This window comes from Pseudomonas sp. p99-361 (genome assembly GCF_003935475.1).
Taxonomy (GTDB): Bacteria; Pseudomonadota; Gammaproteobacteria; order Pseudomonadales; family Pseudomonadaceae; genus Aquipseudomonas; species Aquipseudomonas juntendi.
Window position 1 is genome coordinate 1 of record NZ_RHQO01000034.1, and the last position, 54,471, is coordinate 54,471.

Genomic DNA, 54,471 nt, shown 5'->3' on the forward strand with positions numbered 1-54,471 from the left:
CGCGATTGCGCCGCGCGGGCGGCGCTCGCTCCAACAGGCGCTGCCATACCTTGTGGCAAACACCTGTCAGCCCTAAGACGATCCCTGTGGGAGCTGGCTTGCCTGCGATAGGGCGCGAAGTGGCCTCAATGGCCCTTGATGACCAACGACTTGGGTCTGAACCACCATCCCTGCTGCATCCCTGCCGCCGCCAGCAGGATCAACGCCACCCCCAGCCATTGCAGCGGCGTCAAGCGGTGGTCGAAGGCCACCCAGTCGACCAGGATCGCCGCAATGGGGTAGATGAATGACAACGCCCCGGTCAACGCCGTGGGCAAGCGCTGGATGGCGCTGTACAGCAACACGTACATCAGGCCGGTGTGCACAACCCCCAACGTCAGCAAACTGGCCAGCGCCGGCATTTCACCCGGCAGGCCGCCCAGCTTGGCCCAGGGTGCCAGCAACACCACGCCGGTGCTCACCTGGACCAACGCGATCAGATGCGGCGGCGTACCGCTGAGCCGCTTGATGATCAATGCCGCGATGGCGTACAGCAGCGCCGCGCCCAGCGCCAGGGCAATGCCCAGCAGGTAGTCCTCGCCACCCCCCTGCGCGGCGCCATGGGCACTGACGATGGCCAGCATGCCGAGGAACGCCACGCTCAGCCAGCTCAGCTTGGCCAAGGTGATTTTTTCACCCAGAAACAACGCCGCCAAGCCCACCAGCATGAACGGCTGCACGTTGTACACCGCGGTACCGATGGCAATCGACGCCCGCGAATACGAGGCAAACAACAGCAACCAGTTGCCGACGATGGCCACGCCGCTGGCTATCGCCAGCAGCAGCGCCGGGCGGCTGATCACACCGGGGCGCAGAAAGCCGAACGCGGCACAGATGACCAGCAAGGTCACGGCACCGAACACGCAGCGCCAGAACACCACCTCCAGTACCGGCAGGCCGGACGCCAGCACGAACCAGCCGATGGTCCCGGAAATCAGCATGGCCGCTACCATTTCCAGCGACCCCCGGCGCAATGAATTGTCCATCCCACACCTCCTCTCGTCGATGGCAACAGTATGCAGAGGGCCCCGTGCAACCTTCCAGCCGATTAGCAAGGCAAACCCATAATTTTGCCTTTACTATCAAGGCAAATTCCGCAACCTACCCTTTGAGGTACACATGACCGACGCCATCGACCAACTGTTGATCAACGCGCTGATGGAGGACTCGCGCCGCTCGCTCAAGGCCCTGGCGCAGGTAAGTGGGCTGTCTGCCCCCAGCGTCGGCGAGCGTTTGCGCCGGCTGGAGGAACGTGGCGTGTTGCGCGGGTACACGGTCAATGTCGACCCACGTGCCTTCGGCTACCAGTTGCAAGCCATCGTGCGTATCCGCCCACTGCCCGGGCAATTGCAGGAAGTCGAGCGGCAGATCATTGCCATCCCCGAATTCACCGAGTGCGACAAGGTCACCGGCGAGGACTGCTTCATCGCCAGGCTGCATGTGCGCTCGATGGAGCAGCTGGACACCCTGCTGGACCGCATCAATGTGTTGGCCGAGACCAACACCGCAATCATCAAGAAGAGCCCGGTCAAACGGCGGTTGCCGCCGATGGGGCCAGTACAACCCTGACTGAGGGGCCGGCCAGCAGGGAAAGGGAACGGCTGACTATTATTTGTACACAAGAATGTCACCTTAAGTGCCATTTTTGTGTGCAGTTCTCCAAGCGGCGCCCCAATACGTTACACCCCCACAACAACTAATTTTGACCATTTGATCAAGTTATCCTGCAAACCAAAAAATAAACTTGTTCAAATGGTCAATTTATAACGCCTGTATTTCAGCTAGTTATCCCACACCTGACTCAATCCTGAAAAAAACACGATCAAGAACTGGATTCTATCTGGCACAGAAATGGCTTTTGTGTGCTTATGTTTTGTATACAACTTAAACAAAACATAAATACACAATAACTTGCGGCGCCGACCCATTACCGGCCGCCGCGCCTACAACCCTGTGATGCCAACGCTGCATCGACGAGATGGCGAGCCCGTGCGCATGCCCGCTCATCGCAGTCCATGTGCATCAGGAGCCCGCCGGAATGAGTAGCAGCCTCGATCTTGCCCCTGAACAATCCGTCGTCAGCACCCACCCCAATTCCACCCTTGCCGGCCAGCATCCCGAACTGGCCCTGAGCCCACGCCTGCATAACCGCGACCTTGCCCCCACGCGAAGCGAAGGCCGGCGTTGGGGTGGCTATAGCATCTTCGCGTTGTGGACCAACGATGTGCACAACATTGCCAACTATTCATTCGCCATGGGCTTGTTCGCCCTCGGCCTCGGTGGCTGGCAAATTCTGTTGTCGTTGGCCATTGGCGCCGCGCTGGTGTACTTCTTCATGAACTTGTCCGGTTACATGGGGCAAAAAACCGGGGTGCCGTTCCCGGTCATCAGCCGCATCGCCTTCGGTATCCATGGTGCACAGCTTCCGGCGCTGATCCGGGCGATCATCGCCATCGCCTGGTTCGGCATTCAGACTTACCTGGCCTCGGTCGTGCTGCGGGTACTGCTTACCGCCGTATGGCCGCACATGGCCGCCTACGACCACGACAGCATTCTTGGCCTGTCGAGCCTGGGCTGGGTGTGTTTCGTGGCGATCTGGCTGGTGCAGCTGGTGATTCTTGCCTACGGCATGGAAATGGTACGCCGCTACGAAGGCTTCGCTGGCCCGGTGATTTTGCTGACCGTGGCAGCGCTGGCGGTGTTCATGTACGCCCAGGCTGACGCGCGTATCGCCTGGTCGGTGGCCGAGCCCCTGACCGGCTACGAGATGTGGCGCAACATCTTCGCCGGCGGCGCCCTTTGGCTGGCGATCTACGGCACCCTGGTACTGAACTTCTGCGACTTCGCCCGTTCCTCGCCATGCCGCAAGACCATCCGCGTCGGCAATTTCTGGGGGCTGCCGGTGAACATCCTGGTGTTCGCGGTGATCACCGTGGTGCTTTGCGGTGCGCAATTCCAGATCAACGGGCAGGTCATCGACAGCCCCACGCAAATCGTCGCCGCCATTCCCAGCACCCCCTTCCTGGTACTGGGCTGCCTCGCGTTCCTGATCGTCACTGTGGCGGTCAATATCATGGCCAACTTCGTCGCCCCGGCCTTCGTGCTCAGCAACCTGGCGCCGCGCCACTTGAACTTCCGCCGTGCCGGGCTGATCAGCGCCACCGTGGCGGTGCTGATCCTGCCGTGGAACCTGTACAACAGCCCGCTGGTGATCGTGTACTTCCTGTCGGGGCTGGGCGCCCTGCTCGGCCCGCTGTACGGGGTGATCATGTCCGACTACTGGCTGCTGCGCAAAGGCTGCATCAACGTGCCGCAGCTGTATAGCGAAGACCCCGCCGGCGCCTACCACTACAGCAAAGGCATCAACCTGCGCGCCGTGGCCGCGTTCCTGCCGGCTGCACTGCTGGCCATCGTGCTGGCCCTGGTGCCCAATTTCCACAGTGTGGCGCCGTTTTCCTGGCTGATAGGGGCCGGCATCGCCGCCGCACTCTACCTGCTGATCGCGCCGCGCAACCGCCAGTACCACGATGTCAGCGGCGAGTGCATCGCCGTCGACCACAGCAGCCATTAATCAGGGAAGACTGCCCATGCGTATTCTGATCGCCAACGTCAACACCACCGCAGCCATCACCGAGGCCATCGCCGAACAGGCCCGTACGGTAGCCGCGCCCGGCACCGAGATCGTCGGCCTCACCCCCTGGTTCGGCGCCGAATCGGTGGAAGGCAACTTTGAAAGCTACCTGGCAGCCATAGCGGTGATGGACCGGGTACTGGCCTACGAGGGCCCCTACGACGCCGTGATCCAGGCCGGTTATGGCGAACACGGCCGCGAAGGCCTGCAGGAGCTGCTGAATGTGCCGGTGGTAGACATCACCGATGCCGCTGCCAGCACGGCAATGTACCTGGGCCATGCCTATTCGGTGGTAACGACCCTGGACCGGACCGTACCGCTGATCGAAGACCGCCTGAAGCTTTCTGGCCTGTATGACCGCTGCGCCTCGGTGCGGGCCAGCGGGCTGGCGGTACTGGAGCTGGAAGCCGACCCACAGCGTGCTGTGCAGGCGATTGTGGAGCAGGCCGAACGCGCCGTACGCGAAGACAAGGCCGAGGTGATTTGCCTGGGTTGTGGCGGCATGGCCGGGCTGGACGAGCAGATCCGCCAGCGTACCGGGGTGCCGGTGGTGGATGGCGTGAGTGCGGCGGTGACCATTGCCGAAGCGCTGGTGCGCATGGGGTTGAGTACCTCCAAGGTGCGCACCTATGCCACGCCGCGGGTGAAGAAGGTGGTGGGTTGGCCGATGCGGTTCGGCCGCTAGTCCTTAAGTTGCCAGTACCGGCCTCTTCGCGGGCACGCCCGCTCCCACAGGGCCCCCACAGCCTTCAGGCTTGTGGTTATCTTGTGGGAGCGGGCGTGCCCGCGAAGAGGCCGGCACAGGCCAACACATCACCCGGGCCAATCGCTGCACTGCCACAGCCAAGGACTAAAACCCTCATGTCGGGCAGCAGCGTGGCCAGGTCCAGCGCACGGTTGAGGCCCTGGCAGTTCAACTGGCCTAAGCCCTCGCCGGGTTTCTCGGCATGGCGCAGGAACACCAGCGTTTGGGTGCCATCCACCGGTTGCGCGCGGCTTTCGACAGCCTCCAGCGCCAGCGGCACGGCGACAGCTGTAAGCACCAGGCTCAGTAGCAGGTGACGGCGACGGCGGAAGAATGTTGGCAACTTCATCAAGGCAGGCTCGTGTGGCAGAGAAATCGGGTTACCCGCCACATCGCCCCGGCAATTGCGGGACGCCATCAGTAGTGAATGCCATCCTGGGCGTTGCAAAACGGCCGCTCAATCATCCCGCGTCAGCACTTCCAGCAACTCTATCTCGAAGGTCAGGGCCGAATTCGGCGGAATCGCCCCCACACTGCGCTCGCCATAGCCCAGGTGCGCCGGTACCAGCAGCTTGCGTTTGCCGCCCACGCGCATGCCCATCAGGCCCAGGTCCCAGCCTTTGATCACCCGGCCGGTGCCGATCACGCACTGGAACGGCTTGCCGCGCGACCAGGACGAATCGAACTCACTGCCATCGGCCAGCCAGCCGGTGTACTGGGTAGTGATCAGGGCGCCTTTGACGGCGGCTTTGCCGTCCCCCTCGACCAGTTCGATGATTTGCAGTTCTTGGCTCACGGGCATACTCCAACGCTTGAAAACAAAGCCGCCCTTTTCTCAGGAATGCACCGGTTTGGCAAGCGCGCGTGGTGTTTCGTGCTGGCGCATCGACCACAGCACACCGCCCACCACCAGCACGGGCCTTGGCTGGAAGTCCATGGCCCGTGACCGTATCAACAGCGGCCTGATCCGCCAGGTGTGCGATTTCGAGGTCCGCACCGGCCAGGCCGACTACTTGGTGCATGACCGCCAGACCCTGCCCTCGCCCGCCGCCCAGGTGTTTGCCGAGTGGCTGTCGGCGCAGGCCTGAATTAGCTGTTCTGCTCGAAGACTTCCTGGCCGGTCAGTTCCCTGGTCTGGTTGGCGAAGCAGTACCAGGCGGGTTTCTCTTCGACGAAAATCTGCATGTTGAAATCCCAGTCCTGGTCGCCATCGAGCAGGCCGACCGGTATGGCATGGAAGTCGTTGGCCTTGAGCCGGTAGTACAAGTGCGTGCCGCACTGGCCGCAAAAAGCACGCTGTGCCCAGTCGGAGGAGTCATAAACGCTGGGCGCCCGCCCCTCGATCAGCGGGGGCTTGCTGCAATCAACCACGAGCAGCGGGCCACCGGTCCACTTGCGGCACATGCTGCAATGGCAGGCGGTGATGTGGGTATCGTCGACGGTGATGATAAGCCGGGTGGCGCCGCACAGGCAGGTGCCGTGTTTTTCCAGGGCCATGGCTGGCTCCTTGAACAGGGGTTGGGCCATGTAGGAGCGGCCTTGTGTCGCGATGGGCTGCAAAGCAGCCCCCGGATTGACGCATCAACGCGAAAATCGAGGGGCCGCGTTGCGGCCCGATCGCGACACAAGGCCGCTCCTACAGGCAGACGGTGTCAGCCTGTTAAATATAGACAGTTCCGCGCAGGTACAACGCCGCCCGCCCGCTGATGATCACCCGGCCATTACCCGGTACTTCACACAGCAACTGCCCTTTGCGCGCCCCGCCCTGCTCGCACGCCAGCACTTGCTTGCCCAGCCGCTCGGCCCACAATGGCGCGAGCGAGGTATGCGCCGAACCCGTCACCGGGTCTTCGTTCACACCCACGTTGGGGCCGAACCAGCGGGTGACAAAATCAAAACCACGCCCTGCTGCAGTCACGGCAATGCCGCGCACATCGAAGGCCGACAGTGCAACGAAGTCTGGCTTCAGGGTATCGAGCAGCAATGCGTCATCGATCACCACCACATAGTCGTCACTGCGATACAGCGCCTGCGCCTGGCTCAGGCCCAGCGCTTGCAGCAGGCCCTGCGGCATGTCTTCGGCGAGTGGCTGCTTGGCCGGGAAGTCCATGGCCAACAGGCCGTCCGCACCGCGGCTGACGCGCAGTTCGCCACTGCGGGTATTGAAACGCAGCGCCTGCGCCTGCTCGCCCAGTTGCTCGAACAGTACATAGGCCGAGGCCAAGGTGGCGTGGCCGCACAGATCGACTTCCACGGCCGGGGTGAACCAACGTAGGTCGTAGGTTTCGCCATTGCGCACGAAGTAGGCGGTTTCCGACAGGTTGTTCTCTTCGGCAATGCGTTGCAGTACATCGTCCGGCAGCCAGCTTTGCAAGGGAATCACAGCTGCCGGGTTGCCGCCGAACGGCTCAGCGGAAAAGGCATCGACCTGGAAGATTTCGAGTTGCATGCACACGCTCCTTGTTGCCTGGGCGCTGCCAGGCAGATGTCTGAATAGGGTTACGGGCGTACCGGCGTCAATACCGGCTCACCGGCAAAGAACGCCTGCAGGTTGCGCAGCACCAGGGTCACCGTATCGCGCGCCGCCTCGGGTGACTGTCCGGCTACATGGGGCGTTAGCACGGTGTTGGCCAAGGCTTTCAATGCATCGGGCACAGCCGGTTCGTCGTCGAACACATCCAGCGCGGCGCCGGCCAGTTGGCCACGTTGCAGTGCGGCAACCAGGGCCTGGGTGTCGACCACGCTGGCCCGGGCGATATTCACCAGATAACCTTCGGCGCCCAGCGCCTCCAGCACCCGGGCATCGACCAGATGCCGGGTATTGGCACCACCGGGGGTGGCCACGACCAGGATATCCACGGCATCGGCCAGGTGTTGTGGGCTGTCATACCAGGTGTAGGGCACACCCTGGCGCGGGGTGCGGCTGTGGTAGCTGACGGGCATGTCGAAGCCGAGGTGGGCGCGTTTGGCGATGGCCAGGCCTACGGCGCCAAGGCCGAGAATGCCCAGGCGCTTACCGCTTACCGAAGGGCTGATCACCCGGTTCCACTCGCCGCGGCGAGTGCTGGCATCGCCGCGGGGGATGTCGCGCAGCAGAGCCAGCAGCAGGGCCAGGGTGTGGTCGGCAACGGCAGCAGCATTGGCCCCGGCGCCGTTGGTGACGGTAATGCCGCGTGCGGCGGCGGCGGCTAGGTCGACTTGTTCATAGCCGGCACCGATGACGCAGATGATCTGCAGGTTGGGCAGTGCATCGATTTCGACAGCGGTCAGGCCCAATGGGCCGCGGGTGAGCACGGCGTCGATTTGATTGGCGTGGCGCCGGATGGCATCAGCCCGCTGTTGGGGTGACGGGGCACGAATAAGGCGGTAACCGGCCTGCTCCAGCAAGGGCAGGTAATCATCGACGGTTTCCACGAGTACCAGGACTGTCTTATGCATGCCGCCTCCGTTCACGAAGGGGCATTATGCGGACTTACGCTACAGTACAGTCAATCGCTAATTATCGGTCGAACTGTACTGTACGGGCACCCCTGGCAGTGCGTGGGGCCTGGCAAGCTCGCTACTGCGCGAATGCACGCCCCAACCCACCTGGCACCCCGCTGCTGTCGGTTTCCTGCCAAGGGCCATTCGGGCTCAGCGACCAGCTCCAACCGTTGTCGAAGCGGTAGTAGGTCCGCTGCCGGTAGAACGTGTTGGGTTGTTTATCCAGCACATAGACGCCCAGTTTCGGATCCCAGTGGCTAGCACCACCCGGCGGTGGCGCGAAGCTGGCCGAGGTGCGCGGCATCGGCTTGGGAATGGCCGCCGGCTTGCCTGGCTGGGTAGAAGGCTGGCCGCCGGGCAATGGCTTGACCATCGGCCCCTGGGGCGGCACCCGCTCTATCGGCGGCTCGGGGTGCTCGTAGGGCTGCTGCGTCGTACACGCAGACAAACCCAGGGCCAGGGTAATCAGGGTCAGGCGGACGGCGCTGTGCATGGCATTGCTCTCTTACGGATCGGGGCTGTCGATGGTCAGGTGTTGGGTAGCCTGGGTCGCGCTGGACAGGGGTGCACCTTGGCCGATCCACTCACCTTGGGTCGGCTGGCCAGCACGCGACACACGTGCCATCAGTTGGACTTCGGCAAAGTCGGACAGTTTCATCTGCGGCATCATCGCGTCCGCATCAGACAACTCCACCTCGATCGGCAGCTGCGCCACTGTCACCCGCTTGGCCGCCAACGGCATCGGTGGGCCATTGCTGGCGCGGGCGAAGATGAACACCGTGTCGTCCGGCTTGACCTTGTCCCGCAACGCCGCCGCCAGTTCCACCCGCACCTTCAGGCGCGCCGCGACCGGCGAGGGTTCGTTCGCCCGCGCCGGCGAGCTGCCCAGGCGCTCGGCAGCGCGGTCGATGCCGCCTTGCAATGCCGCGCGCGATGCATCGCCCTCGGGCAACTGCGCCAGCAAACGCTGCCAGTAATCGATGGCTTGCTGGTAACGCTCGCCTTCGAAAGCGGCGATACCGCGCAGCCCCAGGCTGGTAACTTCGTTGGGGTCGCCCTTCAAGGCTTCGTCGGTGAGGGCCTGCAGCTGTGGGCTCCACTGTTTGTCAGCAGCAAAATACAGGGCTTGCGCCCACTGCCCCAGCAGCTCTGGCTGACGCCCGGCCAGGGCCACGGCACGTTCAAAAGTACGCGCAGCATCTGCCGGGCGCTGCTCGGCCATGTAGGCACGGCCGAGGAAGTACACGGCTTCGGCCGAGTCTGGCTGGGCTTGTACCACACGCTCCAGGCGCGTGGTCATTTCCTCCATCGACTTCGGCGCCTGGGCAAACTCCTGGGTCAGGGCCACCTTGTCGGCTGCGCCGAAATGCAGGTACAACCCCAACGCCAGCACCGGCACCAACACCGCGGCCAGCAGGGGGAGTGCCTTGCCCAGGTGGCCTTGGCGCGGGGCGTCAGCGCCCTCGGTGTCGGCCAGCAGCTCACGGGCGGCTTCGTCGCGGCCCTGGGCCAACTGCGCTGCGTCCAGTACCCCGGCAGCCTGCTGCGCAGCCAGTTCGGCGACCCGCTCCTGATACAGGGCCACGTTCAGGGCGGTACGGTCTTCTTCCTGTTGGCGACGACGGCCACGCAGGATCGGAATCAGCAGGAAGCTGAGGGCAGCGAGCAACAACAGGCCCGCGCTAAGCCAGAATTCAATCATGGGTCGGTTCTTTTTCCAGCAGTTTGGCGAGACGCTCGCGTTCTTCAGCAGACAATGCCTCGGTGCCTGGCGTGGCACTGCCACGGCGCCGGCGCACGATCAGCGCCAACACCACGAACCCGCCCGCCAGCAGCAGCCCTGGGCCGAACCACAGCAGCCAGGTGCGACCACTGAGCGCCGGCTTGTAGCGCACGAAATCGCCATAGCGGTCGACCATGAAGTCCACGATCTGCTGGTTGCTCTTGCCCTCGCCCAGCATGCGGAAGATCTCCCGGCGCAGGTCGGCAGCGATGGGGGCGTTGGAGTCGGCAATGTCCTGGTTCTGGCACTTCGGGCAGCGCAGTTCCTTGGTCAACGCCTGGTAACGCTGGCGCTCTGCCTCGTCGCGGAACTGGTAGGTATCGATGGCCGCCTTGGCCACGCTGGCCAGGCTCATGCCCAGCAGCACCGCTGCCAGCCAACGCCTCATGGTTTGGCCTCGTCGACCAGGCCCTGGTACAGCGGCGCCAGTTGCTCACGCCACACCGTGGCATCGACGATGCCCACATGCTTGTAGCGGATGATGCCCTTGGCATCGATCAGGAATGTTTCCGGCGCGCCGTACACCCCCAGGTCCAGGCCCAGGCTGCCCTGCTCGTCACGGATGTCCAGCTGGTAGGGGTTGTGGAAATCGGCCAGCCATTTGCGCGCTGCGGCGTTGTCGTCCTTGTAGTTGACCCCGTGAATCACCACGCCCTGCTGCGCCAGCTGGTTCAGGTACGGGTGCTCCACCTTGCACGACGGGCACCAGGTGGCCCACACGTTGACCAGTGCCGGGCGGCCGTGCAGGTCAGCCTCGGTCAGGGTACGGTCGCCCTGGGTCGAGGCCAGGGAAAACGCCGGGAACGCTTTGCCGATCATTGCCGAGGGCAGCTCGTCTGGCTTGAGGAACAGGCCCTTGTAGAGAAACACCGCCACCAGCAGGAACACTGCCAGGGGCACTACCATGATCCAACGCTTCATGCAGCTGCTCCAGACACGCCCAGGGCTTCACGCACCCGGGTCTTGACCTTGACGCGGTAGCGCCGGTCGAGGGCCGCCAGCAACCCGCCCAGGCCAGTCAACAGACCGCCCAGCCAGATCCAGCGGACATAAGGCTTGATATGCACGCGCACCGCCCAGGCGCCGTTCTCCAGCGGCTCGCCGAGGGCCACGTACAGGTCGCGGGTGAAGCCGGCATCGATGCCGGCTTCGGTCATCATCGACTGCTGCACGGTGTACAGGCGTTTTTCCGGGTGCAGGGTGGTCACAGCCCGGCCATCGCGGCTGACCACGATCGTGCCTTTGTCGGAGATGAAGTTGGGCCCTTCGAAGTGCTTGGCACCTTCGAACAGGAAGTGGTAGCCACCCAACTCGACGCTCTCGCCCGGCGCCATGCGCAGGTCGCGTTCGGCGCTGTTGTTGCTCGACAACACCACGCCCAGCGCGCACACCGCCAGGCCCAGGTGCGCCAGCTGCATGCCCCAGTAACTGCGGCCCAGCCCCGGCAGGCCCTTGACCAGCCCCTTGTGGCGCGTCTTGTCGAGGATGTCACGCAGCCCGCCGAGCACCACCCAGGCAGCCAGGGCGAAGGCAGTCAGCGTCGGCCAGTCGAAGTCATCGACGATCAGGCCGGCCAGCGGTGCAAGGATGGCGCTGCCCACCAGCACCGGGCTCATCATGCTCACCAGCCATTTGCCCGGGGTGTCCTTCCAGCGCACCACCACGCCAATGCTCAACACCACCATCAGCAGCGCCATCAACGGCAGGAACAACGCATTGAAATACGGTGGGCCCACCGACAACTTGGCCCCGGTAAGGGCATCGAGCACCAGGGGGTAAAGGGTGCCGAGCAGGATCATGGATGCCGCCACCACCAGCACCAGGTTGTTGGCCAGCAGCAGTGTTTCCCGCGACCACAGGGCAAAGCCCACCTGGCTTTTGACTACCGGCGCGCGCAGGGCGAACAAGGTCAGCGACCCCCCGACCACGAACAGTAGGAAGATCAGAATGAAAATGCCCCGCGACGGGTCTGCGGCAAACGCGTGCACCGAGGTCAGCACGCCGGAACGCACCAGGAAGGTGCCCAGCAGGCTCAGCGAGAACGCGGCAATCGCCAGGAGCACGGTCCAGCTCTTGAACACCCCGCGCTTTTCGGTCACCGCCAGCGAGTGGATCAGCGCAGTGCCCACCAGCCAGGGCATGAACGAGGCGTTTTCCACCGGGTCCCAGAACCACCAGCCACCCCAGCCCAGTTCATAGTAGGCCCACCATGAGCCCAAGGTAATGCCCACCCCCAGAAACGCCCAGGCGACGATGGTCCATGGCCGCGACCAGCGCGCCCAGGCGGCATCCAGGCGGCCACCGAGCAAGGCGGCGATGGCGAAGGCAAAGGCCACCGAGAAGCCCACGTAGCCCATGTACAGCATGGGCGGGTGCACGATCAGGCCGAAGTCCTGCAGCAGCGGGTTGAGGTCGCGGCCGTCGGTCGGCACCTGCGGCAGCATACGCTGGAACGGGTTGGAGGTGATGATCAGAAAGCTCAGGAAACCTACGCTGATCATGCCCATCACTGCCAGCACGCGGGCCAGCATCACCTGCGGCAACTGCCGCGAGAACACCGACACGGCAAAGGTCCAGCCACCGAGAATCAGCGCCCACAACAACAAAGAGCCTTCGTGGGCGCCCCACACGGCGCTGAACTTATAGTACCACGGCAAGGCGCTGTTGGAGTTGCTGGCCACGTAGGCCACCGAAAAGTTGTCGGTCATGAAGGCGTGGGTCAGGCAGGCGAAGGCGAACGCAAGGAACGCGAACTGCCCCCAGGCCGCAGGCCGTGCCAGGCTCATCCACAGACTGTCGCCGCGCCAGGCGCCAAGCAGCGGCACGCTGGCCTGCACGGCTGCAAAGCAGATGGCCAGGATCATCGCCAGCTGGCCCAGTTCAGGTATCACCAGTGCGGCGTTCATGGCTTGCTCCCCCCGCCAGCGGCTGCCTGGCCGCTTTCCTTGAGGGCCTTGGTAACCTCGGGCGGCATGTATTTCTCGTCATGCTTGGCCAGCACTTCATCGGCTACCACCACGCCCTGGTCATTGAGCTTGCCCAGGGCGACGATGCCCTGCCCTTCGCGGAACAGGTCGGGCAGAATGCCGCGGTAGGTGATCGGCACCGATTTGTTGAAATCGGTGACCACGAAGCGTACGTCCAGCGAGTCGGACGAGCGTTGCACCGAGCCTTTCTCGACCATGCCGCCCGCGCGGATACGGGTGTCCAGCGGCGCTTCGCCATTGGCAATTTGAGTGGGGGTATAGAACAGGTTGATGTTCTGCTGCAGTGCGCTCAAGGCAAAGCCGACGGCAACCCCGACGCCGACCAACAGGCCGGCGATGAGCAACAGGCGTTTCTTGCGCTGCGGATTCACTGGTTGTTCTCCCGGCGCAAACGGCGCGCCTCTTCTTGCAGGTAGCGACGGCGAGCCAGCAGCGGCGCGGCGACATTCAGCGCCAGCACCACCAGGCAGATGCCATAGGCCGACCACACGTACAGGCCGTGGTGGCCCATGGCAAGGAATTCGCCGAAGGTGGCAAAGCTCATGGTGCGGCCCTCCGCCCAAGGCTGTTCAAGACTTCGTCCTTGACCCAACTGGCGCGCGCCTCGCGCTTTAGCACTTCCAGGCGCATGCGCAGCAGCAGCACAGCGCCGAAGAAGCAGTAGAAACCCAGCGCCGTGCACAGCAGCGGCAGCCACATTTCTGCCGGCATCGCCGGTTTTTCGGTGAGGGTGAAGGTGGCGCCCTGATGCAGCGTGTTCCACCACTCCACCGAGTACTTGATGATCGGGATGTTCACCACGCCGACGATCGCCAGCACCGCACAGGCTTTGGCTGCGCTGTCACGATTACTGATCGCCTGGCCCAGCGCAATAATGCCGAAGTACAGGAACAGCAGGATAAGCATGGACGTAAGTCGGGCATCCCACACCCACCAACTGCCCCAGGTCGGCTTGCCCCAGATGGCACCGGTGACCAGCGCCATCGCGGTCATCCAGGCGCCGATCGGGGCGGCACATTGCAGGGCGACATCGGCCAGCTTCATCTTCCACACCAGCCCCACCACCCCGGCCACGGCCAGCAGCACATAGCAGGACTGCGCCAGCATCGCCGCCGGCACGTGGATATAGATGATGCGGAAGCTGTTGCCTTGCTGGTAGTCCTGGGGGGCGAAGGCCAGGCCCCAGGTGATGCCGACCAGCAGCAGAAGCACGGCGGCAGTGGCCAGCCATGGCAGCATGCGGCCGCTGATGGCATAGAACCATTTCGGGGAGCCCAGCTTGTGGAACCACGTCCAGCTTATTTTCATCAGGGTACATCCAGGGTATTTGCCGGGCTTGAGAGCCCGGGACTCGTTATTCGCCGACGCTGATCTTCAGCCCGGCCGCTATCGCAAAGGGTGCCAGGGTCACGGCCAGGGCGGTGAGGCTGGCGAGCCAGAGCAAATGGCCGGTTGCCGGCATATTCTGCAACGCCGCTTGCAACGCACCACTGCCCAGGATCAATACAGGGATATACAACGGCAAAATCAGCAACGCCAGTAACAAACCACCGCGCTTGAGGCCAACGGTCAGCGCCGCGCCTACAGCACCCAGCAAGCTCAGCACTGGCGTACCCAGCAGCAGTGAAGCAAGCAGCACCGGCAGGCAGTGGCCGGGCAAGCCGAGCATCAAGGCCAGCAGCGGCGCCAACAATACCAGCGCCAGCCCGGAAAAGATCCAGTGCGCCAGCACCTTGGCCAGCACCAGCAGCGCCAGCGGGTGCGGCGACAGCACCCACTGCTCCAGCGAGCCGTCCTCGAAATCACTGCGGAACAGGCCGTCCAGCGACAGCAGCACCGCCAGCAACGCGGCCACCCACACCAGGCCCGGCGACAAGGTTTGCAACAATTGGCTCTCGGGGCCAACCGCCAGCGGGAACAGGGCCACGACGATGGCGAAGAACACCAGCGGGTTGGCCAATTCGGCCGGGCGCCGGAACAACAGGCGCGCTTCACGGCGCAGCAACAGGATGAATACGCTCATGCCGCCCATTGCCCCAGGTTCAGTTCACGGTAACCGCCTGGCTTGCGCGTCAGCGTATGGTGGGTGGTCAGCACGACGGTGCCGCCCTGCTCGCAGTGCGCCGCCAGGTGTGCTTCCAGTTGCGCCACGCCTTGCTTGTCGAGGGCGGTGAACGGCTCATCGAGAATCCACAGCGGCGGCCCGGCCAGGTGCAAGCGGGCCAGGGCCACGCGGCGCTGCTGGCCGGCCGACAGGGTGTGGCAAGGCACGTCTTCGAACCCGCGCAGGCCCACCGCCGCCAGCGCCGCCCAGATAGCCTCGCGGCTGGCCGGTTGATGCAGGGCGCACAGCCAGGTGAGGTTTTCCTCGGCGGTCAGCAGGTCCTTGATGCCGGCGGCATGGCCAATCCATAGCAGGAGGCTGGCCATGGCATGACGCTGCTCAGCCAACGGCTTGCCCCCCAGCAGGATCTGCCCGGCCGTTGGCTGCATCAGCCCGGCCAACAGGCGCAGCAGGCTGGTCTTGCCACTGCCGTTGGGCCCACTGATCTGCAGCATGTCGCCCGCGCCCAGCTCGAAATCGAGTTGCTCGAACAGCAGGCGCCAGTCGCGCTCGCAGGCCAGGCCTGCGGCTTGGAGGTGGAAGGTCACGGTTTCGCCTTATGTGTAGAGGGCCTCAGGTCGGTGTTGCCTGGTTGGCAGGCGAGCCAACCTGAAGCCCGTGTCTCAAGTCGCCCGGTGCGCTGCCGTTATACTGGCAACCACGGGCGGTCGGCATTATTGCACGCGCCGCTGCGCTGCCAAGAGGCCGGGTCCGACAGGTTGTATACAATCATGACTGAAATCAATAGTCTCGGCGCACAAACTGCGCTTGGCAACCAAGCCACCAAGGCGGCCATGACCGGCGAGGTCCTGCGCCTGGTCCAGCCCCAGCCTGGTTTGCTGGCGCCCGGCGAAACCGCGCAAGCCCAAGTGCTGGCGTTGCGCCAGAGCGGCCAGGAGTTCCAGCTGCTCCTGCGGCTGGTCCAGGCCAACGGCGCACAGACCCAGCTGCAGGCCAGCGCCGGCCAACCCCTGGCCCCAGGTAGCCAGGTTACCGTCAGCCAGACCGAAGGCAATCGCCTGGCCATTTTATTGCAGCAGGCCACTGCCAGCCAGGTCGCCACCCTGACCCGCCTGGATACCCGCGAGGTGCCTGTCGGCACGCTCCTGCAAGGCAAGGTCCTGACCAACCAGGCATTGGCCCAGGCGCCTGGGCAGGCGCCGGTCTATCGGGCACTGATCAGTTTGCTCAACAGCGCCCAGGCCGGCGCCACCCTGAGCGTCGACAGCCCGCGCCCGCTGGCGGTTGGCAGCCTGCTCAGCGCGCTGGTGCAAGGTGATCAGTCACTGCGCTTCGTACCACTGAGCGGCAGGCAGGACCAACTGAGCATCGCTCAGCAGCTAATGACCCAACAGAACCGCCAGGCCTCGCTGCCCGGCCTGCTCGACGCGCTGCAGCAGCTCACCCGCAACGCCGACGCCCCTGGCGACCTGCGCGCCAGCGCCGAACGCCTGCTGGCCGGCCTGCCGGACGTACGGCAACTGGCGGACGCCAAAGGCGTGGCACAAGCCCTGAGCAACAGCGGCGCCTTCCTTGAAGCAAAATTGCTGGGGGGCTACCCAGCCGCTGTCGCCACCGACCTCAAGGCCCACCTGCTGCGGCTGGTGGCGCAGGCACCGAACCTGCCGCCCGGCACGCCAAGCCTGGCTCCGGACAGCCTGGCCGTGACCATGCCCGCCGTGGCACGCGGAGCCCTGGGCCTGCTCGAACGGGTCAGCCCCAAGCCACAGCCCGGGGCATTCCCGCTGCCGTCGCGGTTGCTGAATGCGCTGGAAGACGAAGGCGACCTGCAACAGCTGCTGCGCTTGGCCGCAGCGGCCATTTCCCGCCTGCAGAGCCACGCCATGAGCAGCCTGCAACAAAGCGGCACACTGGAAAACGGCAACCTGCAGACCACGTGGCAAACCGAAGTGCCGATTCGCCACGGCCAAGAGTTCATTCCCTTGCAGGTCAAACTGCAGCGCGAAGAAACGCCGCGCCAGCAGGCCGATCGTGAACATGAAGCAGCAGACTCGCTGCGAGCCCTTTGGCGTATCGACCTGGCTTTCGACCTGCCCCCGCTGGGCCCCATGCAGGTCCAGGCCCAGTTGAATCAAGGACAGCTGTCGGGCCAGCTGTGGGCCGAGCGCGAGCCGACGGCGCGCCTGATCGACAGCCAGCTGGGCAGCCTGCGCGAACGCTTGCATGCCCGCGGCGTGGAGGTCGGCGACCTCGAATGCCGCGCGGGCATCCCGCCGCAAGGGCCCCGTACCCGAGTAGAACAACGCTGGGTGGACGAAAACGCATGAACGACCGACAACCCCGCCAGGCCATTGCCTTGAGCTACGATGGCCAGCAGGCGCCGAGCCTGACGGCCAAAGGTGACGACAGCATAGCCGAGGCCATACTGGCCCTGGCCCGCGAGCACGAGGTTCCGATCTATGAAAACGCCGAACTCGTACGCTTGCTGGCGCGCCTGGAACTGGGCGAGCAGATCCCCGAGGCGCTGTACCTGACCATCGCCGAAATCATCGCCTTTGCCTGGCAACTGCGTGGCAAGGTGCCCGTGGGCTTCGACGACGAACCGCCGGGCGAGCGCGACATTACCCCTGCGCCTTCGCCGATGAACGTGCTGCCAGGGGATGACAGCATTAATTAGCACTTGACCGGTGTGCCCGCTGGCTACCCTGCAACGCCCGATAGCCACGGACACCCAATGATGAACTTCCCACAACCCATGAAGCAGCGCCTGTTGCACAGTGCGCTGGCCCAGATGCCGCGCCCGGACACATTGGCCGACAAGCTTTTGCGCGATTGGCTAGCGCAACGCGGTGTGCTCCTGTCCCCCGCGGATATCGACGTCGTCACGTTCCACTACCAGGACCCAGAGCGCGAAGAAGGCCAGCCCTGGCTCCCCCCCCAGGCCAAGGTGATTCAACGCGTCAGCCTGACCGACGCCCTGCTGGCCAACTGGCAAGGGGAACCCTGTACAGGCAGTGGCGGATTCCACTTTGGCGATTGGGCGGGTATGGCGCCGCTGCACGCGGTGACATTTGTCGACCGTATGCGGCCACCCCCCCTGCTTTCCAACGCGATGTCTTACCTGATCTTCAACGGCCTGTATCGGCGTACCCCGAAAAAGGAGCTCAGCCCGGCGACACTGCTGCCCATCCGCGCCGAAGTCTTCCAGGACTATGTATGGGGTTTGCACCTGCACGAACGGCTGAAGGCGCAACTGGACAGCTATTGGCAGCAGAGCCGGACAGACTACGCACGCGCACTGGAAATTGCCTTCATCACCGCCTGCAACAACCAAGTCAGTGAGGGTAGCCTGAGTGTCCCTGCCTGGCGCCTGGCCTGGCAGGCCGGCGGCCTGTTGCCCCTGGACACGCGGGCGATAACCACCCGCCTGCTGAATGTGTACGGTTATCACAGTACATCGATCATCTACATAAAGGCCGACGACAGCAGCACCGTCGTCCTTTATTTGCCGGGCAACGCGTCGCCCCTGCACGAGTTCCCGGACCTGTCTGCGCTCAAGCACTGGTTTGCCGAGCAATGCAAAGACCCAACCCGCCGCGAGTGGCTGCAGCAATGCTTCTCGCCCGCGGACTGGGCGGACGGGCTGGAATTCAGCGGCCTCGTCACGGCCTTGAAAGGGCTGGGCTGCTATCCCGCGGCGCATCGCCTGCCCGACGATCAACCTGGCTTTGCCACCAGTGGCATATGGGACCCTGAAGAGACGATCGAATTCGGATCGCCCACCCACAGCTTGCCTATCGACGGTAACCTGTTCGACCACTTGGCCGATCGCCAGAAACAGCGCAGCTACGATGACCTGGATTACCGCGTCATCACCAACCGCCAGGTCAACAAAACGCACTGGGGCAGCTACCTGAACGTTGCCCAGTGCCTGCTGGCGCCTTTATGCGTGGTGGTACCCGAGCTTCTGCCGGTGATGGTGCTGGGCGGCGTGGCACAATTCAGCCTGGGCATGGACCAGGTGATCAACGGCCACTCGCTGGACGAAAAGGCCGAGGGGGTCGAAAACCAGGTCTTCGGCCTGTTCAATGCCTTGCCCTTGCCCATCGGCATTGCCCGCGCCAGCCAGGCGTTCCACTACCGTTTGCCAGGTTTGCTACAGCCGACCCAGTTGGCGGATGTGCTGGGCGAAGCGGCCAATGTAAGCGTGCCAACGGATGCGTTGCAGCTGGTACCGGCACAAGCGGCGTTCCGTGACACGGTGCGGATTACGACAGGCTCGCAAAGTGTAGTGGTGACCCGCGTGGGGGATAATCTGGGCCACTACTTCGAGGGTACATTCCAGGCGCCCCAGGGCATCAAGACGCAACCCGTGGTGTATGACCTGCACACCGACAGTTTCATCAAGCTCTCTGAATACAGGCAACCCACACCTGAGCGCTGGGTAATCGACAGCGGCGGATCAGCAGCTCTGGTGCGGATTGCCGACGCCCAGCGGGTCGTCACCGACGCACAGCGCATGGGCACCCTACGGCAGCTAGGTATCCAGCTGGATCTACCCATGGACTACACGCACTTCGACACCCTGGAGCGCACGCCAATTCCGCGCATCGTTTCCAGTCTATGGGTGGGTGACAAGGCCATTTCCCCGGTTTTCCTGGAGGCGCTGGTGCACAATGCCGAAGCCCTGGAAGACACTGGGTACCAGTACCAACTGTTCCTTTCGCGGCAGAGCCCGAGGGCCTATAGCGCCAACCTCACGCTGCTCAGGAGCAGAACACTCCACATGAGCGTCCTGCCGCTCGAGGATCAACCGTTCTACCAGGCGTTCGCCAGTTCGCCCTATTTCGCCCAGTACCAGGCGGCGCTGGGGATCACCAACCCAGGCATCACCAATTTCAGCTCGGCCAGCGACATCCTGCGCTACCGCATGCTCAAGCAGATCGGTGGGTTCTATCTGGATGCCGACGACCGGCTGCTCAACGCCGCTTCGGGGCCAGGCAACCCACCGCTGGCCAGCCAGACCTTGCGCACGACCGCCGATGGCTTGCTTTTGTACCCCCCGGTCTGTAATGACCAACTGGGTTTCTACATTCAGTACAACAGCAGCATGATCGGCAGCCACCCGGGCAATCCCACCCTGGACGCCATTTCCGAGGCGATCCTGCAACGCTTCCAGCAAGACCCGACGTTCTACACCGAACGGCCCGACCGGGTCTTCAACCCTGTGGCCTTCAACGCTTATGCCCGCCGCCTCAGCCGCTTGAGCGGGCCGGGTGTACTCAATGACGTGATCGACGCGCGCCTGCCCTGGCTACGGCAGTTGCGCGAAATGTGCAGGCTGCTGGTTTCCCCCATCTACGACATTCACGGCGCCCTGGACACCAGCCAGTTGACCCGGCTGATCCGTGAGCATGTGCCGCTCGACCGTTTCTTCGAGGCCGGCCGGGCACATAGCTGGGAACAGAACTGAAGGGTGATAGCGGGCGTATGTAGTTATCTACCACTGGCGTGCAGCGTGATCCAGCAACCTTGCAGCACCCACTCACGCAAGGTAACCACGATGCGCACTACCGGGATCAACGCCACTGGCGTGCACTATGTCCGCGATCATCTGAACCATGTCCCTCGGCCCGATCGGCAGGCCAGTCAGGCCGTCAGGCAATGGTTCGCCGAGCAGGGCCACGACCTCGACCCCGACCGGGTCGATGTGGTGACCCTGCACTACCGTTCCGACCACAAGGGCGGCAGCCTGGCAGAGGTCAGGCAATGCGTCAGCCTGACCCAGGCCGTGCTCAGCAACTGGCAGGGCGAAAGCAATAACGACCTGTTCGGCGCCTTGTTCCGTGCGCCCTGGGCTGGCACCCTGCCAGAAAGCCCGGTGCGGATCGTCAACGCCCTGCCCGCCCGGGGTTTCAACCACTATGGCGCCGAGTTTTCGGTGTTCAACGGGCTGTTCCACCGCACCGAACCAGCGCGCTACGACGCCACCACCCATGTGCCGATAGCCGCCGAAAGCTTCCAGCAGTTCATCGAGAACCTGGACTTCCAGGCACCCTTCAAGAATACCCTGCACACCTACTGGCGCGACCACATGGGCGCCCACCGCCTGGCTTGCAAGCTCAATTTCATTGCCGCCTGCAACAAGCAGGTCAGCGAAGGCAGCCTCAGCGAAGCGGCACGTAAACTGCTGTGGCAAGCGGCCGATTTGATGCCGCGGGTCGACAAGCTGCGCATGAGCACCCTGAGCATCTATGGCTACGCCGCCACCGACCTGCTGTACCTGTGCAACCCAGGCACGGACCTGACAGTGCTCTACATACCTGGCAACAGTTCACCCTTGCTGGAGTTCGCCAGTGAAAACACGCTGAAAGACTGGATTGGCGAGCAATGCAAAGACCCGCTCAAGCGTGAAGCCCTGAAACAGCATTTCCGCCTGGCCGACAGGCCGCAGGGCGTGGATTTCAGCGGGTTGGATACCGCACTCGATGGACTGGCCGAATATCCCCGGCGCCACGCCTTGCCACCGGAGCACGGCATGTTCAACAACGACGGTATCTGGCCGCCGCGCACCTATGTCAACTACCGGCCGAGCCGCTACAACCCGAGGATCACCGGCGACTTGTTCCAGGCGCTGGCCGAGCGCCAACGCCAACGCAGCTTCGATGACGCCGACTTCATCATCACCAGCGACAGCCAGGTCAGCAAAGCCAAGTGGCGGGGCTACCTGCTCACCACCCTCAACTTGCTGGCACCGCTGTGCCTGGTGGTGCCCGGCCTGGCACCGGTGTTGGCGCTCGGCGGCATTGCGCAGTTGGGCCTTGGCTTGGATGAGGCGATCAATGGCAAGACCCTGCAGGCACGGCAGGACGGTGTCGCCAACATCACCTGGGGGCTGTTCAATGCTGTGCCATTGCTGTTGACTGGGGCGGCCAAAGCCTCGGCACTGTTCGCGTTCAAAAGCGATGGCTTCGTGCCGCCGATTCGGCTCAACGACCAGATCGGTTACCCAATGAGCCCGGTGCGCCCCCCCGTATTGCTAGCCCCGGCGCCCGAAGGTGCGCCCTACTTCCATATCTGCGAACCGATCCCGCCGCTGCCGCAGGCCGACCCGCTCACCGCCGACGCCGTGATCCGCAGGCCGAGGTACAACGGCATGCCGGACACCCTGGAATCGGTGATCGACGACTACATCAAGGAGGTGGTGTATGACCTTGAACGGGATGCCTTCATCCTGGACGAGGACATCAACGACGTTGAGCCCGTTGGCTACGTGGCAAGCCCTGATGCTCGCGGCCTGGTACCCGAGCCCCGCGAGCGCGTAGTCACCGATGCGATGCGCACCGCCACCCTGCGCGCGCTGGGTATCGACCTGGTGCTGCCGGGTGAAATCCCACGCGCCCCCGCCAACAGCTTGCCCATCCCCAAGCGGATTTCCTGCCTCTGGGTAGGTGACAAGACCTTGCGCCCGGCCTTGCTGAGCAACCTTGCCCACAATGTCGCGGCGCTGGAAAACAGTGATTACAGCCTGCGCCTGTTCCTGTCCACGGCCAACCCTGGCGCTCACGAAGAAAACCTGCGTCTGCTGGCCGAACAGGCGCCGGGGCTGCAGGTGCTACCCCTGGAAGAGCAAGCGTTCTTCAGGGCATTCCAGCAGACCAAGTACTATGCCCAGTACGACGCGGCCCTGGACGGCAATGGTGGCGTGGCCACCAACTATGCGTCGGCAAGCGATGTGCTGCGCTACCCGCTGCTACACCATGAAGGGGGGCTGTACATGGACGTCGACGACACGCTACGGGTGCCAGGCAAGGCCGGGCAACCCCAGGTGGGGGAACCACCGGCAACGCCCACCGAAGCGATTCAAGACGTAGCGCTGTGCATCCCGGCAGATGGCTTGCTGCTGGCGCCGCCGATGGCCAACGAGAAACTGAGCATGAACTGCCTGTATAACACCAGCCAGATCGGTAGCCACCCTGGCAACCCGACCCTGGAGGCGATCAGCGAGGAAATGCACGCACGCTTCCGCCTGCATTCGGACTTCTATGACCACAGGCCCAGCCTGGCCGAAGACCCCTCGAACTTCTACCGTTATGCCAGCCGCCTGAGCTACCTGACCGGCCCGCGCCTGCTCAGCGACGTGATCGACCAGCAATTGCCCAACCTCGCAACCTTGCGCCAGATGGTCAACCTGTACAACATCCCGCGCATCAATACCGCCACCTTCATCAACACCAGCGCGTTGAGGGAGGCCGTGCACCAGCAATTGCCGCTCAACCGCATCGCCACTGTCGGCGGCAATCACTCCTGGGTCCAGACCTGAGCCTGGGCGCAGGCCTGAGCGGGCCTTGAAGCGGCCCGCCAGGCTCAGTCGCTACGGTGCAGCTTGCTCATCAGCTCTGCCTCGGCCTGGGTCAGGCCGCAACTCTCGGTCAGCTCGGCGATGCTGGCGCCCATGCCGACCAGCTTGGCTGCCTGGGAGAACGTCACGTTATGAGGGTCGCGTTGCTCCAGTTGCTGGATCCGGTCCGGCAAGGGGGCAACCGCCACGTTCAGCTCGTGCAGCGCGTCCCCCATGCGCACCGTGACGTTCTGGTAGTCATCCAGGCGTTTGGCGAGGTCCTTGATGCGCTGGTCGCGCAAGGCATCGCCCACAGCCTGCTGCGCGGCCACTTCGCGCTGGCGCTTGCTGTAGTTGAGGAAGAACCAGAGGCTCAAGGCCCACAGCAACGCCAGAAAGATTACCGCAACCTCGAAGATCAACTCAGATGTTCTCCAGCTCGGACCACTCTTCCTCAGTCATCATCTTGTCCAGTTCGACCAGGATCAGCAGCTCGCCGTTCTTGTTGCACACGCCCTGGATGAACTTGGCCGACTCCTCGTTACCCACGTTCGGCGCGGTTTCGATTTCCGACTGGCGCAGGTAGACCACCTCGGCCACGCTGTCGACCAGGATACCGACCACTTGCTTGTCGGCCTCGATGATGACGATACGGGTGTTGTCGGTGACTTCGGTCGGCATCAGGCCAAAGCGCTGGCGGGTATCGATCACCGTTACCACGTTGCCTCGCAGGTTGATGATGCCCAGCACATAGCTGGGCGCACCCGGCACCGGCGCGATCTCGGTGTAACGCAGCACTTCCTGCACCTGCATCACGTTGATGCCGTAGGACTCGTTGTCCAGCCGGAAGGTTACCCACTGCAGGATTGGATCTTCAGAACCTTGTGCAGACGACTTTTTCATTCCCCTAGCCCTCTAAATCCGCTTTCTGGCGGTTGTGTTCGGTGTCATTTGTTTGTCGTGCAGCTGCTTGACCGCGCCGCTGGCGATCAGCTCGGCCAGCGCGGCAACGTCGAGCAATGCACACATGTGTTCAATAACCGTGCCGGCCAACCACGGGCGCTGGCCACGCTGGCTGCGCCACTTGATTTCCGACGGGTCCAGGCGCAACGAACGGCTGACCTGGTGCACGGCCAGCCCCCATTCGTAGCCCTGCACCGAAATCACGTACTGCAGGCCCTGGCGGAAATCGTCGCGGTAGCGGTCGGGCATCACCCAGCGCGCCGTATCCAGGACCTTGAGGTTGCCCGCCTGGCAGGTGAGGATGCCAAGGAACCATTCGGGCTGACCGAACAGCGGTGTCAGCTCCTGGCCGGCCAGGGTGTAGATCGAGCCCAGGCACACCAGTGGTACGGCCAGGGTCAGGCCGGCGACATCGAACAACAGGCATTCGAAGGGTTCGGCGGCCCAGGCCGGGCGGCCGTCGACAGTGGCCGGTGGCACGGGCGGCGCTGGCAGGTGCACGTCGACCAGTGGCAGCGCCGGTTCCAGCGCAGGCGCTTCGCCCAGCACTGGAATGGCCGCCTCGGCCACCACCTCCTGCTCCACCACCGTCACCACCGGCGGGTCTACCGGCATCACGCTGGGCAACACCGCCAGGCGGGGTTCGGCGAAAGGCCGAGGCGCAGGGCGGGCAACGGCCACGAGCGGTTCGGCAGGTTGCGGCTGGCGGGCATCGCGGGCCTGTTCCTCGCGCACGGCTTCAGCGAACTCATCGGCTGCAGCGGGCTCTACGGGGGGCTGCAACAGCGCCTCGTCTTCGGTGGCCTCCTGCAGCAGGCCATCCAGATACGATTGCAAGGCCATCTGTGGCCGGGTGCCGGTGTACCGGGTCTGGGTCATCAGGCCACCTGCGCTGCGGGTTTGTAGGTCAACAGGTGCTTGAGCAGTGCCCGGTAGGCGACCAGCCCACGGCTCTTGGCGTCGAACTGCGAGGGCGTCACGCCCTTGCGGCTGGCGTCGCGCAGGCGCGTATCGACCGGGATGTAGCCCTGCCATACATGCTGGCCGTAGGTGTCACGCAGCAGCTTGAGGGTGCCCAGCGAGGCCTGGGTGCGGCGGTCGAACAGCGTCGGCACGATCTGGTACGGCAGCGCCTGCTTGCGTGACCGGTTGACCATGGCCAGGGTCGCGACCATGCGCTCAAGCCCCTTCACCGCAAGAAACTCGGTTTGCACCGGGATCACTAACTGCTGGCTGGCGGCCAGGGCATTGACCATCAGCACGCCGAGCAAGGGTGGGCTGTCGATCAAGGCAAAGTCGAAATCCTGCCACAACTGCGCCAGACTCTTGGCGATCACCAGGCCCAGGCCATTCTGCCCCGGCGACTGGCGCTCCAGTACGGCCAGCGCGGTGCTCGACGGCAACAGCGAAATCCGCTCGTCGCTGGTGGGCAGCAGCAGTTGCCCCGGCAAGCCCTCAGGCACGCTGCCTTTGTGCAGGAACAGGTCGTAGCAACTGTGCTCAAGGGCATCAGGGTTGTGGCCGAAGTAACTGGTCATCGAACCGTGCGGGTCCAGGTCGACGACGACCACGCGCTTGCCGGCCTCGGCCAGCAGGCCGGCCAAAGCGATGGTCGTGGTGGTCTTGCCGACGCCACCTTTTTGATTGGCTACTGCCCAGACTCTCATCAAGCAAACTCTATGTATTGATTTGAAAGCGCGTGCGATCGATGTGGCAGCGGGCGAGCCCGCGAACACCGACGAAGCCGGTGACAATCACCGCGTCGCCTGCTTCGCGGGCTCGCCCGCTGCCAGAGGGGACGGCGTCACAGTCAAAATTGTGCTTGTAGCAGTGCCAGAGAATTGACGAATCACTGCCCCGCCACCGTTGCTGGCGTAGCCGGTGCACTTTGTGTGCCAGCCCGGCGCAAGGCAGCATCCGGTGTTGCATTGGCGCTGCCCGAGCCCGTCAGGCTGCGGCGCACTTCCAGGTTTCGGGAAATCACCAACACCACCCTCCGGTTGCGCGCCCGGCCATCGGCGGTGTCATTGCTGGCCACCGGCTGGTACTCGCCATAGCCGACCGAGGCCATGCGGGCCGGGTTCACCCCCTCCATGGCCAGCAGGCGCACAATGCTCGCCGCCCGCGCCGACGACAGCTCCCAGTTGGTCGGGTACTGCGCGGTACGGATCGGCAGGTTGTCGGTGAAACCCTCGACATGTACCGGGTTGGCGAACGGCTTGAGAATATCGGCCACCTTCTCGATGATGGCGAACGCCTTGTCACTGGGCATGGCATCGCCACTGCCGAACAACAGCGATGAATTGAGCTCGATCTCGATCCACAGTTCGTTGCCGCGCACAGTCATCTGGTTGCTTTTGATCAGGTCGCCAAAGGCATCGCGCACGTCATCGCTGATGGTCTTCAGCGGATCGGTATTGGTTGCCGCAAGGCCTGCTTCGGTCTGCTCGCTGTCGTTGACCAGCGGCTCGGCCGGGCGCACGGTCAATGGCTTTTCCTCGCCCACGGGGATGGGCTTCATGCTGCGCTCAGGGTCGTTGAACACCCCGAGAAGCGCCTGGGAAATGACCTTGTACTTGCCCTCGTTGATCGACGAAATCGAGTACATCACCACAAAAAATGCGAACAGCAATGTAATGAAGTCGGCGTATGACACCAGCCAGCGTTCGTGGTTTTCGTGTTCCTCGGTATGACGACGGCGGCGCATGGGTTACTCCATGAAGCCTTGCAGCTTCAGCTCGATGGAGCGCGGGTTTTCGCCCTCGGCAATCGACAACAGGCCTTCGAGCAGCATTTCGCGGTAGCGCGACTGGCGCATGACCACGGCCTTGAGCTTGTTGGCGATCGGCAGCAGCACCAGGTTGGCGCTGGCCACACCGTAGATGGTGGCGACGAAGGCCACGGCGATGCCATTGCCCAGTTGCGACGGGTCGGCCAGGTTGCCCATCACGTGGATCAGGCCCATGACCGCACCGATGATGCCGATGGTAGGCGCGTACCCGCCCATGCTCTCGAACACCTTGGCCGCCTGGATATCGCGGCTTTCCTGGGTCAGGAAATCGACTTCGAGGATGCTGCGAATGGCTTCTGGCTCGGCGCCATCGACCAGCAGCTGCAAGCCTTTGCGCGCATACGGGTCGGGCTCGCTGTCGGCCACCCCTTCCAGTCCCAGCAAGCCTTCCTTGCGCGCGGTCAGGCTCCAGTTCACCACCCGGTCGATGCCACCCGCCAGGTCGACCCTGGGCGGGAACAGGATCCAGCGCAGAATCTGCAGGGCCCGCTTGAACGAGGCCAGCGGTGACTGCAGCAGTGCTGCCGCCAAGGTGCCGCCCAGCACGATCAATGCCGCCGGCCCATTGACCAGGGCACCGACATGGCCACCCTCGAGGAAGTTGCCACCGACAATGGCAACGAAGGCGAGGATCAGGCCGATCAGGCTCAGCACGTCCATCAGACGCAGGCCTCTACCAGGTGCTTGCCGATCTCGTCCAGGCTATACACCGCGTCGGCCAGGTTGGCCTTGACGATGGCCATGGGCATGCCATAGATCACACAGCTGGCTTCATCCTGGGCCCACACCGTACTGCCGCCCTGCTTGAGCAGGCGCGCACCTTCACGGCCATCGGCACCCATACCGGTCAGCACCACCGACAGCACCTTGTCGCCATATGACTTGGCCGCCGAGCCGAAGGTGATGTCCACGCACGGCTTGTAGTTCAGGCGCTCATCGCCCGGCAGGATCTTCACCGCGCCACGGCCATCGACCATCATCTGCTTGCCACCCGGGGCCAGCAGGGCCAGGCCTGGGCGCAGCATGTCACCGTCTTCGGCTTCCTTGACGCTGATGCGGCACAGTTTGTCCAGGCGTTCGGCAAACGCCTTGGTGAACGCAGCCGGCATGTGCTGGATCAGCACGATCGGTGCAGGGAAGTTGGCCGGCAGTTGGGTCAACACCCGCTGCAGGGCTACCGGGCCGCCGGTGGAGGTACCGATGGCCACCAGTTTGTAAGGCTTGCGTTTAGGCGCCGCAGCCGCAGCGGGCACGGCTGCCGGGGCCCGAGCCGGCAACGCACTGCGCGCCGCTGCCGGGCTGCCCACACCCGCCGCCGGCGCATGGCTGCTGGCAGGTGCCGACGTTGCGGCCGGCGCAGGGCTGGCGTAACTGCCAAACCGGCGGTTGCTGCGCGCCAGCGTATGCACTTTCTCGCACAGCAGTTGCTTGACCTTGTCGGGGTTGCGCGAAATGTCCTCGAAGTTCTTCGGCAGGTAGTCCACCGCCCCCGCGTCCAGCGCATCGAGGGTGACCCGGGCGCCCTCATGGGTCAGCGAGGAAAACATCAACACCGGCGTCGGGCAGCGCTGCATGATGTGCCGCACCGCAGTGATGCCATCCATCATGGGCATTTCATAGTCCATGGTGATGACATCGGGCTTGAGCGCCAGCGCCTGGTCAATCGCTTCCTTGCCGTTGGTCGCGGTACCTACTACCTGGATCGTCGGATCCGCCGAGAGGATCTCCGAGACGCGGCGGCGGAAGAAACCGGAATCATCCACCACCAGGACCTTGACTGCCATAAACACTCCATTAGGCGGCGCGACCTGCCAAGGTGCGCCACCGAAATCAAATACGCCGCGCGGCGTAACGCTTGAGCATGCTCGGGACGTCGAGAATCAACGCAATACGACCGTCACCGGTAATGGTGGCCCCGGACATGCCCGGGGTACCTTGCAGCATCTTGCCCAGCGGCTTGATTACCACTTCTTCCTGGCCTACCAGTTGATCGACGACAAAGCCGATGCGCTGGGTGCCGACCGACAGGATCACCACGTGGCCCTCGTGTTGCTCTTCATGCACCTGGCCTTGCACCAGCCAGCGCTTGAGGTAGAACAACGGCAGTGCCTTGTCGCGCACGATCACCACTTCCTGGCCATCGACCACATTGGTACGCGACAGGTCGAGGTGGAAGATCTCGTTGACGTTGACCAGCGGGAAGGCGAATGCCTGGTTGCCCAGCATCACCATCAGGGTGGGCATGATCGCCAGGGTCAGCGGCACCTTGATGACGATCTTCGAGCCCTGGCCCTTGGCCGAGAAGATGTTGATCGAACCGTTGAGCTGGGAGATCTTGGTCTTCACCACGTCCATGCCCACGCCACGCCCGGACACGTCGGAAATCTCGGTCTTGGTCGAGAACCCTGGGGCGAAGATCAGGTTGTAGCAGTCCGACTCGCTCAGACGCTCGGCGGCGTCCTTGTCCATCAGGCCCTTCTCCACCGCCTTGGCCCGCAGGATGTTCGGGTCCATGCCCTTGCCGTCGTCGGAAATCGACAACAGGATGTGGTCGCCCTCCTGCTCCGCCGACAGCACCACGCGGCCCGTGCGCGGCTTGCCTGCGGCATCGCGCTCATCGGGCATCTCGATACCATGGTCGACGGCGTTGCGCACCAAGTGCACCAACGGGTCGGCCAGGGCCTCGACCAGGTTCTTGTCGAGGTCGGTTTCTTCGCCGACCAGCTCAAGGTTGATCTCTTTCTTCAACTGGCGCGCCAGGTCGCGAACCAGGCGCGGGAAGCGGCCGAACACTTTCTTGATCGGCTGCATGCGGGTTTTCATCACCGCGGTCTGCAGGTCGGCGGTGACCACGTCGAGGTTGGACACGGCCTTGGACATGGCCTCGTCGCCGCTGTTCAGGCCCAGGCGCACCAGGCGGTTACGCACCAGCACCAGTTCGCCGACCATGTTCATGATCTCGTCCAGGCGCGCCGTGTCGACGCGTACGGTGGTTTCCGCTTCGCTGACCGCATGCTTGTCGGCGACCGGGGCCGGCGTGCGCGCAGCTGCAGCAGGTTTGCTCGCAGCCGCGGGCACTGGCGCAGGTGCAGGAGCCGCAGCTGGCTTGGCGGCCGCCGGGCTTTGCGGCTTGGCCGCTGCCGGCGCCTTGGCCGCAGGCGGTGCCTGGACTGCTGCGACGTCACCGCCGAATTTGCCCTTGCCATGCAACTGGTCCAGCAGCGCTTCGAATTCATGCTCGCTGATTTCGTCGCTGGTGGCGCTGGCGGTGCTGTCAGGCGCCACCTCGGCAGGTGCCGCCTTAGCGGCAGGCAGGGCGTCGGCCTGGAAGGTGCCTTTGCCATGCAGCTGGTCGAGCAGCGACTCAAATTCGGCATCGGTGATTTCGTCACTGGCCGCTTCGTGGCTGACGGCAGCAGCCGGCGCTGCAACTTCGGCAGTGAACTGGCCTTTGCCATGCAACTGGTCGAGCAGCGATTCGAACTCGGCATCGGTGATTTCATCACCGCCACCACTCACGCTCTCGCCTTGCAGCTGTTCCTCGGCCGCAGCTTGTGCCTTGACCGCATCGAGCGAATCGAGCAACTGCTCGAACTCGCTGTCGGTGATGTCCAGGTGCTGCTCCTGGTCCACCACCGGTGCCGCGGCAGGCGCCTGCGCGGCAGCCACCGGCACCACCGCTTCTTCGCCACCCTGCGGTTGCGCCGCACCCGGCTCGGCAAGGCGCGCCAAGGCCGCCAGCAGCTCGGGGGTTGCCGGCGTGACTTCAGCGCGCTCGCGCACCTGGCCAAACATGCTGTTGACCGTGTCCAGTGCCTCGAGCACTACGTCCATCAGCTCCGCGTCAACCCGACGCTCACCTTTGCGCAGCACGTCGAACACGTTCTCGGCGATATGGCAGCACTCCACCAGCTCGTTCAGCTGGAGGAAGCCGGCGCCCCCTTTTACAGTGTGGAAACCGCGAAAGATCGCATTGAGCAGGTCAGCATCGTCGGGCCGGCTTTCCAGCTCGACCAATTGCTCGGACAGTTGCTCAAGAATTTCGCCGGCTTCTACCAGGAAATCCTGGAGGATTTCTTCATCGGCGCCGAAGCTCATCAAAGGTGCTCCTTAAAAACCCAGGCTGGACAGCAGATCATCGACGTCGTCCTGGCCGGACACGACGTCTTCACGCTTATCGGCATGAATCTGCGGACCTTCACCCCGAGTCGGATGTTTTTCTCGATCTTTTTCTGCGCGCAATTGATCGTGGTCATGCTGAATGCCCGCAAAGCGGTCGACCTGACTGGCCATCAGCACCAACTTGAGCAGGTTGCTTTCCACTTCGGTCACCAGGTTGGTGACGCGCTTGATCACCTGCCCGGTCAGGTCCTGATAGTCCTGGGCCAGCAGAATGTCATTGAGGTGGCCGGCGACCTTGCGGTTGCCTTCGGCGCTGTGCGTGAGGAAACTGTCGACCCGCTTGACCAGGTCGCGGAATTCTTCCGCCGCCACTTCGCGGCGCATGAAGCGCTGCCAGTCGGTGCTCAGGGCCTTGGCCTCGCTGGCCAGGTCGTTGAGCACCGGGGTGCTTGCCTCGACCAGGTCCATGGTGCGGTTGGCCGCGCCTTCCGTGAGCTTGACCACATAGGACAGGCGCTCGGTGGCATCGGTAATCTGCGACACCTCTTCGGCCTGCGGTATGGTCGGGTCGATCTGGAAACTGACGATGGCACTGTGCAGCTCGCGGGTCAGCTTGCCGACTTCCTGGTACAGGCCGCGGTCGCGGGTCTGGTTCAGCTCGTGAATCAGCTGCACCGCCTCGCCGAAACGGCCCCGCTCCAGGCTTTCGACCAACTCCTGGGCATGTTTCTTCAGGGTCGATTCGAACTCGCCCAAAGAGTTATGTGATGAATCCATGGCGCGCCCCCTGACGTGACTCAGCCGTTGACGCGTTCGAAGATCTTCTCGATCTTTTCTTTGAGCACCTGTGCCGTGAACGGCTTGACCACGTAACCATTGACGCCGGCCTGGGCCGCTTCAATGATCTGGTCGCGCTTGGCTTCGGCAGTCACCATCAGCACGGGCATGGTTTTCAGCCGGTCGTGGGCACGCACCTTGCGCAGCAGGTCGATGCCGGACATGCCAGGCATGTTCCAGTCGGTCACCAGGAAGTCATAATGGCCGTTTTCCAGCATCGGCAGTGCCGTGGTGCCATCGTCGGCCTCATCGGTGTTGGTGAAGCCCAGGTCACGCAACAGGTTCTTGATGATCCGCCGCATCGTCGAAAAGTCGTCAACGATGAGGATTTTCATGTCTTTGTTCAAGTAGACCTCCAAGCAGTCTCAAACGCGCTCGGCCCCGAGCGCGCATTCAATCAATTCGGTACAACGTGGAAAACCGCGTGGAAACAGCCGCAACCCCAGCAGGCTCAGCGCGCCCGCCATTCCCCCAGGCGGCTACGCAGACGCGCGGCACACTGGCTGTGCAACTGGCTGACCCGCGACTCGCTGACCCCCAGCACCTCACCGATCTCCTTGAGGTTGAGCTCTTCGTCGTAGTACAGCGCCAGCACCAGGCGTTCACGCTCGGGCAGGTTGGCGATGGCCTCGGTCAGGGCTAGCTGGAAGCGCTCCTCCTCGAGGCCCCGGGCAGGTTCGACCTGGCCGCTGGCGCCGTCTTCATGCAGCCCTTCGTGCTCACCGTCCTGCAGCAGGTCATCGAAGCTGAACAAACGGCTGCCCAAGGTATCGTTGAGGATCGCGTAGTAATCATCGAGGCTCAATTGGAGTTCGGCAGCAACTTCATGATCTTTAGCGTCACGGCCGGTTCTGGCCTCCACGGCGCGCATCGCGTCGCTGACCATACGGGTGTTGCGGTGCACCGAACGGGGTGCCCAGTCGCCTTTGCGCACTTCGTCGAGCATGGCGCCGCGGATACGAATGCCGGCATAGGTTTCGAAGCTGGCGCCCTTGCTGGCGTCGTACTTGTTGGCCACTTCCAGCAAGCCAATCATGCCGGCCTGGATCAGGTCCTCAACCTGCACGTTGGCCGGCAACCGCGCCAACAGATGGTAGGCGATACGCTTGACAAGGGGGGCGTAGCGTTCGATCAACTCGTACTGGGCGTCTTTCGCCGCCCGGCTGTACATCTTGAACCCGCTGGCGTTCATAGCACCGGTCCCGCGCTGGTCGGCTGCACCAGGCGCTCGACGAAGAACTCCAAGTGGCCACGTGGGTTGGCCGGCAGCGGCCAGCTGTCGACCTTCTGGGCAATCGCCTTGAAGGCCAGCGCGCACTTGGAGCGTGGGAAGGCTTCGTAAACGGCACGCTGCTTCTGCACCGCCTTGCGCACGCACTCGTCGTAGGGCACGGCGCCTACGTACTGCAGGGCGACATCCAAGAAACGGTCGGTAACCTTGGTCAGCTTGGCAAACAGGTTGCGCCCTTCCTGAGGGCTCTGGGCCATGTTGGCCAGCACGCGGAAGCGGTTCATGCCGTAGTCACGGTTGAGCAGTTTGATCAGCGCGTAGGCATCGGTGATCGAGGTCGGCTCGTCGCACACCACCAGCAGCACTTCCTGGGCGGCACGGACAAAGCTGACGACCGACTCACCGATACCCGCAGCGGTATCGATGACCAGTACATCGAGGTTGTCGCCGACTTCGCTGAACGCCTGGATCAGCCCGGCATGCTGGGCCGGCGCCAGGTGGACCATGCTCTGCGTACCGGAGGCAGCCGGTACGATGCGCACACCACCAGGGCCCTGCAATATCACGTCACGCAGCTCGCAGCGCCCTTCGATGACATCGGCCAGGGTCCGTTTGGGCGTCAGGCCCAGCAACACGTCGACATTGGCCAGGCCCAGGTCGGCATCCAGCAACATGACCCTGCGGCCGAGTTCGGCCAACGCCAGGGACAGGTTCACTGAAACGTTAGTCTTGCCGACGCCACCTTTGCCACCGGTCACGGCGATCACCTGTACGGGATGCATGCTACCCATGTTTGTAATTTACCTTGTATCGCTGGGACCCAGGCCACACGTAGGGCAATTCTGCGTACCCCTTGGCATAGCTACTTTGCACACGTTTCATACTCAACCCGCTCGCCGTGGGTTGTGGTAGAGATCAGCGAACATGTCGGCCATTGCCTCTTCGCTGGGCTCCTCCTGCTGCTGCACATTGACCGCGCGGGACACCAGCTGGTGCCCCCGCGGCAGGTGCAGGTCGTCAGGAATGCGCGGGCCGTCGGTAAGATAGGCCACAGGCAAATCATGACTGATGGCAAGGCTCAGCACATCGCCAAGGCTTGCCGTTTCATCGAGCTTGGTCAGGATGCAGCCGGCCAGGCCACAGCGCTTGTAGCTGTGGTAGGCGGCGGTCAGCACCTGCTTCTGGCTGGTGGTGGCCAGTACCAGGTAATTCTTGGCGGCGATGCCACGGCCGGCCAGGGTTTCCAGCTGCATGCGCAGGGCCGGGTCGCTGGCCTGCAGGCCGGCGGTGTCGATCAGCACCACACGCTTGCGCAGCAGCGGCTCCAGCGCTGCCGCCAGCGACTGGCCTGGGTCGACATAGGTGACTGGGACATTGAGGATGCGGCCAAGGGTCTTGAGCTGCTCCTGGGCACCGATGCGGAAGCTGTCCATGCTCACCAGCGCCATATTCTGCGCGCCGTACTTGAGCACGTAGCGCGCCGCCAGCTTGGCCAGGGTGGTGGTCTTGCCCATGCCGGCCGGGCCGACCATGGCGATCACACCGCCTTCTTCGATCGGCTCTACCTCGGGAATTTCGATCATGCGCGCCAAGTGCGCCAGCAACATGCGCCAGGCATGGCGTGGCTCTTCGATTTCGGCGGTCAGCTCCAGCAACTCGCGGGCAATCGGCCCGGACAGGCCAATGCGCTGCAGGCGCCGCCAGATGTTGGCCTGTTGTGGCTTGCTGCCCTGCAGCTGGGTCCAGGCCAGCGAGCCGAGCTGCACTTCCAGCAGTTCGCGCAGGCCCGACAGTTCGGAGCGCATGGCATCGAACAGGCGCGGGTCAACGGGCGCCGGCGCCGTGGCGGCCGTCGCCTGTGGGGCATCGACATGGGGCTCGACCAGCGGCTCGGCAGCGGTCAACGACTGCCCGGCGAACAATTGGCGGTTGTTATCGCTGCTGTCCTGGCGGTGGCCCAGCTCGGCCTGGGCCGTGGCAATGCGCGTGTGGGTCTTGCGCAGCTCTTCTTCCAGCTCGGCATTGGGCACACGCGGGGCCAGGGCGGACAGCTTGTAGTCCAGCGCGGCCGTCAGCTCGACACCACCGGCAATGCGACGGTTGCCAATGATCGCGGCATCGGCGCCCAGCTCATCACGGACCAGTTTCATGGCCTGACGCATATCGGCGGCGAAGAATCGCTTAACTTGCATTATCCACTACCTCAGCCGTTAGGGCCCACGGTGGCAACGATGGTGACTTGCTTGTTGTCCGGTATTTCCTGATACGCCAGCACATGCAAATTCGGTACAGCCAGGCGACCGAAACGCGACAGCATGGCGCGGATCGGGCCGGCGACCAGCAGAATGGCCGGCTGGCCCTGCATTTCCTGGCGCTGGGCCGCTTCGATCAGCGAACGTTGCAGCTTTTCGGCCATGCTCGGTTCCAGAAGAACACCGTCTTCCTGGCCTTGCCCGGCGCGTTGCAGACTATTGAGCAAAATCTGTTCCAACCTTGGCTCCAGGGTGATCACCGGGAGCTCCGACTCAACGCCGACAATGCTTTGCACGATGGCGCGACACAATCCGACGCGCACCGCCGCAACCAGCGCGGCGGTATCTTGACTCTTGCCAGCGTTGTTCGCGATTGCTTCGGCAATACTGCGAATATCGCGCACGGGTACCTGTTCCGACAACAGGGCCTGCAAGACCTTGAGCAGCCCCGACAAGGAAATGACACCCGGCACCAGTTCTTCTGCAAGTTTAGGCGAAGCCTTGGCCAACACCTGCAACAGTTGCTGGACCTCTTCGTGGCCAATCAGTTCATGGCAGTGCTTCTGCAGGATCTGATTGAGGTGGGTGGCCACTACCGTACTGGCATCGACCACGGTGTAGCCCAGCGACTGCGCCTGCGAGCGCTGGCCCACGTCGATCCACACCGCCTCCAGGCCAAACGCCGGGTCACGTGCGGCAATGCCGTTGAGGGTGCCGAACACCTGCCCCGGGTTGATCGCCAGCTCGCGGTCCGGGTAGATCTCGGCCTCCGCCAGGATCACCCCCATCAGCGTCAGGCGATAGGCGCTGGGTTGCAGGTCAAGGTTGTCGCGGATATGCACCGTGGGCATGAGGAAGCCCAGGTCCTGCGACAGCTTCTTGCGCACGCCCTTGATTCGCGCCAGCAACTGACCACCCTGGTTGCGGTCCACCAGGGGGATCAGCCGGTAGCCGACTTCCAGGCCGATCATGTCGATCGGTGTCACATCGTCCCAGCCCAGCTCCTTGGTTTCCAGCGCCCGCTGCGGCGAAGGCAGCAGGTCTTGCTGGCGCTGCGCCTCCTGCAATGCCTGGGCCTTGGCCTTCTGTTGTTTCTTCCATACGAGATAAGCCCCGCCACCGGCCAGCAGACCCAGGCCGATGAAGGCGAAGTGCGGCATGCCCGGCACCAGCCCCATGACAATCATCAACCCCGCCGATACCGCCAACGCCTTGGGCGAGTCGAACATCTGCCGGTTGATCAGTTTGCCCATGTCCTCCGAGCCCGAGGCGCGGGTGACCATGATCGCCGCAGCGGTCGACAACAGCAGTGATGGCAATTGCGCCACCAAACCGTCACCGATGGTCAGCAGGGCGTACACCTTGCCGGCATCGCCGAAGCTCATGCCATGCTGCAGCATGCCGATCAGCATGCCACCGATCAGGTTGATGAACAGGATCAGCAACCCGGCGATGGCGTCACCGCGCACGAACTTGCTGGCACCGTCCATCGAACCGTAGAACTCGGCCTCCTGGGCCACCTCGGCGCGACGGTGCTTGGCCTGGGCCTGGTCGATGAGGCCGGCATTGAGGTCGGCGTCGATCGCCATCTGCTTGCCGGGCATGGCGTCGAGGGTGAAGCGCGCGCTCACTTCCGAGATACGCCCGGCGCCCTTGGTCACCACCACGAAGTTGATGATCATGAGGATGGCGAAGACCACTGCACCGACCACGTAGTTACCGCCGATCACCACCTCGCCGAAGGCCTGGATCACCTTGCCGGCGGCGCCGTGGCCTTCCTGGCCGTGCAGCATGACCACCCGCGTGGAGGCCACGTTCAGCGCCAGGCGCAGCAGCGTGGCCACCAGCAGGATGGTGGGGAATGCAGCGAAGTCGAGCGGGCGCAGGGCGTAGACGCAGACCAGCAGCACCACGATCGACAAGGCGATGTTGAAGGTGAAGAACACGTCGAGCAGGAACGGTGGTATCGGCAACATCATCATTGCCAACATCACCAGCAGCAGCAGCGGTACACCCAGGTTGCCCCGGCCGAGCCCGGCCAGGTTATGACGGGCGTTGCTGATTAACTGAGTGCGATCCACCGCGAGTCCTCTTGATGCAAAACTTTGACGCCCAAGGGGCATCTGCGGCTGGCATTGCAAGAAGCCTTCCAACTTTGCGCAACAGGAGATTTATGTTGTGTGTGCCGGCCGCTTCGCGGGTGAACCGCCCTTATAGAGCAACACATAACTTATGGATTTAGCGAGGTCTTTGTGGGAGCGGGCATGCCCGCGAACAACGGCGTAGCCGGTGCCAGCCACCGCATTGGATTCGTCGCGGCGGTTCGACGCCTCGACTAGCCCGCTCTCACACAGGCAGCGTCGCGCTTACGAATCGAGTTCTCTGCGCGACAGCGCAGCCCGTAGTGCTGGGTGATCTCCCACAGGTACCGCATAGGGCTTGAGATCCGTGAAATGCCTGTGGGAGCGGGTTACCCGCGAAAAGGCCAGAAGCCCTGACACAAGGTCAATAGTAATGGCGCAGATCCGACAGGAATCGCAGGTTGTCTTTCATGTGCTCCGGTTGCTATCCATAGGAGGCAAACCACTGATAGCGTCAGACTTCGTTGGGCCTCAGCGGCACCGGGGATTCACCACGCACCACTCCCATTTTAAGCGAAACGCGCGATATCACTCTTCGCAATAATGCGAACTGAAAAAAATAGGGCGTTTCCGGATAGGGAGGCTTCGCACCGTGCTTCAGCAAGCCTGCATGGTAGTGCAAGCCGGGCTGCATACCTACTGCGTTGTCTACATAGACACTGAACACCGTGGTAGAGGATTGGCTCTGGGCGCCCCGCTTAGCTGCATAAAACTTGGCAACACCATACTCCCCAGCGTAAAAACCTGCTCCAAACTCATTATCAGGTCTGAAATAATGCGGATCCACTCCGAATTTTTTATGCTGAGAAAGCGGAGTCATCAAGACGTCTTTACGGCCTTGTAAAGTTCCGGTCATAGCTTCAGCATATTCCGTTCTCGAAGCATGAAACCCAACGAGCGATTTCGACTCTGGTCGATCAAATCCATTAAACGAATGGCGGCGCTGCCCCACTTGATAGGGTCGGGCGTCTGCCCTTCCTTTGTTTTGAAGCCCGCCCTCTACGAAACTGGGGCTCATCCAATGCCTACGTATTGAAGGACGACGGTTGAGCCCGGAGTTATCGTGGTAATTAACAGGATCGCCCTCACAATATGCATAGGGGTTGATGCCACCTGTTCCAAATGGGCTGGCACGATCAGAGCTTAGGAACCTCATCAGAACCGTGCTATATCCCCGACGACCCGCACCCAAAAAATATAAGTTCGCCAGTGCCTCTGCCCACTGCCCATTGAATCCCAGGGATGAAAAATAACAGAACAAGCCCCCTGCAAAGCCATACGGGGTGAACGCAAAGTGCTGTCGCATATCAGTACGCTCAGTCTTGTTGTTTTTTTCTGATAAGCCGATCGTCACAGTTGTCGCGGATTCATGGCGAGATGAATTCATGGCAAGCCCCTCCTAGTGCAGAGTGACAATATTCACAACCCTTCGCACTGCCTACAACTGACAAAAATACCAATTGAAAAAATTGACTAATTGCTGAGTGTCATCTCTGATGCCTGAGCTCAATGGCAGCGTCGCACCCGAGGGAGCAGGCGAGTCAACGAAAGGGCCAGAGGCCCTGGCACAAGGTCAACTGTCGCGGCGCAGGTCTGGCGGGATCGGCAGGTCATCCTTCAACGGCTCAGGGCGCTTGCCCTTGCCCGCACGGTACTGGCGGATCTGGAACACATAGGCCAGCACCTGCGCCACAGCCAGGTACAGGCCGGCGGGGATTTCCTGCTCGATCTCGGTCGAGTAATAGATCGCCCGCGCCAAGGCCGGCGATTCCAGGATCTGAACCTTATGCTCCACGCCAATTTCGCGAATCTTCAAGGCAATGAAATCCGTGCCCTTGGCCAACAGCAACGGCGCCACCCCACCCTTCTCCGGGTCATACTGCAAGGCCACCGCATAGTGGGTCGGGTTGGTGATGATCACGTCGGCCTGCGGCACCGCCGCCATCATGCGCCGCTGCGACACTTCGCGCTGCAGCTGGCGAATACGCTGCTTGACCTCGGGCTTGCCCTCGCTGTCCTTGTACTCGTCGCGCACTTCCTGCTTGGTCATCTTCAGTTTCTTGTGCGTCTGGTACAGCTGGAACGGCACATCCGCAGCCGCGATCAGCAACAACCCGGCCGACATCCACAAGGCACTCCAGCCCACCACCTGCAGGCTGTGAATGATCGCCTGCTCCAGCGGCTCGTTGGCAATCGACAGCAGCGCCTGACGGTCGTTGATCAATACCACCACCGCCACTACCAAGATCACGAAAAACTTGGCCAGCGCCTTCAGCAATTCGGTCAAGGCATGCATCGAGAACATGCGCTTGATGCCTGACAACGGATTCATGCGACTGAATTTCGGCTGCAGCAAACTGCCCGAGAACAGGAAGCCGCTCAGCGCGATGGGCGCCACGAAGGAGATCACGAACAGCAGGATCAGCACCGGCTGCACGGCCCAGATGGCCATCTTGCCCGAGGCCAGCAGAAACGCGCCCATCGCCCGCTCGTCCACGATGATGTCGCGGGTCAGACTGAAATTCATGCGCATCAACGCCAGCAGGGTTTCGGCCAAATGGCCGCCAAACGCCAGCAGCCCACCCGCGCCGGCCAGGGTCACCGCCACCGTGTTCAACTCCTTGGAGCGGGCGACCTCGCCTTTTTCCCGTGAGTCGCGCTTGCGTTTCTCGGTGGGGTCTTCCGTTTTGTCCTGGCCGCTTTCGCTCTCAGCCATGCTCAGCCCGCCCTTGCCAATTCACGCAGCCACTGCAGCGTTTCGCTGGCCAATGCCTGGTAGTGCGACAGCACATCGGCCAGGCCGACCCAGAAGATGAACATGCCCATGACCAGGGTCAACGGGAAACCGATGGAGAAAATGTTCAGCTGCGGCGCCGCACGGGTCATCACCCCAAAGGCAATGTTCACCACCAGCAACGCCGCAATCACCGGCAGGATCAACAGCAAGCCTGCACCGAAAACCCAACCCATGCGCCCGGCGAGCTCCCAGAAGTGGTTGACCACCAGCGCATTGCCCACCGGCAACGTGGAGAAGCTTTCGGTCAGCACCTCGAACACCACCAGGTGGCCGTTCATCAACAGGAACAGCACACTCACCAGCATCGTCATGAACTGGCTGATCACCGTAACGTTGACCCCGTTCCCCGGGTCGACCATGGAGGCGAAGGCCATACCCATCTGCACCGCAACGATCTGCCCGGCAATCACGAACGCCTGGAACAGCAACTGCAACGCCAGGCCGAACAACGTCCCGACGATGATCTGTTCGGCGCACAGCAGCAGGCCGCGCAGGCTCAGCGGGTCGAATTCAGGCAGCGGTGGCAACGCCGGCACGATGACCACGGTAATGGCCACGGCCACGTACAGGCGCACCCGCGCCGGCAGCATGCGGGTACCGAAGATCGGCATGGTCATCAACACCGCCGTCACCCTGAACAACGGCAGGATGAAGGTGGCGACCCAGGTGCCGATCTGCGTATCGGTCAGCTCCAGCATCCGCGCATCAACCTATGAGCTGCGGAATGTTGGCGTAGAGCGTGGTGATGTACTCCATGAACTTCTGCACCAGCCACGGCCCGGCAACGATCAGCGTGATCAGCATCACCAGCAGGCGCGGCAGAAAGCTCAGGGTCTGTTCGTTGATCTGCGTGGCGGCCTGGAACATCGCCACCACCAGGCCCACCAGCAGGCTTGGCACCACCAGCACGGCCACCATCAGGGTGGTCAGCCACAGGGCATCACGGAACAGGTCGACAGCGACTTCAGGTGTCATCGGCGGCTCTCCTTGACGGCGTCAGACGCCGCCGAAACTGCTGGCCAGGGTGCCCATGATCAGCGCCCAGCCATCGACCAGCACGAACAGCATGATCTTGAACGGCAGCGAAATGATCAGCGGCGACAGCATCATCATACCCATCGCCATCAGCACACTGGCCACCACCATGTCGATGATCAGGAACGGGATGAAAATCATGAAGCCGATCTGGAACGCCGTTTTCAGCTCGGAGGTGACGAACGCGGGCACCAAGATGGTCAGCGGCACCTGATCGGGCCCGGCAATGTCGGTGCGCTTGGACAAGCGCATGAACAGGTCCAGGTCGCTTTGCCGGGTTTGCGCCAGCATGAAGTCCTTGAGCGGGCCCTGGGCCTTGTCGATGGCCTGCTGAGCGGTCATCTGTTCTTTCAGGTAAGGCTGCAAGGCATCCTGGTTCACCCGGTCGAACACCGGGGCCATGATGAACATCGTCAGGAACAGCGCCATGCCGGTCAGCAGCTGGTTCGACGGTGTCTGCTGCAAGCCCAGGGCCTGGCGCAGGATCGAGAACACGATGATGATACGGGTGAAGCTGGTCATGAGGATGACGAACGCTGGAATAAAGCTCAGCGCCGTCATGATCAGCAGGATTTGGAGGCTGACCGAATATTCCTGCTGCCCGTCCGCAGTATTGGACAGGGTAAAGGCCGGAATCGACAACGGGTCGGCGGCCAACGCCAACGGCGCGGCCAGCAACAGCGCCACTGTCAACATCGGCCCCAACAACCTACGCAGCGCGCCGCTCATCACCTGTTGTCCTTAGGGTTCTTGCCCATCAACTCCATCAACCGCTGGGCAAACTCCGGCGTCGCCTGGCGAGCGTTTTCCGGCACCTGCACCGGCTCTGCCAGCACATGCAATGCCTCGATGCTGCCCGGGGTATGGCCTATCAAAATCTGCTCCTTGCCCACCTGCACCAGCAACAGGCGATCGCGCGGGCCGATGGCGCGGCTGCCGACGATCTCGATCACCTGCCCACCCTTCACCGCCGTGCTCTGCAAACGCCGCAGCAGCCAGGCCAGGAAGAAAATCAGGCCAACCACCAGCAGCAGGCCGAAGACCATCTGCGCCAGTTGCCCGCCCAGGCTGCCAGGCGCCGCTGTCGGCGTGGCCGTGGGGGTGGCCGCTGCCAGGCAGGCGTGGCTGCCAAACAACGCCGCAAGTGCCGCGATGGCGCGTATCGTGGCCTTCACTCAGCGCAGCTTCTTGATGCGTTCGCTGGGGCTGATCACGTCGGTCAGGCGAATGCCGAACTTCTCGTTGACCACCACCACTTCGCCATGGGCGATCAACGTACCGTTGACCAGCACGTCCAGTGGCTCGCCGGCCAGGCGGTCAAGCTCGATGACCGAACCCTGGTTGAGCTGCAGCAGGTTGCGGATGTTGATCTCGGTGCTGCCCACTTCCATGGAGATGTTCACCGGGATATCCAGGATCACATCCAGGTTCGGGCCTTCGAGGCTGACATTTTCGTTCGGCTTGGGCGAGCTGGCGAACTCTTCCATTGGCAGGCGGCCCGGGCCGCTGTGGCTGCCGGTGTCACCGCCCAGCAGCGCATCGATGTCCGCCTGGCCGGCAGCACCGGTCTCTTCCAGCGCGGCGGCCCACTCATCGGCCAAGGCCTGATCTTCTGGGGAGGTGATCTCGTTTTCGTTAGCCATGGTTTCCTCGACAGGCATTCAATTCGTTAGGGGCGACCGGCACGCCGTCAGCGGCGTTCGATCGGGTCGATGATCTGCAGCGCCAGGTTGCCCTTGTGCGAGCCCAGCCGCGCCTTGAACGCCGGCACGCCATTGGCGCGCAACACCAGGTGCTCGGGCAACTCCACCGGTATCACATCGCCAGGCTGCATGTGCAGGATGTCGCGCAGCTTCAACTGGCGCCGGGCCACGGTGGCAGTCATCGGCACGGCAACATCCAGCACGTCTTCGCGCAGGGCCTTGACCCAACGCTCGTCCTGGTCGTCCAGGTCGGACTGGAAACCGGCGTCGAGCATTTCCCGCACCGGCTCGATCATCGAATACGGCATGGTCACGTGCAGGTCACCGCCACCACCGTCCAGCTCGATATGGAAGGTGGACACCACCACTGCCTCGCTCGGGCCGACGATGTTGGCCATGGCCGGGTTGACCTCGGAGTTCATGTACTCGAAAGACACCGGCATGATGGCCTGCCAGGCTTCCTTCAGGTCGACGAAGCACTGGTCCAGCACCATGCGTACCACGCGCAGCTCGGTGGGGGTGAACTCACGGCCCTCGATCTTGGCGTGGCGGCCATCGCCGCCGAAGAAATTGTCCACCAACTTGAACACTAGCTTGGCGTCGAGAATGAACAGCGAAGTGCCGCGCAATGGCTTGATCTTGACCAGGTTCAGGCTGGTCGGCACATACAGCGAGTGCACGTACTCGCCGAACTTCATCACCTGCACGCCACCCACGGCCACGTCGGCCGAGCGGCGCAGCAGGTTGAACATGCTGATGCGGGTGTAGCGGGCGAAACGCTCGTTGATCATTTCCAGGGTCGGCATGCGACCGCGCACGATACGGTCCTGACTGGTCAGGTCGTAGCTTTTGATACTGCCGGGCTCCGCGGCGGTCTCGGTCTGCACCAGCCCGTCGTCGACGCCGTGCAACAGGGCATCGATTTCATCCTGGGACAGCAGGTCCTGTACGGCCATGACGGACTCCTACTGCAATACGAAATTGGTGAACAGCAGCTGGTCGATGACCGGCTTGCCAAGTTCCTTCTGCGCCACTTCCTGGACCACGGCAGTGGCTTTCTGGCGCAGCATTTCCTGGCCGACCGGGCTGCTGGCGAGGGCGTCGAAGCCCTGCCCGGAGAACATCATCACCAGGTTGTTGCGGATAACCGGCATGTGCACCTTGAGTGCATCCAGGTCTGCCTGGTTGCGCGCCTGCATGGTGATGCTCACCTGCATGTAGCGCTGGCGCCCGTTCTGGTTGAAGTTGACCACGAAGGCCGGGGTCAGCGCCTGGTAGATCGCTGCTGGCTTGACGTTGCTGGCTGCCGCCTCGGCGGCCGGCGCCGGTTCGCTCTTGTGCATGATGAACCAGGTAGCGCCCACCGAAAGGCCGATCGCCAGCAACAAGCCGACGACAGCCATGATGATCAGCTTGAGTTTGCCTTTTGTGGCGGGGTCTTTGACTGCTTCGCTCTTCGCCATGCCAATAATCCGTCGTCCATCGGGGGTTCAAAGGAGGATGGCTTGGCTTGAGCAAGTGTTATGCCAGATTATTCAGAAGCTCGTTTCAGCAGGATTTGCGGTGCTGTCTTCTTCGCGGGCATGCCCGCTGCCACAGGTACTGCACAGGTTGCAAACCCCTGTGGGAGCGGGCAAGCCCGCGAACAGGCCGGAACAGGCTACCCGGCATCAGGCGTAGTAATCGACCGCACTGTCGCCGACAACCACCTGCTGCTCCACAGGCCGGGCGCTCTCGACAACCTCGCCCCCACCCTGCCCGGCCCGCCGCGCGGCCACCCCGGACAGGTTGCTGTCCTGTGCCTGGCCCTGTTGCTGCTGCTGCCCCCGCGACTGATCGGCGACGTTGACGTCGGGCTGCGCCAGCCCCTGCTGGGCGAACAGCTCGCGCAGGCGGTGCACCTGGCTGTCCAGAGCATCACGCACGCCCGCGTGGCCGCTGATGAAGGTGATCTGGGTCGCCTGGTCCGCTGCCACATTGACGCGAATGTCCAGGCGGCCCAGCTCGGCCGGCTCCAGCTGGATATCCGCCGACTTGAGATTCTGGCTGGACAAGTACATGACCCGGTTGACCAGGCCCTCAGCCCACGCATTCTGGTTCATCGGCAAGGGCTGGTGCAGCGGGCTGGCACTGGCCGGCACCGCGTTGGCGGTCTTGGCCGTGGCTGCCTGGGTCAGGCTGGCCAGACGATTGGCGAAGTCGTCGATACGGGTGTCGCTGGCAGCGCTCTTGGTGTCTTTCAGGCCATCTTCGAGCAAGGCACCGAACGCCCCGTCACCGGACTCGGTAGCGTCGCCCTCGCTTTGCTCGACCAGAGTCGTCAAGCTATTGACGGCAGCGCGGGCGTCATCGCCCTGGGCCTGAGCCGGATCAAGGGCATGTGCGGAAGTACTGCCTTTGGCCTGGGCGCTGTGCTCCAGCGCCAGGCGCAGGGTTGGCAGGTTGGCCAAGGGGTCGGCGTCAGGGTCGAAGGCTTCTTCGGTGGGTTCTGCCGGCACTGCGGTGGCCAGTTGGGCTTGCGCCGTGGCGGCTTGCAACACGGGCGTCACCGCCTCGGCCTGGGCCTGGATCAACTGCCCGCCGGGCTGGCCATCGGTGACCTGCCCGGCCACCAGGCTGGCGTCCGTCAGCCCGGTATCGGCCTGGGCGGTATCGTCATCTGGCAATTTGTTGCCGTCATCGGCAACCGCTGCCTTGCTGCCCGGGTCTTTCTTGCCGCCAACAGCCGCTTCCGGCTTGTCCTTGGGCCTGGCCTGGGCAACCTTGTCATCGGGCCCAGCCGGCGGGTTGCGCCGCTGCCGGGCCATGACCTGGTCGAAGCCGTCGCCCTTGTCGCCCAACGCCTGCACGGGTTTGTCTGCCTGCAGGGCAGTTGAACGCGCGCTACTGGCGGGGGCATTGGCTTGCAACAAAGGGTTGGGTGCGACAGGCATCGAGCGGTCTCCGCGCCAGAACGTGAGTATCTTCCTGGCGGAGAAAAGCAAGACTCGCGCCAACTACCCGTCAGCCGGTAGAAATGCGATCTTTCTCACCGCGATAAAAGCGCTTTACCTCCTGATACTCCCGATCAATGCGGCTGATCAGGTCCTCGATGCCATACAGCGGCGGCCGCCGCGCACGCTCTTCAAGCTGCTGGCACAGGCTGGCCAACACCATGGCGCCCATATTGCTGCTACTGCCCTTGAAGCTGTGTGCAGCCATCCTGAGTTCTGCCGCATTTTTCGCCGCAAGTAGCTGCTCCACGCGGCGCTCCGAGTCCGTGAGAAACGTCTCCACCAACGTCAGATACTCATCCTCCATGACCTCACGCAGGCCCTTGAGAACCTGGTGATCGATATGCATGTCCATCACTTGCTCACTCCCTGATCAAGCAGATTATGCCCAAGCCCGCCCGGGGCTCACCATTCGAATTCCACCTGCGCACACCGCCCACCCTCTGCCCAGCGCGCATCACCGGCCAGCTGCCGCACCAGTTTCAGACCACGCCCACTCAGGCCGTGGTCCGGCACAGCCCGTGCCAGTACGCTCGGCACATCGAAACCAGCGCCGCTGTCGCTGACTTCGATACTCAGACGCCCACCCTGGCCACGCGGTTCAACCCTGAAACGGATGCTTACACAACCTTCAGCCAGCGATGCCAGGCGCCGCGCCCGTTCTTGATAATAGTCGGCAAAGCCCTGCACATCGCATTTGAGCTGCGAATCCAGACCGAGCACGCCATGCTCCAGCGCATTGGAATACAACTCGCTGAGCACGCTGTGCAGGTGGCCAGTGCGCGCTCGCAAGCCGGGTATTTCCTGCAACAACTGCACCAAGTAGGGCACCGGGTTGAAACTTTTGAGGCTGGCACCCCGCACCTCGAACGCCAACGACCAGTCCTGCGGGCTTGACCGGCCGCTGTCAGCGTAGACCACCGGCATCGGTGGCCGCTCTTTGGCACCGAACATGCGGATATCGCACAGGCTGATATCGTCGCGCGGGTGCCCTCCAAAACGCTCCAGGGCCAACAGCAGCTCGTCGAACAAGCAGGCCGGGTCACGATTGGCGTTCAGCACCTCGCGCAGGCGCCGCTCGCCGAACAGGCGCTCCTGCTCGTCGGCAGTTTCCAGCACCCCGTCCGACAGCAGGAACAGGCGCTCCCCTGGCACCAGCGGCAACATCTCTGTGCTGGCATCGAAGCGTTCGGCCGCCAGAATACCCAGCGGCAGGTGCCGAGACTGCAGCACCGACAACACCTGGCCATCCAGCGAGAGGTGGTAGACGTCAGGCATGCCGCCATTCCATACCTCCACTGCGCCACACTGCATGCTCAGATTCAGCAGCACCGCGCAGCAGAACATGTCGACCGGCAGAATACGCTTGAGCTTGGCGTTCATCTCGCGCAGGACCTCGGCCATGCCGTAGCCCTTGGCGGTCATGCCGTAGAACACCTCCGCCAGCGGCATGGCACCCACCGCAGCCGGCAAGCCGTGGCCGGTAAAATCACCCAGCAGTACACGCATGTCGCCGGCCGGCGTGAAGGCCGCCAGCATCAGGTCACCATTGAACAAGGCGTAGGGTGATTGCAGGTAGCGGATGTTCGGCGCCGCCAGGCAGCCGGCATGCGCCACCTTGTCGAACACGGCCTTGGCCACCCGCTGTTCGTTGAGCAAGTGGTGGTGGTGCCGGGCGATCTGGTCGCGCTGCGCCAGCACGGTACCCTGCAACCGACGGAGGCGGTCCATGGCGCGGATCTTGGCTGCCAGTATTACCGCGCTGTAGGGCTTGGCCATGAAGTCATCGCCGCCCGCTTCCAGGCAACGCACCAGGGCCTCCTCCTCGTTCAGCGAGGTGAGGAAAATGATCGGCACCAGCGCCTCGCCGGCCAGGGCCTTGATCTGCCGCGCCGCCTCGAAGCCGTCCATGACCGGCATCAGCGCATCCAGCAGCACCAACTGCGGGCGCCGCTCGACGAACAGCGCCACGGCCTGCTCACCATTTTCCGCAGTGACAACCTCGTGCCCCTGGCGGCGCACGATCTGCGCCAGCAACAGACGGTCGGCGGCACCGTCCTCGGCAACCAGTACGGTCAATGCCTGTTCGGCCGGCATGTCGGCGCTCAGCTGATCTTGAAGAGTTTTTCGAAATTGGAGATGGCGAGAATCTTGCGCACATCGGAGCTGGGATTCATCACTTCAACCTCGACCGCTTCTCCCGCATGGTCACGCAGCAGCAACAGCATGCCCAGGGCCGAACTGTCGAGGTGGGTCGTGTCTTTCAGATCGACAACCACGCGATCGTGCCCGCCTGGTTGGCGCTCATAAGCACCGCGAAATTCCTGATGCTGGCTGAAATCGAAGCGTCCTTTGATCTTGATCGTCAACGTTTTCCCATCCTGCGTGAGATCAGTTTCCACTGCCATGCGAGCGATTCCTTCGATGATGGCGAATACAGCTTGTTGAAGGTTTAGCAGGCGATGGCACGGGCGGCAAGAACACGGCGCCCACAGGCCGCTTCACAAAGCGACGCCACGGATTCAGAACTGATCTTGCCGCGGCAGGCGCTGGGACAACTCGTCCAGCAGGCGCTGCTCACGCTTGTCCTCGGCGCGGCGGGCCTCGTCCAGGTAGCGCTGCACCAGCTTGCGCAGCCCCTCCACCCGGGCGTAGGCCTGCTGCCACGTGCCACGGGCATTGTTGAGGTTGTTCTGATGCCAGACCAGGCTCTGCCGCTGCTGGGCCATCGCCGTTTCCAACTGGCCAAGGAAGCGCTGGTAGTTCACCAGCCAGTTGCCATTGACCCCCTGCCCACCGCGGTTGATCCACTGCTGCTGGTAGTCTTCGCGAAACCGCTCCAGCTCGGCCAGCTTGGCCTGGGCGACGGCAACTTGCTGCTGGAAATGGCCCAGCCGCTGGGCGGCCTTGCGCTCGGCCTCTTCGGCCATGTCCACCACCGGCGCCAGGCGCGCGGCGCGCCCAGGGAGGGCCATGGCCTATCAGCCGGCCGGGGGCGTGAAGATCGCCCCCAGCTCTTCACGGCTCTGCGCCATATCCACGTTTTCACGCAGGCCCTGGCGCAAGAAGCCCACCAGCTTCGACTGCAGGGCAATCGCCAGGTCAGTCTCCGGATCGCCGCCCGCCACATAGGCACCCACGCTGATCAGGTCGCGGCTTTGCGACAAGCGCGACCACAGCTGCTTGAATTTCTGCGCCTGGCGCAAGTGGTCGGCATCCACCACCTGCGGCATCACCCGGCTGATCGAGGCTTCGATATCGATGGCCGGGTAATGGCCTTCCTCCGCAAGGCGCCGCGACAGCACGAAGTGCCCGTCAAGCACACCACGCGCCGAATCCGCGATGGGGTCTTGCTGATCGTCACCTTCGGACAGCACGGTATAGAACGCGGTGATCGACCCACCGCCCGGCAAGCCATTACCCGCCCGCTCCACCAGCTTGGGCAGCTTGGCAAACACCGACGGCGGATAACCCCGCGTGGCCGGCGGCTCGCCAATGGCCAGGGCAATTTCCCGCTGGGCCTGGGCAAAACGGGTCAGCGAATCCATCAGCAACAGCACATTCTTGCCTTTATCGCGGAAGTACTCGGCAATGCGCGTGCAGTACATGGCGGCGCGCAGGCGCATTAGGGGGGCATCGTCGGCCGGCGAGGCGACCACCACGGAGCGCTTCAGGCCCTCCTCACCGAGAATGTGCTCGATGAATTCCTTGACCTCGCGGCCCCGCTCGCCAATCAGGCCGACCACGATGATTTCCGCTTCGGTGAAGCGGGTCATCATGCCCAGCAATACCGATTTACCCACGCCGGTACCGGCAAACAGGCCCAGGCGCTGACCCCGGCCGACGGTCAGCAGGCCGTTGATGCTGCGAATACCCACATCCAGCGGTTTGCTGATCGGGTCGCGGTTGAGCGGGTTGATCACCGGGCCGTCCATCGGCACCCAATCCTCGGCCTTCATCCCGCCCTTGCCATCCAGCGCGCGGCCCGCACCGTCCAGTACCCGGCCGAGCATGCTCATGCCCATGGGCAGGCGGCCGCCGTCATCCAGCGGCACCACGCGTGCGCCCGGGGCAATGCCGACAATGCTGCCCACCGGCATGAGGAACACCTTGGACCCGGCAAAGCCCATGACCTCGGCCTCGACCTGCACCGGGTGATAACTGTCGTCGTTGATCACCAGGCAGCGGCTACCAACGGCGGCACGCAGACCTTCGGCCTCCAGGGTAAGGCCGACCATGCGCAGCAGGCGGCCTTCGACGATGGGCTGGGCGGGCAGCGCAATGGCCTCGGCGTAACTGCCCAGGCGCTTGCTGAAACTGGTGCGTTCAAGGCGCATCAGGGTTGTCCACGGCAGGCTCGAGCGGCGCATCCAGGTCTATCGCCAGGTCGGGTTGAGCCGGGTGCAGGGAATGGTCGTGCAACTGGTCGAACAACTGCGCCACGGCCTTTTCGGTACGCGTTTCCATGCTCGCGTCGATGCGACTGTGCGCGGTTTCGATGCGGCAACCCCCCGGTAACAAGGCGCTGTCTTCCAATAGCCGCCAGTTTTCCTCGTGCCGTTCACGCAGGGCCTTGGCCAGCTCGAAATCCTGCGGGTTGAGGTGAATACGAATGTTGTCCGCGCCCATGGGCAGCAGCTTGAGTGCCTCGCGCAACACCTGGGCGATCTGGCTGGAGTCGGTGCGCAGCTCACGGCCGATCACCTGGCGGGTCATGTGCGCGACCAGATGCACCAGCTGCTTTTCGATCTGCGTGTCTTGCTCGGCAATCGGCGCCATCAGGTTGCTCATCAGCCGCTCAAGGCTGTCGAGCTTGGCCTTGAGCGCCTCTTCGGCCTCCTGGCGAACCTTGAGCTGGGTGCTATGGAAGCCCTCGCGCTCACCGGTGGCGAAGCCCTCGTTGTAGGCTTCCTGGCGTATGGCTTCGAGCTCTTCCAGGGTCAGTGGCTGGACTTCTTCCAGCGGCACTTCCTCGATTTCGTCCTCAACCACCTCGGGTTCTGGCTCAGGTTGGGGCTCGGGTTGCGGGTCGAAACTGGGCAACGCCCATACATCCACGCCCTCGAGGTCGCGGGCACGGATCAGGTCGCTGGGGTGGTGTTCTTTGGTGGACATTGGTAATGCCTGTGGGTCATAGCGGCAAGCTTCAAGCGGCAAGTTTGAAGAAAAAAGCAGGCTGCGCAAGGGCTGCTGTTTCTTTTAGCTTGCCGCTTAAATCATTTCCTCGGCGCCTTTGCCGCCAAGCACGATCTCGCCGGCTTCGGCCATGCGCCGGGCAATGGTGAGGATTTCCTTTTGCGCCGTTTCCACATCGCTGACCCGCACCGGGCCCTTGGCCTCCAGGTCGTCGCGCAGCAGCTCCGAGGCACGCTTGGACATGTTCTTGAATATCTTGTCCTTGACGCGCTCGTCGGCACCCTTGAGCGATACCACCAGCACGTCCGACGACACCTCGCGCAGCAGCGCCTGGATACCGCGGTCGTCGACATCGGCCAGGTTGTTGAAGACGAACATCAGGTCTTCGATCTGCTCCGACAGGTCGCTGTCGATTTCGCGGATCGCGTCCATCAACGCGCCTTCCACGGAGCTGTCGAGGAAGTTCATGATGTCGGCGGCGCGCTTGATGCCACCCAGGGTGGTGCGCGCGGCGTTGGAGTTGCCCGAGAACTGCTTCTCCAGAATCTGGTTCAATTCCTTCAAGGCTGCTGGCTGCACAGTGTTGAGCGACGACACGCGCAGCACGATGTCCAGGCGCACCTTGTGATCGAAGTTGCTCAGTACCTCGCCGGCCTGGTCGGGGTCGAGGTAGGCGACCACGATGGCCTGGATCTGCGGGTGCTCGTAGCGGATCACATCCGCCACGGCGCGCGGCTCCATCCACTTCAGGCTGTCCAGGCCACTGGTATTGCCACCCAGCAGGATGCGGTCGACCAGGCCGTTGGCCTTGTCCTCGCCCAGCGCCTGGTTGAGCATCTTACGGATATAGGCATCGGAGCCCACGCCCAGGCTGGTCTGGTCGCCGACAATATCGACGAACTCACTCATCACCTGCTCGACCTGGTCACGGTGCACATTGCCCATCTGCGCCATGGCCACACCTACCCGCTGTACCTCCTTGGGGCCCATGTGCCGCAGCACCTGCGCCGCATCGGTTTCACCCAGCGAAAGCAACAGGATCGCCGCCTTGTCCACGCGGCTCAGCTTGGCGGTAACGGCTCGGTTATCACTCATCGGCGTTGATCCACTCTTTCACGACCTGGGCAACACGGCCCGGGTCTTCGGCCACCAGGCCTTTGATTGCGTTGAGCTGTGCCTCGTAACCCTCGCTTGGGCTAGGCAGCAGAATGCTTGTCGGGCCACCCAAGCTGACGCGGTCGTTGGCCAGTTCGCCATCCAGACCCATCATGCCGCCCAGCTCCATGTCGCTATCCGGGGCAGCTTGCTTGCCGCCCCCTGTAATGTTGTTCAACACCGGCCGCAGTACACCGAATACCAGCACCAGGATGAACACTACGCCCAACACCTGCTTGACGATATCCCAGAACCACGGCTGCTGGTAGAAGGCGATGTCGGCAATTTCCTCGCCACGGTCGGCCGCGAACGGCACGTTGATCACCGTCACGCTGTCGCCACGGCTGGCATCGAAACCAACGGCGTCCTGCACCAGGCGGGTGAAGCGCGCCAGGTCTTCGCTGCCCCACGGGGCACGGGTGGCGTCACCAGTCGCGGGGTCGATCTTGACCTGGTCGTCGACCACCACGGCCACCGACAGACGGGTCATGCGCCCTTGCTGCTGGCGGGTGTGGCTGATCGAGCGGTCCAGCTCGAAGTTCTTCGTGCTTTGCTGCCGCTTGTCCGACGGGTACGGCGCGAGCATCGGCTGGCCGGTGGCCGGGTCCATGATCTGCTGGCCATTGGCATCGACCAGCGGTTGCCCAGGCTGAATGGCCGCTGCCGGGGTGGCGGCGCCACCGGTGGTCTGCGGTGCTGTGGCCGCACCGGGCGGCTGGTTGCTCAGTGCCCCAGGCACGCCCTGCGGGCCTTGGCTGCTGGCACGTTGCTCATCAACCGACTGCTCACTGCGCAGCGCTGGTTGGTCGGGGTTGAACTGCTCGGAAGTGGACTCGACTGCGCTGAAGTCCAGGTCGGCGGATACTTCGGCCTTGTAGCGGTCGTTGCCCAGCACCGGCTGCAAAATGTTGTGCACACGCTGGGTGAGCATGCTTTCCACCCGGCGGCTGTAGTCGAACTGCTTGCCAGCCTGGGTCAGCGCAGAATCCTGGATCTGCTCGGACAGCAGGTTGCCCTTCTGGTCCACCACGGTGACCTGTGACTTGTCCAGCTCCGGCACGCTGGTGGCGACCAGGTTGACGATAGCCATCACCTGCCCGGGTTCCAGGGCGCGGCCTGGGTACAACTCGACCAGTACCGAAGCGCTGGGCTTGCGTTCGTCGCGCACGAACACCGAGCTTTTCGGAATGGCCAGGTGAACGCGGGCGGCCTTGACGTTGTTCAGGCTCGACACGGTGCGCGCCAGCTCGCCTTCCAGGCTGCGGCGGTAGCGGGTAGCCTCCATGAACTGGCTGGTGCCCAGGCCCTGCTCCTTGTCGAGCAGTTCGAAGCCCACGTTGCCGTCACTTGGCGCCACGCCCGCCGCGGCCAGCTTCAGGCGTGCACGGGCGAGGTCATCGGACTTGACCAGCAAGGCGCCAGAATTGGGTTCGACGTTGTACGGAATGTCGGCCGCAGCCAGGGTGTCCATGACCTGCTTGGTGTCCATGCCCGACAAGCTGCCGTACAGCGGACGGTAATCGGGTTGCTGCGACCACAGCACCACGGCAAAGCCGATCGCCACGCTGGCCGCCAGGCCGACCATGAGGCCGACCTGCCGCAGCATGGGCATCTGCGCGATGTTTTCCAGAAACGCCATGCCGAACAGCGGCGGCTTGGCCGCTGGCGAACCAGCCTTGGCGGGGGCGTTATCGACGACTGCTTCAGCCATGGGTTACATCCGTCCTCAAACCGGCATCTGCATGATGTCCTGGTACGCCTGGACCAGCTTGTTGCGTACCTGGGTCATGGCCTGCATCGACACGCTGGCCTTCTGCGAAGCGATCATCACGTCGGTAAGGTCGACGCCGCTCTTGCCGATTTCGAAGGCGTTGGCCAACTGGGTCGAGGCTTGCTGGGTTTCATGCACCTTGCCAATGGCCTGGCCGAGCATGTCGGCAAAGGTGCTTTGACCTGGCGCCAGCTCGGGGGCAGCGGTGACCTTGGGCAGCGACATGGCGTCGGCCTGCATGGCGCGCATATCCAGCATCAGACGATTGAATTCAACACCTTGGCTCATGACCCTTCTCTCTCCTGCGGCCGCATTTTTTTGACACCCATGCAGCGAATAGCCTACGTAAAGCAACAAAGGTGCCAGCCTCTATCGTTCAGGCAACATCACACCCCTGTGGGAGATTCTATGGTTCCTGGCAAGGGTAGCCGCTGCATCTTCAGTGCCTGTGAGATTGAGCGCCGCCCGCG

At 63.2% G+C, this 54,471-nt stretch carries 56 protein-coding genes and 1 pseudogene; 8 read left to right on the plus strand and 49 right to left on the minus strand.

The genetic code is table 11. The annotated features are described in order from the left end of the window. Nucleotides 1–125: 125 nt before the first annotated feature. A complete protein-coding gene (locus EGJ22_RS15845) occupies nt 126–1,025 on the minus strand; it encodes a DMT family transporter (RefSeq protein ID WP_009681950.1) in 900 nt (299 codons plus the stop codon). Nucleotides 1,026–1,158: 133 nt separating this feature from the next. On the opposite strand from EGJ22_RS15845, the gene EGJ22_RS15850 reads away from it, so the two are divergent. From EGJ22_RS15850 to EGJ22_RS15860, 3 genes are all read left to right on the plus strand, one after another. Next, on the plus strand, nt 1,159–1,608 hold the full coding sequence (locus EGJ22_RS15850) for an Lrp/AsnC family transcriptional regulator (RefSeq protein WP_009681949.1): 450 nt from the start codon (nt 1,159–1,161) through the stop codon (nt 1,606–1,608). 469 nt (nt 1,609–2,077) lie between these two features. Then, nucleotides 2,078–3,610, plus strand: coding sequence for an NCS1 family nucleobase:cation symporter-1 (locus EGJ22_RS15855; protein ID WP_009681948.1), 1,533 nt, complete (start codon nt 2,078–2,080; stop codon nt 3,608–3,610). Between the two features lie 16 nt (nt 3,611–3,626). Further along, the gene (locus tag EGJ22_RS15860; protein WP_009681947.1) at nt 3,627–4,355 is read left to right on the plus strand and encodes an aspartate/glutamate racemase family protein; all 729 of its coding nucleotides are present in this window, start codon (nt 3,627–3,629) and stop codon (nt 4,353–4,355) included. 178 nt (nt 4,356–4,533) lie between these two features. Here the strand turns inward: EGJ22_RS15860 and EGJ22_RS15865 are convergent. Together EGJ22_RS15865 and EGJ22_RS15870 are read right to left on the minus strand one after the other, a co-directional pair. Then, nucleotides 4,534–4,764, minus strand: a pseudogene (locus EGJ22_RS15865) (histidine phosphatase family protein); the annotation flags it as partial. A 108-nt stretch (nt 4,765–4,872) separates the two neighbouring features. Next, complete coding sequence (locus EGJ22_RS15870) at nt 4,873–5,211, minus strand: FKBP-type peptidyl-prolyl cis-trans isomerase (protein WP_009681945.1); 339 nt, start codon at nt 5,209–5,211, stop codon at nt 4,873–4,875. Nucleotides 5,212–5,266: 55 nt separating this feature from the next. Here EGJ22_RS15870 and EGJ22_RS15875 point away from each other — a divergent pair, with 55 nt between their 5' ends. Beyond that, nucleotides 5,267–5,503 (plus strand): LysR family transcriptional regulator, encoded by a 237-nt coding sequence (locus EGJ22_RS15875; protein ID WP_009681944.1) that lies wholly within the window; start codon nt 5,267–5,269, stop codon nt 5,501–5,503. Nucleotide 5,504: 1 nt separating this feature from the next. Here the strand turns inward: EGJ22_RS15875 and EGJ22_RS15880 are convergent, their stop codons facing one another. From EGJ22_RS15880 to ccmA, 13 genes are all read right to left on the minus strand, one after another. Further along, on the minus strand, nt 5,505–5,912 hold the full coding sequence (locus tag EGJ22_RS15880; protein WP_029885663.1) for a GFA family protein: 408 nt from the start codon (nt 5,910–5,912) through the stop codon (nt 5,505–5,507). Nucleotides 5,913–6,075: 163 nt separating this feature from the next. Next, nucleotides 6,076–6,864: a PhzF family phenazine biosynthesis protein gene (locus EGJ22_RS15885; RefSeq protein ID WP_009681942.1), complete on the minus strand. Its 789-nt coding sequence runs from the start codon at nt 6,862–6,864 to the stop codon at nt 6,076–6,078. A gap of 50 nt (nt 6,865–6,914) precedes the next feature. Next, the gene (locus EGJ22_RS15890; protein WP_009681941.1) at nt 6,915–7,853 is read right to left on the minus strand and encodes a 2-hydroxyacid dehydrogenase; all 939 of its coding nucleotides are present in this window, start codon (nt 7,851–7,853) and stop codon (nt 6,915–6,917) included. 121 nt (nt 7,854–7,974) lie between these two features. Next, entirely contained in the window at nt 7,975–8,391 is a 417-nt protein-coding gene (locus EGJ22_RS15895; RefSeq protein WP_009681940.1) for a hypothetical protein, read from the minus strand. Between the two features lie 12 nt (nt 8,392–8,403). Beyond that, complete coding sequence (gene ccmI, locus EGJ22_RS15900) at nt 8,404–9,600, minus strand: c-type cytochrome biogenesis protein CcmI (RefSeq protein ID WP_029885662.1); 1,197 nt, start codon at nt 9,598–9,600, stop codon at nt 8,404–8,406. After that, nucleotides 9,593–10,069: a cytochrome c-type biogenesis protein gene (locus EGJ22_RS15905; protein WP_009681937.1), complete on the minus strand. Its 477-nt coding sequence runs from the start codon at nt 10,067–10,069 to the stop codon at nt 9,593–9,595. Before EGJ22_RS15905 ends, ccmI begins: the two co-directional genes overlap by 8 nt. Further along, entirely contained in the window at nt 10,066–10,602 is a 537-nt protein-coding gene (locus EGJ22_RS15910) for a DsbE family thiol:disulfide interchange protein (protein ID WP_009681936.1), read from the minus strand. The genes EGJ22_RS15905 and EGJ22_RS15910 overlap by 4 nt, the downstream gene beginning before the upstream one ends. Continuing rightward, nucleotides 10,599–12,572, minus strand: a complete 1,974-nt coding sequence (locus EGJ22_RS15915) for a heme lyase CcmF/NrfE family subunit (RefSeq protein WP_172828403.1) — start codon at nt 12,570–12,572, stop codon at nt 10,599–10,601. The genes EGJ22_RS15910 and EGJ22_RS15915 overlap by 4 nt, the downstream gene beginning before the upstream one ends. A gap of 11 nt (nt 12,573–12,583) precedes the next feature. Continuing rightward, complete coding sequence (gene ccmE, locus EGJ22_RS15920) at nt 12,584–13,039, minus strand: cytochrome c maturation protein CcmE (protein ID WP_009681934.1); 456 nt, start codon at nt 13,037–13,039, stop codon at nt 12,584–12,586. Continuing rightward, nucleotides 13,036–13,212 (minus strand): heme exporter protein CcmD, encoded by a 177-nt coding sequence (ccmD, locus tag EGJ22_RS15925; RefSeq protein WP_009681933.1) that lies wholly within the window; start codon nt 13,210–13,212, stop codon nt 13,036–13,038. The genes ccmE and ccmD overlap by 4 nt, the downstream gene beginning before the upstream one ends. Further along, on the minus strand, nt 13,209–13,976 hold the full coding sequence (locus tag EGJ22_RS15930) for a heme ABC transporter permease (protein ID WP_009681932.1): 768 nt from the start codon (nt 13,974–13,976) through the stop codon (nt 13,209–13,211). The genes ccmD and EGJ22_RS15930 overlap by 4 nt, the downstream gene beginning before the upstream one ends. A 46-nt stretch (nt 13,977–14,022) precedes the next feature. Then, the gene (ccmB, locus tag EGJ22_RS15935; RefSeq protein WP_009681931.1) at nt 14,023–14,700 is read right to left on the minus strand and encodes a heme exporter protein CcmB; all 678 of its coding nucleotides are present in this window, start codon (nt 14,698–14,700) and stop codon (nt 14,023–14,025) included. Further along, nucleotides 14,688–15,320, minus strand: coding sequence for a cytochrome c biogenesis heme-transporting ATPase CcmA (ccmA, locus tag EGJ22_RS15940; RefSeq protein ID WP_009681930.1), 633 nt, complete (start codon nt 15,318–15,320; stop codon nt 14,688–14,690). The genes ccmB and ccmA overlap by 13 nt, the downstream gene beginning before the upstream one ends. Before the next feature lie 183 nt (nt 15,321–15,503). Here ccmA and EGJ22_RS15945 point away from each other — a divergent pair, with 183 nt between their 5' ends. The 4 genes from EGJ22_RS15945 to EGJ22_RS15960 all read left to right on the plus strand — a co-directional run bounded on the left by EGJ22_RS15945 (nt 15,504) and on the right by EGJ22_RS15960 (nt 23,056). Continuing rightward, entirely contained in the window at nt 15,504–17,060 is a 1,557-nt protein-coding gene (locus EGJ22_RS15945) for a flagellar hook-length control protein FliK (RefSeq protein ID WP_029885660.1), read from the plus strand. After that, nucleotides 17,057–17,410 (plus strand): EscU/YscU/HrcU family type III secretion system export apparatus switch protein, encoded by a 354-nt coding sequence (locus EGJ22_RS15950; RefSeq protein ID WP_009681927.1) that lies wholly within the window; start codon nt 17,057–17,059, stop codon nt 17,408–17,410. Before EGJ22_RS15945 ends, EGJ22_RS15950 begins: the two co-directional genes overlap by 4 nt. Before the next feature lie 60 nt (nt 17,411–17,470). Then, a complete protein-coding gene (locus EGJ22_RS15955; protein WP_009681926.1) occupies nt 17,471–20,206 on the plus strand; it encodes a dermonecrotic toxin domain-containing protein in 2,736 nt (911 codons plus the stop codon). Nucleotides 20,207–20,296: 90 nt separating this feature from the next. Next, nucleotides 20,297–23,056 carry a dermonecrotic toxin domain-containing protein gene (locus EGJ22_RS15960; RefSeq protein ID WP_009681925.1) on the plus strand — a complete coding sequence of 920 codons (2,760 nt, stop codon included), beginning with the start codon at nt 20,297–20,299 and terminating at the stop codon, nt 23,054–23,056. 44 nt (nt 23,057–23,100) lie between these two features. Here the strand turns inward: EGJ22_RS15960 and EGJ22_RS15965 are convergent, their stop codons facing one another. From EGJ22_RS15965 to fliE, 33 genes are all read right to left on the minus strand, one after another. After that, nucleotides 23,101–23,496 carry a DUF2802 domain-containing protein gene (locus tag EGJ22_RS15965; protein ID WP_009681924.1) on the minus strand — a complete coding sequence of 132 codons (396 nt, stop codon included), beginning with the start codon at nt 23,494–23,496 and terminating at the stop codon, nt 23,101–23,103. A 1-nt stretch (nt 23,497) separates the two neighbouring features. Beyond that, nucleotides 23,498–23,977 (minus strand): chemotaxis protein CheW, encoded by a 480-nt coding sequence (locus EGJ22_RS15970; protein ID WP_003254393.1) that lies wholly within the window; start codon nt 23,975–23,977, stop codon nt 23,498–23,500. 12 nt (nt 23,978–23,989) lie between these two features. Next, nucleotides 23,990–24,916 carry a CheW domain-containing protein gene (locus EGJ22_RS15975; RefSeq protein WP_009681923.1) on the minus strand — a complete coding sequence of 309 codons (927 nt, stop codon included), beginning with the start codon at nt 24,914–24,916 and terminating at the stop codon, nt 23,990–23,992. After that, nucleotides 24,916–25,704 (minus strand): ParA family protein, encoded by a 789-nt coding sequence (locus EGJ22_RS15980; RefSeq protein WP_009681922.1) that lies wholly within the window; start codon nt 25,702–25,704, stop codon nt 24,916–24,918. Before EGJ22_RS15980 ends, EGJ22_RS15975 begins: the two co-directional genes overlap by 1 nt. 182 nt (nt 25,705–25,886) lie before the next feature. Continuing rightward, a complete protein-coding gene (gene motD, locus EGJ22_RS15985; protein WP_009681921.1) occupies nt 25,887–26,744 on the minus strand; it encodes a flagellar motor protein MotD in 858 nt (285 codons plus the stop codon). 3 nt (nt 26,745–26,747) lie between these two features. Continuing rightward, nucleotides 26,748–27,488, minus strand: coding sequence for a flagellar motor protein (locus EGJ22_RS15990; protein ID WP_009681920.1), 741 nt, complete (start codon nt 27,486–27,488; stop codon nt 26,748–26,750). Next, entirely contained in the window at nt 27,488–28,612 is a 1,125-nt protein-coding gene (locus EGJ22_RS15995) for a chemotaxis response regulator protein-glutamate methylesterase (RefSeq protein WP_029885658.1), read from the minus strand. The genes EGJ22_RS15990 and EGJ22_RS15995 overlap by 1 nt, the downstream gene beginning before the upstream one ends. 46 nt (nt 28,613–28,658) lie before the next feature. Next, nucleotides 28,659–30,926, minus strand: coding sequence for a chemotaxis protein CheA (locus tag EGJ22_RS16000; RefSeq protein ID WP_029885657.1), 2,268 nt, complete (start codon nt 30,924–30,926; stop codon nt 28,659–28,661). A gap of 12 nt (nt 30,927–30,938) precedes the next feature. Further along, on the minus strand, nt 30,939–31,727 hold the full coding sequence (locus EGJ22_RS16005; protein ID WP_009683229.1) for a protein phosphatase CheZ: 789 nt from the start codon (nt 31,725–31,727) through the stop codon (nt 30,939–30,941). Nucleotides 31,728–31,747: 20 nt separating this feature from the next. Beyond that, a complete protein-coding gene (locus tag EGJ22_RS16010) occupies nt 31,748–32,122 on the minus strand; it encodes a chemotaxis response regulator CheY (RefSeq protein WP_166524971.1) in 375 nt (124 codons plus the stop codon). Nucleotides 32,123–32,238: 116 nt separating this feature from the next. After that, nucleotides 32,239–32,979 carry an RNA polymerase sigma factor FliA gene (gene fliA, locus EGJ22_RS16015; RefSeq protein ID WP_009683227.1) on the minus strand — a complete coding sequence of 247 codons (741 nt, stop codon included), beginning with the start codon at nt 32,977–32,979 and terminating at the stop codon, nt 32,239–32,241. Further along, nucleotides 32,976–33,818: a flagellar synthesis regulator FleN gene (gene fleN, locus EGJ22_RS16020; protein ID WP_172828404.1), complete on the minus strand. Its 843-nt coding sequence runs from the start codon at nt 33,816–33,818 to the stop codon at nt 32,976–32,978. The genes fliA and fleN overlap by 4 nt, the downstream gene beginning before the upstream one ends. A gap of 84 nt (nt 33,819–33,902) precedes the next feature. After that, the gene (flhF, locus tag EGJ22_RS16025; protein ID WP_029885655.1) at nt 33,903–35,210 is read right to left on the minus strand and encodes a flagellar biosynthesis protein FlhF; all 1,308 of its coding nucleotides are present in this window, start codon (nt 35,208–35,210) and stop codon (nt 33,903–33,905) included. Nucleotides 35,211–35,221: 11 nt separating this feature from the next. Further along, entirely contained in the window at nt 35,222–37,351 is a 2,130-nt protein-coding gene (flhA, locus tag EGJ22_RS16030) for a flagellar biosynthesis protein FlhA (protein WP_009683223.1), read from the minus strand. A 514-nt stretch (nt 37,352–37,865) separates the two neighbouring features. After that, on the minus strand, nt 37,866–38,798 hold the full coding sequence (locus EGJ22_RS16035) for an RHS repeat-associated core domain-containing protein (RefSeq protein ID WP_080709193.1): 933 nt from the start codon (nt 38,796–38,798) through the stop codon (nt 37,866–37,868). 186 nt (nt 38,799–38,984) lie between these two features. Beyond that, the gene (flhB, locus tag EGJ22_RS16040) at nt 38,985–40,127 is read right to left on the minus strand and encodes a flagellar biosynthesis protein FlhB (protein ID WP_009683221.1); all 1,143 of its coding nucleotides are present in this window, start codon (nt 40,125–40,127) and stop codon (nt 38,985–38,987) included. Nucleotides 40,128–40,129: 2 nt separating this feature from the next. Next, the gene (gene fliR, locus EGJ22_RS16045) at nt 40,130–40,906 is read right to left on the minus strand and encodes a flagellar biosynthetic protein FliR (protein WP_009683220.1); all 777 of its coding nucleotides are present in this window, start codon (nt 40,904–40,906) and stop codon (nt 40,130–40,132) included. Nucleotides 40,907–40,913: 7 nt separating this feature from the next. Beyond that, on the minus strand, nt 40,914–41,183 hold the full coding sequence (fliQ, locus tag EGJ22_RS16050; RefSeq protein WP_009683219.1) for a flagellar biosynthesis protein FliQ: 270 nt from the start codon (nt 41,181–41,183) through the stop codon (nt 40,914–40,916). A 21-nt stretch (nt 41,184–41,204) separates the two neighbouring features. Next, nucleotides 41,205–41,972 (minus strand): flagellar type III secretion system pore protein FliP, encoded by a 768-nt coding sequence (gene fliP / locus EGJ22_RS16055; RefSeq protein ID WP_009683218.1) that lies wholly within the window; start codon nt 41,970–41,972, stop codon nt 41,205–41,207. Then, the gene (gene fliO / locus EGJ22_RS16060; protein WP_009683217.1) at nt 41,972–42,418 is read right to left on the minus strand and encodes a flagellar biosynthetic protein FliO; all 447 of its coding nucleotides are present in this window, start codon (nt 42,416–42,418) and stop codon (nt 41,972–41,974) included. Before fliO ends, fliP begins: the two co-directional genes overlap by 1 nt. Further along, nucleotides 42,419–42,886, minus strand: a complete 468-nt coding sequence (gene fliN / locus EGJ22_RS16065; RefSeq protein ID WP_029885654.1) for a flagellar motor switch protein FliN — start codon at nt 42,884–42,886, stop codon at nt 42,419–42,421. It abuts the gene before it with no gap. Nucleotides 42,887–42,933: 47 nt separating this feature from the next. Beyond that, a complete protein-coding gene (gene fliM, locus EGJ22_RS16070; protein WP_009683214.1) occupies nt 42,934–43,902 on the minus strand; it encodes a flagellar motor switch protein FliM in 969 nt (322 codons plus the stop codon). Nucleotides 43,903–43,911: 9 nt separating this feature from the next. After that, entirely contained in the window at nt 43,912–44,409 is a 498-nt protein-coding gene (gene fliL / locus EGJ22_RS16075) for a flagellar basal body-associated protein FliL (protein ID WP_009683213.1), read from the minus strand. Between the two features lie 207 nt (nt 44,410–44,616). Continuing rightward, nucleotides 44,617–45,879, minus strand: coding sequence for a flagellar hook-length control protein FliK (locus EGJ22_RS16080; protein ID WP_009683212.1), 1,263 nt, complete (start codon nt 45,877–45,879; stop codon nt 44,617–44,619). Between the two features lie 70 nt (nt 45,880–45,949). Beyond that, a complete protein-coding gene (locus EGJ22_RS16085; RefSeq protein ID WP_033690485.1) occupies nt 45,950–46,297 on the minus strand; it encodes an Hpt domain-containing protein in 348 nt (115 codons plus the stop codon). A 47-nt stretch (nt 46,298–46,344) separates the two neighbouring features. Beyond that, nucleotides 46,345–48,036, minus strand: coding sequence for a fused response regulator/phosphatase (locus EGJ22_RS16090; protein ID WP_009683210.1), 1,692 nt, complete (start codon nt 48,034–48,036; stop codon nt 46,345–46,347). 8 nt (nt 48,037–48,044) lie between these two features. Further along, nucleotides 48,045–48,347, minus strand: coding sequence for an STAS domain-containing protein (locus tag EGJ22_RS16095; RefSeq protein ID WP_009683209.1), 303 nt, complete (start codon nt 48,345–48,347; stop codon nt 48,045–48,047). A 114-nt stretch (nt 48,348–48,461) separates the two neighbouring features. Then, nucleotides 48,462–48,914, minus strand: a complete 453-nt coding sequence (gene fliJ, locus EGJ22_RS16100) for a flagellar export protein FliJ (protein WP_009683208.1) — start codon at nt 48,912–48,914, stop codon at nt 48,462–48,464. A gap of 6 nt (nt 48,915–48,920) precedes the next feature. Beyond that, complete coding sequence (gene fliI / locus EGJ22_RS16105; RefSeq protein ID WP_029885652.1) at nt 48,921–50,276, minus strand: flagellar protein export ATPase FliI; 1,356 nt, start codon at nt 50,274–50,276, stop codon at nt 48,921–48,923. Beyond that, the gene (gene fliH, locus EGJ22_RS16110; protein ID WP_009683205.1) at nt 50,266–51,054 is read right to left on the minus strand and encodes a flagellar assembly protein FliH; all 789 of its coding nucleotides are present in this window, start codon (nt 51,052–51,054) and stop codon (nt 50,266–50,268) included. The genes fliI and fliH overlap by 11 nt, the downstream gene beginning before the upstream one ends. A gap of 96 nt (nt 51,055–51,150) precedes the next feature. Next, the gene (fliG, locus tag EGJ22_RS16115) at nt 51,151–52,170 is read right to left on the minus strand and encodes a flagellar motor switch protein FliG (RefSeq protein ID WP_003254434.1); all 1,020 of its coding nucleotides are present in this window, start codon (nt 52,168–52,170) and stop codon (nt 51,151–51,153) included. After that, nucleotides 52,163–53,941, minus strand: coding sequence for a flagellar basal-body MS-ring/collar protein FliF (fliF, locus tag EGJ22_RS16120; protein ID WP_047149764.1), 1,779 nt, complete (start codon nt 53,939–53,941; stop codon nt 52,163–52,165). Before fliF ends, fliG begins: the two co-directional genes overlap by 8 nt. 15 nt (nt 53,942–53,956) lie before the next feature. Next, the gene (gene fliE / locus EGJ22_RS16125) at nt 53,957–54,289 is read right to left on the minus strand and encodes a flagellar hook-basal body complex protein FliE (protein ID WP_003254438.1); all 333 of its coding nucleotides are present in this window, start codon (nt 54,287–54,289) and stop codon (nt 53,957–53,959) included. Nucleotides 54,290–54,471 lie beyond the last annotated feature (182 nt).

Bases quoted from the DNA above. Each gene is read 5' to 3' on its own strand.
- fliE (WP_003254438.1), bottom strand. From the start codon at position 54,289: ATGAGCCAAGGTGTTGAATTCAATCGTCTGATGCTGGATATGCGCGCC.
- EGJ22_RS15950 (WP_009681927.1), top strand. From the start codon at position 17,057: ATGAACGACCGACAACCCCGCCAGGCCATTGCCTTGAGCTACGATGGC.
- fliA (WP_009683227.1), bottom strand. From the start codon at position 32,979: ATGAACGCCAGCGGGTTCAAGATGTACAGCCGGGCGGCGAAAGACGCC.
- fliH (WP_009683205.1), bottom strand. From the start codon at position 51,054: ATGTCCACCAAAGAACACCACCCCAGCGACCTGATCCGTGCCCGCGAC.
- EGJ22_RS15845 (WP_009681950.1), bottom strand. From the start codon at position 1,025: ATGGACAATTCATTGCGCCGGGGGTCGCTGGAAATGGTAGCGGCCATG.
- EGJ22_RS15975 (WP_009681923.1), bottom strand. From the start codon at position 24,916: ATGACCCAGACCCGGTACACCGGCACCCGGCCACAGATGGCCTTGCAA.
- ccmB (WP_009681931.1), bottom strand. From the start codon at position 14,700: ATGGGCGGCATGAGCGTATTCATCCTGTTGCTGCGCCGTGAAGCGCGC.
- EGJ22_RS15880 (WP_029885663.1), bottom strand. From the start codon at position 5,912: ATGGCCCTGGAAAAACACGGCACCTGCCTGTGCGGCGCCACCCGGCTT.
- fliQ (WP_009683219.1), bottom strand. From the start codon at position 41,183: ATGACACCTGAAGTCGCTGTCGACCTGTTCCGTGATGCCCTGTGGCTG.
- EGJ22_RS15980 (WP_009681922.1), bottom strand. From the start codon at position 25,704: ATGAGAGTCTGGGCAGTAGCCAATCAAAAAGGTGGCGTCGGCAAGACC.
- EGJ22_RS15885 (WP_009681942.1), bottom strand. From the start codon at position 6,864: ATGCAACTCGAAATCTTCCAGGTCGATGCCTTTTCCGCTGAGCCGTTC.
- EGJ22_RS15890 (WP_009681941.1), bottom strand. From the start codon at position 7,853: ATGCATAAGACAGTCCTGGTACTCGTGGAAACCGTCGATGATTACCTG.
- flhF (WP_029885655.1), bottom strand. From the start codon at position 35,210: ATGCAAGTTAAGCGATTCTTCGCCGCCGATATGCGTCAGGCCATGAAA.
- EGJ22_RS16035 (WP_080709193.1), bottom strand. From the start codon at position 38,798: ATGAATTCATCTCGCCATGAATCCGCGACAACTGTGACGATCGGCTTA.
- EGJ22_RS15945 (WP_029885660.1), top strand. From the start codon at position 15,504: ATGACTGAAATCAATAGTCTCGGCGCACAAACTGCGCTTGGCAACCAA.
- EGJ22_RS15995 (WP_029885658.1), bottom strand. From the start codon at position 28,612: ATGGCAGTCAAGGTCCTGGTGGTGGATGATTCCGGTTTCTTCCGCCGC.
- motD (WP_009681921.1), bottom strand. From the start codon at position 26,744: ATGCGCCGCCGTCGTCATACCGAGGAACACGAAAACCACGAACGCTGG.
- fliR (WP_009683220.1), bottom strand. From the start codon at position 40,906: ATGCTGGAGCTGACCGATACGCAGATCGGCACCTGGGTCGCCACCTTC.
- EGJ22_RS15990 (WP_009681920.1), bottom strand. From the start codon at position 27,488: ATGGACGTGCTGAGCCTGATCGGCCTGATCCTCGCCTTCGTTGCCATT.
- EGJ22_RS15850 (WP_009681949.1), top strand. From the start codon at position 1,159: ATGACCGACGCCATCGACCAACTGTTGATCAACGCGCTGATGGAGGAC.
- fliI (WP_029885652.1), bottom strand. From the start codon at position 50,276: ATGCGCCTTGAACGCACCAGTTTCAGCAAGCGCCTGGGCAGTTACGCC.
- ccmI (WP_029885662.1), bottom strand. From the start codon at position 9,600: ATGATTGAATTCTGGCTTAGCGCGGGCCTGTTGTTGCTCGCTGCCCTC.
- EGJ22_RS16080 (WP_009683212.1), bottom strand. From the start codon at position 45,879: ATGCCTGTCGCACCCAACCCTTTGTTGCAAGCCAATGCCCCCGCCAGT.
- fliJ (WP_009683208.1), bottom strand. From the start codon at position 48,914: ATGGCCCTCCCTGGGCGCGCCGCGCGCCTGGCGCCGGTGGTGGACATG.
- EGJ22_RS16000 (WP_029885657.1), bottom strand. From the start codon at position 30,926: ATGAGCTTCGGCGCCGATGAAGAAATCCTCCAGGATTTCCTGGTAGAA.
- EGJ22_RS15960 (WP_009681925.1), top strand. From the start codon at position 20,297: ATGCGCACTACCGGGATCAACGCCACTGGCGTGCACTATGTCCGCGAT.
- EGJ22_RS16005 (WP_009683229.1), bottom strand. From the start codon at position 31,727: ATGGATTCATCACATAACTCTTTGGGCGAGTTCGAATCGACCCTGAAG.
- fliM (WP_009683214.1), bottom strand. From the start codon at position 43,902: ATGGCCGTACAGGACCTGCTGTCCCAGGATGAAATCGATGCCCTGTTG.
- fliP (WP_009683218.1), bottom strand. From the start codon at position 41,972: ATGAGCGGCGCGCTGCGTAGGTTGTTGGGGCCGATGTTGACAGTGGCG.
- EGJ22_RS15895 (WP_009681940.1), bottom strand. From the start codon at position 8,391: ATGCACAGCGCCGTCCGCCTGACCCTGATTACCCTGGCCCTGGGTTTG.
- fliG (WP_003254434.1), bottom strand. From the start codon at position 52,170: ATGAGTGATAACCGAGCCGTTACCGCCAAGCTGAGCCGCGTGGACAAG.
- fliL (WP_009683213.1), bottom strand. From the start codon at position 44,409: ATGGCGAAGAGCGAAGCAGTCAAAGACCCCGCCACAAAAGGCAAACTC.
- EGJ22_RS15905 (WP_009681937.1), bottom strand. From the start codon at position 10,069: ATGAGGCGTTGGCTGGCAGCGGTGCTGCTGGGCATGAGCCTGGCCAGC.
- EGJ22_RS16010 (WP_166524971.1), bottom strand. From the start codon at position 32,122: ATGAAAATCCTCATCGTTGACGACTTTTCGACGATGCGGCGGATCATC.
- EGJ22_RS16090 (WP_009683210.1), bottom strand. From the start codon at position 48,036: ATGCCGGCCGAACAGGCATTGACCGTACTGGTTGCCGAGGACGGTGCC.
- ccmD (WP_009681933.1), bottom strand. From the start codon at position 13,212: ATGAGCTTTGCCACCTTCGGCGAATTCCTTGCCATGGGCCACCACGGC.
- EGJ22_RS15860 (WP_009681947.1), top strand. From the start codon at position 3,627: ATGCGTATTCTGATCGCCAACGTCAACACCACCGCAGCCATCACCGAG.
- EGJ22_RS15910 (WP_009681936.1), bottom strand. From the start codon at position 10,602: ATGAAGCGTTGGATCATGGTAGTGCCCCTGGCAGTGTTCCTGCTGGTG.
- fliF (WP_047149764.1), bottom strand. From the start codon at position 53,941: ATGGCTGAAGCAGTCGTCGATAACGCCCCCGCCAAGGCTGGTTCGCCA.
- EGJ22_RS15930 (WP_009681932.1), bottom strand. From the start codon at position 13,976: ATGAAAATAAGCTGGACGTGGTTCCACAAGCTGGGCTCCCCGAAATGG.
- EGJ22_RS15855 (WP_009681948.1), top strand. From the start codon at position 2,078: ATGAGTAGCAGCCTCGATCTTGCCCCTGAACAATCCGTCGTCAGCACC.
- EGJ22_RS16095 (WP_009683209.1), bottom strand. From the start codon at position 48,347: ATGGCAGTGGAAACTGATCTCACGCAGGATGGGAAAACGTTGACGATC.
- EGJ22_RS15955 (WP_009681926.1), top strand. From the start codon at position 17,471: ATGAACTTCCCACAACCCATGAAGCAGCGCCTGTTGCACAGTGCGCTG.
- EGJ22_RS15970 (WP_003254393.1), bottom strand. From the start codon at position 23,977: ATGAAAAAGTCGTCTGCACAAGGTTCTGAAGATCCAATCCTGCAGTGG.
- flhB (WP_009683221.1), bottom strand. From the start codon at position 40,127: ATGGCTGAGAGCGAAAGCGGCCAGGACAAAACGGAAGACCCCACCGAG.
- fliN (WP_029885654.1), bottom strand. From the start codon at position 42,886: ATGGCTAACGAAAACGAGATCACCTCCCCAGAAGATCAGGCCTTGGCC.